General features: G+C 54.0%; 46 protein-coding genes and 1 pseudogene (1 of these 47 only partly in view). 18 read left to right on the top strand and 29 right to left on the bottom strand.

What is annotated here, in order from left to right; translation table 11 throughout:
• Together PU624_RS03660 and PU624_RS03655 are read left to right on the top strand one after the other, a co-directional pair.
• Positions 1-1,102: the 3' portion of a CitMHS family transporter gene (locus tag PU624_RS03660; protein WP_283545200.1), read on the top strand. The gene continues 212 nt to the left of window position 1, outside the view; only the last 1,102 of its 1,314 coding nucleotides appear in the window; the start codon falls outside the window, past its left edge; the stop codon is at positions 1,100-1,102.
• A gap of 164 nt (positions 1,103-1,266) precedes the next feature.
• On the top strand, positions 1,267-2,106 hold the full coding sequence (locus PU624_RS03655) for an MBL fold metallo-hydrolase (protein WP_283545199.1): 840 nt from the start codon (positions 1,267-1,269) through the stop codon (positions 2,104-2,106).
• 176 nt (positions 2,107-2,282) lie between these two features.
• Here PU624_RS03655 and PU624_RS03650 read toward each other — a convergent pair whose 3' ends face one another.
• The 4 genes and pseudogenes from PU624_RS03650 to PU624_RS03640 form a co-directional block, all read right to left on the bottom strand.
• Positions 2,283-4,820 carry an excinuclease ABC subunit UvrA gene (locus PU624_RS03650; RefSeq protein WP_283545198.1) on the bottom strand — a complete coding sequence of 846 codons (2,538 nt, stop codon included), beginning with the start codon at positions 4,818-4,820 and terminating at the stop codon, positions 2,283-2,285.
• Between the two features lie 274 nt (positions 4,821-5,094).
• Positions 5,095-5,374: pseudogene (locus PU624_RS22275) on the bottom strand (type II toxin-antitoxin system HigB family toxin).
• A gap of 83 nt (positions 5,375-5,457) precedes the next feature.
• Positions 5,458-6,927 carry a DUF2382 domain-containing protein gene (locus PU624_RS03645; protein ID WP_283545197.1) on the bottom strand — a complete coding sequence of 490 codons (1,470 nt, stop codon included), beginning with the start codon at positions 6,925-6,927 and terminating at the stop codon, positions 5,458-5,460.
• 273 nt (positions 6,928-7,200) lie between these two features.
• On the bottom strand, positions 7,201-7,770 hold the full coding sequence (locus PU624_RS03640) for a pyridoxamine 5'-phosphate oxidase family protein (RefSeq protein WP_283545196.1): 570 nt from the start codon (positions 7,768-7,770) through the stop codon (positions 7,201-7,203).
• A gap of 165 nt (positions 7,771-7,935) precedes the next feature.
• Between PU624_RS03640 and PU624_RS03635 the strand changes: the two genes are divergently transcribed.
• A complete protein-coding gene (locus PU624_RS03635; RefSeq protein WP_283545195.1) occupies positions 7,936-8,505 on the top strand; it encodes a GNAT family N-acetyltransferase in 570 nt (189 codons plus the stop codon).
• Between the two features lie 60 nt (positions 8,506-8,565).
• Here PU624_RS03635 and PU624_RS03630 read toward each other — a convergent pair whose 3' ends face one another.
• The 3 genes from PU624_RS03630 to PU624_RS03620 all read right to left on the bottom strand — a co-directional run bounded on the left by PU624_RS03630 (position 8,566) and on the right by PU624_RS03620 (position 13,159).
• A complete protein-coding gene (locus tag PU624_RS03630) occupies positions 8,566-10,695 on the bottom strand; it encodes a sensor domain-containing phosphodiesterase (RefSeq protein WP_283545194.1) in 2,130 nt (709 codons plus the stop codon).
• A 424-nt stretch (positions 10,696-11,119) separates the two neighbouring features.
• Positions 11,120-11,359 (bottom strand): transcriptional regulator, encoded by a 240-nt coding sequence (locus tag PU624_RS03625; protein ID WP_283545193.1) that lies wholly within the window; start codon positions 11,357-11,359, stop codon positions 11,120-11,122.
• Between the two features lie 417 nt (positions 11,360-11,776).
• Positions 11,777-13,159 (bottom strand): methyl-accepting chemotaxis protein, encoded by a 1,383-nt coding sequence (locus PU624_RS03620; protein WP_283545192.1) that lies wholly within the window; start codon positions 13,157-13,159, stop codon positions 11,777-11,779.
• A gap of 351 nt (positions 13,160-13,510) precedes the next feature.
• Here PU624_RS03620 and PU624_RS03615 point away from each other — a divergent pair, with 351 nt between their 5' ends.
• Entirely contained in the window at positions 13,511-15,292 is a 1,782-nt protein-coding gene (locus tag PU624_RS03615) for a GGDEF and EAL domain-containing protein (protein ID WP_283545191.1), read from the top strand.
• A gap of 23 nt (positions 15,293-15,315) precedes the next feature.
• Here the strand turns inward: PU624_RS03615 and PU624_RS03610 are convergent, their stop codons facing one another.
• Entirely contained in the window at positions 15,316-16,899 is a 1,584-nt protein-coding gene (locus PU624_RS03610; RefSeq protein WP_283545190.1) for a sensor domain-containing diguanylate cyclase, read from the bottom strand.
• Between the two features lie 207 nt (positions 16,900-17,106).
• Here PU624_RS03610 and PU624_RS03605 point away from each other — a divergent pair, with 207 nt between their 5' ends.
• Entirely contained in the window at positions 17,107-17,283 is a 177-nt protein-coding gene (locus tag PU624_RS03605; RefSeq protein ID WP_283545189.1) for a hypothetical protein, read from the top strand.
• Positions 17,284-17,297: 14 nt separating this feature from the next.
• Here PU624_RS03605 and PU624_RS03600 read toward each other — a convergent pair whose 3' ends face one another.
• Positions 17,298-17,507 (bottom strand): hypothetical protein, encoded by a 210-nt coding sequence (locus tag PU624_RS03600; RefSeq protein WP_283545188.1) that lies wholly within the window; start codon positions 17,505-17,507, stop codon positions 17,298-17,300.
• Between the two features lie 399 nt (positions 17,508-17,906).
• Between PU624_RS03600 and PU624_RS03595 the strand changes: the two genes are divergently transcribed.
• Positions 17,907-18,818, top strand: coding sequence for a GNAT family N-acetyltransferase (locus PU624_RS03595; protein ID WP_283545187.1), 912 nt, complete (start codon positions 17,907-17,909; stop codon positions 18,816-18,818).
• Between the two features lie 2 nt (positions 18,819-18,820).
• Here the strand turns inward: PU624_RS03595 and PU624_RS03590 are convergent, their stop codons facing one another.
• The gene (locus PU624_RS03590) at positions 18,821-19,066 is read right to left on the bottom strand and encodes a hypothetical protein (protein ID WP_283545186.1); all 246 of its coding nucleotides are present in this window, start codon (positions 19,064-19,066) and stop codon (positions 18,821-18,823) included.
• 229 nt (positions 19,067-19,295) lie between these two features.
• On the opposite strand from PU624_RS03590, the gene PU624_RS03585 reads away from it, so the two are divergent.
• The 4 genes from PU624_RS03585 to PU624_RS03570 all read left to right on the top strand — a co-directional run bounded on the left by PU624_RS03585 (position 19,296) and on the right by PU624_RS03570 (position 23,074).
• On the top strand, positions 19,296-19,829 hold the full coding sequence (locus tag PU624_RS03585; protein WP_283545185.1) for an SRPBCC family protein: 534 nt from the start codon (positions 19,296-19,298) through the stop codon (positions 19,827-19,829).
• Positions 19,830-20,996 carry a zinc-dependent alcohol dehydrogenase gene (locus PU624_RS03580; RefSeq protein ID WP_283545184.1) on the top strand — a complete coding sequence of 389 codons (1,167 nt, stop codon included), beginning with the start codon at positions 19,830-19,832 and terminating at the stop codon, positions 20,994-20,996. It begins immediately after the preceding gene.
• 319 nt (positions 20,997-21,315) lie between these two features.
• Positions 21,316-21,861 carry a chorismate mutase gene (locus tag PU624_RS03575; RefSeq protein ID WP_283545183.1) on the top strand — a complete coding sequence of 182 codons (546 nt, stop codon included), beginning with the start codon at positions 21,316-21,318 and terminating at the stop codon, positions 21,859-21,861.
• Positions 21,862-21,883: 22 nt separating this feature from the next.
• Positions 21,884-23,074 (top strand): cytochrome P450, encoded by a 1,191-nt coding sequence (locus PU624_RS03570; RefSeq protein ID WP_283545182.1) that lies wholly within the window; start codon positions 21,884-21,886, stop codon positions 23,072-23,074.
• A 33-nt stretch (positions 23,075-23,107) separates the two neighbouring features.
• Here PU624_RS03570 and PU624_RS03565 read toward each other — a convergent pair whose 3' ends face one another.
• The 7 genes from PU624_RS03565 to PU624_RS03535 all read right to left on the bottom strand — a co-directional run bounded on the left by PU624_RS03565 (position 23,108) and on the right by PU624_RS03535 (position 31,985).
• On the bottom strand, positions 23,108-24,112 hold the full coding sequence (locus PU624_RS03565) for a substrate-binding domain-containing protein (RefSeq protein WP_283545181.1): 1,005 nt from the start codon (positions 24,110-24,112) through the stop codon (positions 23,108-23,110).
• Between the two features lie 29 nt (positions 24,113-24,141).
• A complete protein-coding gene (locus PU624_RS03560; RefSeq protein WP_283545180.1) occupies positions 24,142-25,557 on the bottom strand; it encodes a sucrose-6-phosphate hydrolase in 1,416 nt (471 codons plus the stop codon).
• On the bottom strand, positions 25,557-26,927 hold the full coding sequence (locus PU624_RS03555; protein WP_283545179.1) for a sucrose-specific PTS transporter subunit IIBC: 1,371 nt from the start codon (positions 26,925-26,927) through the stop codon (positions 25,557-25,559). Before PU624_RS03555 ends, PU624_RS03560 begins: the two co-directional genes overlap by 1 nt.
• 67 nt (positions 26,928-26,994) lie before the next feature.
• Entirely contained in the window at positions 26,995-28,509 is a 1,515-nt protein-coding gene (locus PU624_RS03550; RefSeq protein ID WP_283545178.1) for a carbohydrate porin, read from the bottom strand.
• Positions 28,510-28,669: 160 nt separating this feature from the next.
• On the bottom strand, positions 28,670-29,596 hold the full coding sequence (gene cscK / locus PU624_RS03545) for a fructokinase (protein WP_283545177.1): 927 nt from the start codon (positions 29,594-29,596) through the stop codon (positions 28,670-28,672).
• A gap of 218 nt (positions 29,597-29,814) precedes the next feature.
• Complete coding sequence (locus PU624_RS03540) at positions 29,815-30,786, bottom strand: ParB family protein (protein ID WP_283545176.1); 972 nt, start codon at positions 30,784-30,786, stop codon at positions 29,815-29,817.
• On the bottom strand, positions 30,783-31,985 hold the full coding sequence (locus PU624_RS03535; RefSeq protein WP_283545175.1) for an AAA family ATPase: 1,203 nt from the start codon (positions 31,983-31,985) through the stop codon (positions 30,783-30,785). The genes PU624_RS03540 and PU624_RS03535 overlap by 4 nt, the downstream gene beginning before the upstream one ends.
• Positions 31,986-34,018: 2,033 nt before the next feature.
• Between PU624_RS03535 and PU624_RS03530 the strand changes: the two genes are divergently transcribed.
• Positions 34,019-35,092: a RepB family plasmid replication initiator protein gene (locus PU624_RS03530; protein WP_283545174.1), complete on the top strand. Its 1,074-nt coding sequence runs from the start codon at positions 34,019-34,021 to the stop codon at positions 35,090-35,092.
• A 1,372-nt stretch (positions 35,093-36,464) separates the two neighbouring features.
• Here PU624_RS03530 and PU624_RS03525 read toward each other — a convergent pair.
• The 4 genes from PU624_RS03525 to PU624_RS03510 all read right to left on the bottom strand — a co-directional run bounded on the left by PU624_RS03525 (position 36,465) and on the right by PU624_RS03510 (position 40,814).
• Entirely contained in the window at positions 36,465-37,652 is a 1,188-nt protein-coding gene (locus tag PU624_RS03525; protein WP_283545297.1) for a diguanylate phosphodiesterase, read from the bottom strand.
• Positions 37,653-37,879: 227 nt separating this feature from the next.
• Positions 37,880-38,086 carry a YdgH/BhsA/McbA-like domain containing protein gene (locus PU624_RS03520; RefSeq protein ID WP_283545296.1) on the bottom strand — a complete coding sequence of 69 codons (207 nt, stop codon included), beginning with the start codon at positions 38,084-38,086 and terminating at the stop codon, positions 37,880-37,882.
• 197 nt (positions 38,087-38,283) lie between these two features.
• Positions 38,284-40,068, bottom strand: coding sequence for a GGDEF domain-containing phosphodiesterase (locus tag PU624_RS03515; RefSeq protein WP_283545295.1), 1,785 nt, complete (start codon positions 40,066-40,068; stop codon positions 38,284-38,286).
• A gap of 521 nt (positions 40,069-40,589) precedes the next feature.
• Positions 40,590-40,814, bottom strand: a complete 225-nt coding sequence (locus PU624_RS03510; protein ID WP_283545294.1) for a DUF3606 domain-containing protein — start codon at positions 40,812-40,814, stop codon at positions 40,590-40,592.
• A 368-nt stretch (positions 40,815-41,182) separates the two neighbouring features.
• On the opposite strand from PU624_RS03510, the gene PU624_RS03505 reads away from it, so the two are divergent.
• Entirely contained in the window at positions 41,183-41,422 is a 240-nt protein-coding gene (locus PU624_RS03505) for a transcriptional regulator (protein ID WP_283545293.1), read from the top strand.
• 176 nt (positions 41,423-41,598) lie between these two features.
• Positions 41,599-42,087 (top strand): Hsp20 family protein, encoded by a 489-nt coding sequence (locus tag PU624_RS03500; protein WP_283545292.1) that lies wholly within the window; start codon positions 41,599-41,601, stop codon positions 42,085-42,087.
• 149 nt (positions 42,088-42,236) lie between these two features.
• Here PU624_RS03500 and PU624_RS03495 read toward each other — a convergent pair whose 3' ends face one another.
• Both PU624_RS03495 and PU624_RS03490 read right to left on the bottom strand, forming a co-directional pair.
• Positions 42,237-42,446 carry a CsbD family protein gene (locus PU624_RS03495; protein ID WP_064738984.1) on the bottom strand — a complete coding sequence of 70 codons (210 nt, stop codon included), beginning with the start codon at positions 42,444-42,446 and terminating at the stop codon, positions 42,237-42,239.
• Between the two features lie 172 nt (positions 42,447-42,618).
• Positions 42,619-43,836: a diguanylate phosphodiesterase gene (locus PU624_RS03490; protein ID WP_283545291.1), complete on the bottom strand. Its 1,218-nt coding sequence runs from the start codon at positions 43,834-43,836 to the stop codon at positions 42,619-42,621.
• Between the two features lie 959 nt (positions 43,837-44,795).
• Between PU624_RS03490 and PU624_RS03485 the strand changes: the two genes are divergently transcribed.
• A complete protein-coding gene (locus PU624_RS03485) occupies positions 44,796-45,029 on the top strand; it encodes a DNA polymerase V subunit (protein WP_283545290.1) in 234 nt (77 codons plus the stop codon).
• Between the two features lie 66 nt (positions 45,030-45,095).
• Here the strand turns inward: PU624_RS03485 and PU624_RS03480 are convergent, their stop codons facing one another.
• A complete protein-coding gene (locus tag PU624_RS03480; RefSeq protein WP_283545289.1) occupies positions 45,096-45,425 on the bottom strand; it encodes a hypothetical protein in 330 nt (109 codons plus the stop codon).
• Between the two features lie 642 nt (positions 45,426-46,067).
• Between PU624_RS03480 and PU624_RS03475 the strand changes: the two genes are divergently transcribed.
• Entirely contained in the window at positions 46,068-47,726 is a 1,659-nt protein-coding gene (locus PU624_RS03475) for a methyl-accepting chemotaxis protein (protein ID WP_283545288.1), read from the top strand.
• A 602-nt stretch (positions 47,727-48,328) separates the two neighbouring features.
• A complete protein-coding gene (locus PU624_RS03470; RefSeq protein ID WP_283545287.1) occupies positions 48,329-50,254 on the top strand; it encodes a methyl-accepting chemotaxis protein in 1,926 nt (641 codons plus the stop codon).
• 58 nt (positions 50,255-50,312) lie between these two features.
• Here the strand turns inward: PU624_RS03470 and PU624_RS03465 are convergent, their stop codons facing one another.
• From PU624_RS03465 to PU624_RS03455, 3 genes are all read right to left on the bottom strand, one after another.
• Complete coding sequence (locus PU624_RS03465) at positions 50,313-51,113, bottom strand: MBL fold metallo-hydrolase (RefSeq protein WP_283545286.1); 801 nt, start codon at positions 51,111-51,113, stop codon at positions 50,313-50,315.
• 77 nt (positions 51,114-51,190) lie between these two features.
• Positions 51,191-52,306 carry a metallophosphoesterase gene (locus PU624_RS03460; RefSeq protein ID WP_283545285.1) on the bottom strand — a complete coding sequence of 372 codons (1,116 nt, stop codon included), beginning with the start codon at positions 52,304-52,306 and terminating at the stop codon, positions 51,191-51,193.
• Positions 52,307-52,548: 242 nt separating this feature from the next.
• Positions 52,549-54,876 (bottom strand): FdhF/YdeP family oxidoreductase, encoded by a 2,328-nt coding sequence (locus PU624_RS03455; RefSeq protein WP_283545284.1) that lies wholly within the window; start codon positions 54,874-54,876, stop codon positions 52,549-52,551.
• A 443-nt stretch (positions 54,877-55,319) separates the two neighbouring features.
• On the opposite strand from PU624_RS03455, the gene PU624_RS03450 reads away from it, so the two are divergent.
• A complete protein-coding gene (locus tag PU624_RS03450) occupies positions 55,320-55,856 on the top strand; it encodes a hypothetical protein (RefSeq protein ID WP_283545283.1) in 537 nt (178 codons plus the stop codon).
• A gap of 56 nt (positions 55,857-55,912) precedes the next feature.
• Here the strand turns inward: PU624_RS03450 and PU624_RS03445 are convergent, their stop codons facing one another.
• Positions 55,913-56,251: a cupin domain-containing protein gene (locus tag PU624_RS03445; protein ID WP_283545282.1), complete on the bottom strand. Its 339-nt coding sequence runs from the start codon at positions 56,249-56,251 to the stop codon at positions 55,913-55,915.
• Positions 56,252-56,451: 200 nt separating this feature from the next.
• Here PU624_RS03445 and PU624_RS03440 point away from each other — a divergent pair, with 200 nt between their 5' ends.
• Complete coding sequence (locus PU624_RS03440; RefSeq protein ID WP_283545281.1) at positions 56,452-57,189, top strand: 2-phosphosulfolactate phosphatase; 738 nt, start codon at positions 56,452-56,454, stop codon at positions 57,187-57,189.
• Positions 57,190-57,237: 48 nt separating this feature from the next.
• Here PU624_RS03440 and yajD read toward each other — a convergent pair whose 3' ends face one another.
• Positions 57,238-57,585 carry an HNH nuclease YajD gene (gene yajD / locus PU624_RS03435; protein ID WP_003850685.1) on the bottom strand — a complete coding sequence of 116 codons (348 nt, stop codon included), beginning with the start codon at positions 57,583-57,585 and terminating at the stop codon, positions 57,238-57,240.
• Positions 57,586-57,671: the final 86 nt, after the last annotated feature.

The raw sequence follows: 57,671 nt of genomic DNA, 5'->3' as shown, positions 1-57,671 counted from the left end.
TCTGATGATCGATGCCGGCCTGTTTGACCCGCTGGTGCGCTTTATTCTCCGGATGGTGCGCGGCGATCCCCTGAAAGTGCTGGTCGGAACGGCGATACTGACGCTACTGGTCTCACTGGATGGTGACAGCTCGACCACTTACATGATTGCTATCGCCGCGTTCCTGCCGCTCTATCACCGGCTGGGCATGAACGTGCTGATGATGACCTGTCTGGTCAACCTCGCCAGCGGCATCATGAACCTCTCCCCCTGGGGCGGCCCGACGGCCCGTGCAGCGGCGGCCCTGCGCATTGACGCACTGGACATCTTTATACCGATGCTGCCAGCCATGTTCTTTGCCTGCGTCAGCCTGGTGGCGATGGCGGTGCTGTTTGGCCTGCGTGAGCGTAAGCGGTTAGGCGTAATGACCATGAAAGATCACCATCTCGACAACATTGAGCTGGGTCTGGGCGATGCCGAAGAGTGCGCCGCCAACCGTCGTCCGAAGATGTTCTGGCCTAACTTCATCCTGACCACCGTGCTGCTGGTGCTGCTGGTGATTGGTTTAATGCCGATTCAGATCCTGTTTATGCTGGCGTTCGCGATTGCTGTGATGCTCAACTATCCGACGCTGGAGGAGCAGAAAGCCCGCATCAGCTCCCATGCCGGTAACGTGCTGGCGGTCACCGCGCTGATTTTTGCCGCCGGTATTTTCACCGGTATCCTCTCCGGCACCGGCATGGTGGATGCAATGGCGAAGAGTCTGCTGGCAGTGATCCCGCACAGCTTCGGGCCGTACCTGGCGGTATTCACCGCGCTGGTCAGCCTGCCATTCACCTTCTTCATGTCGAATGATGCGTTCTACTTTGGCATCCTGCCGGTTATCGCTCAGACGGCGGCCAGCTATGGCATTACTGCCGAAGAGATCGCCCGCGCTTCAATTGTTGGTCAGCCTTTCCACCTGCTGAGCCCGCTGGTGCCGTCGGTCTACCTGCTGGTGGGACTGGCGAAGGTCGATATCGGCGACCACCAGCGCTTTGCGATCAAGTGGGGGATTCTGGTCAGTCTGGTGCTGATGGCGGGCGGTCTGCTGACCGGTGCTTTCCCGCTGTTTCACAGTTAACCCTCTGCTTTCTGGCGGATAACCGGCTTTTTTGCCCGGTTATCCGCTTCACCGCTTCGCCTGTTGTTACAACCCTCTCTACACTCTATAGCCATGCTGATAAGTAGCACGCCGGACAGACGCGCGCTACGCGGCACTTTTGCCGAAGAGACTATGGAGGCCCGATGAAAATTCACCATCTTAACTGTGGCTGTATGTGCCCGATGGGCGGCGCATTCTACGATGGATTCAGTAAAGGCCTGAAGGCGCATCTGGTGTGTCACTGCCTGCTGATAGAGACAGACCGGAGCGGGCTGGTGCTGGTGGATACCGGCTTTGGTTGTCAGGATATTCATACGCCCGGCAGTCGCCTGTCCGGCTTTTTCCGGGCGCTGAATAACATTCAGCGCCGCAGCGAGCTCACTGCCCTGTCACAGATAAGGGCGCTGGGTTTCCGGGCTGATGATGTGCGGCATATTATTCTGACTCATCTCGATTTTGATCACGCGGGCGGACTGACCGATTTTCCGCAGGCGCGCATCCATCTGATGCAGCAGGAGGTTGATACCGCCCACCAGCGTCATAGCTGGCTGTCGCGCGAGCGCTATCGTCCCGGACAATGGGGGGGTATCAGCAACTGGGAGACCTATCAGCCGCAGGGTGAAAAGTGGTTTGGTTTCGAGGCGGTTAACGGCCTGCGTGACCTACCGCCGGAGATTTTACTGGTGCCGCTGGCGGGCCATACGCCGGGCCATGCAGGCATTGCCATTCAGCAACCCGAGGGCTGGCTGCTGCACGGCGGCGATGCCTGGTTCTACCGCGGCGAAATGCGGCAACCGACGCGGCACTGCACGCCAGGACTGCGCTTTTACCAGTGGATGATGGCGATGGACAACGAGGCCAGGCGCCACAACCAGCAGCGACTCCGTGAACTCTCCTGCCAGCGCGGCGGCGAAATCACCTTTTTCTGCAGTCACGATGCGCGCGAGCTGGATGCGTTGCAGGTTAATGCGCCGCTGCGCTGATGAGTTCAACTGATGGCATTATCTTACCGATATTCCGCTATCAGGCCGCCAGGGTGTGGCGGATTAAACATTGCCAGCAGTGATAATCTTCGAGGTTAAGATTTGACGGGCTCAGAAGCTGACTTCTGAGCCCTGATGCGGCCGTTTCAGCGGCATCGTTATCCCGTGTAATCCGCTTACGCCGGATCGCCCGCCCTCTTTTTCAGCTGCGCGGAAAGCCAGGGTGCGGTCAGACTCTCTGCGGAGGTGCTCACTGCTTCCGGTGAACCGGATGAGACAATCCTTCCGCCTTTCAGCCCCGAACCGGGACCCAGATCAATTACCCAGTCCGCCTCTGCCACAATGCGCATAGTGTGTTCCGCCATGACCACGGTGTGACCGCGTTTCACGAGTTCATCCAGCACAATCAGCAGCTTATCCATGTCAGACGGGTGCAGGCCTGTCGACGGTTCATCAAGCAGATAGAGCGTGGACGTCCGCTGGACGCGCTGCAGTTCCCAGGCGAGCTTGATGCGCTGACACTCTCCACCGGACAGCTCAGTGGCGGGCTGACCCAGCGTCAGGTATCCCAGCCCCAGCGACGTCAGGGCCGACAGCGACCGCTGGATCCCGTCATACCCCTGAAACACCTCAGTAGCGTCGTCCACGGTGAGATTAAGCACGTCCGCTATGGTCAGGTTATTCCACTTCACCTCCAGCGTCTCGGGGTTATAACGACTGCCCGCGCAGACCGAGCAGGTTGCCGTGGCGCTGGGCATGAAGAGCAGCTCAATCGAAATCTGTCCCTGCCCTTCACAGGCGGGACAGCGTCCCGCAGGCAGGTTGAATGAGAACCGGCTGGCGCTGAATCCTTTAGCCTTCGCGGCGGGGGTGTCGGCAAACAGTCTGCGGACGATGTCGAAAAATCCGGTGTAAGTCGCCAGATTTGAGCGTGGCGTGCGCCCGATAGGACGCTGGTCGATTCTGACCAGGCGGCCGATGGCGTCACTTCCGCTGACAACCTGCCCCTTAACGTCCGGCACCAGATCCTCTTCGTCGGCCTCCTCGATATCCGGCGTTTTGTCAAACCGTCCGAGCATTTCCGGAAGCACGCGATTCAGAAGTGTCGATTTACCCGAGCCGGACACGCCAGTAACTGCCGTCATTCTCCCCAGCGGGATGGCGATATCCATTCCGGCAATATTGTTGCAACAGACCTGTTCAAAGCGGAGCCAGCTCTCGGCAGGTCGACGCTGACGCAGTCCGGTGTAGTGGCGGGAAAAGAGATAGGCCGAGGTCGGTGATGCACTGACGTCTTCGAGTCCTGCTGGTTCGCCGTTATAGACAATATCACCGCCATGCGTTCCCGGACCGGGGCCAACCTCGATGAGCCAGTCTGCCTCGGCGATGAGATCGAGGTTATGCTCAACCACCACCAGCGAATTACCTGCACGCACCAGATTTTTCAGGGACGCCAGCAGCGCTTTGACATCGTCAGGATGCAGGCCAGCTGAAGGCTCATCCAGCACATAAAGCACGCCAAACAGCCGTGAAATCAGCTGAGTTGCCAGACGCACGCGCTGCAGCTCGCCGGATGAGAGCATGGTGGTGCGCCGACCGGGTGCCAGATGCCCCAGACCCAGCGTTTCCAGCTGATCAAGCCGCATCGCAATATCCGACGCCATCCGGATCACTGCCTCACGCAATGCCGCCTCACCAGGCAGGTCCGGTGAGGTGCCCGCCGCATAAGGCTTCAGCAGTTCCGCAAGCTCAGCGACCGACAGCTCACTCAGACTGGCAATGTCATGACCGGCAAAGGTCACGGACAGCGCGTTACGGTTAAGCCGTTTACCGTGGCATTCGGAACAGGGCGTGACCGTCACAAAACGCGCCAGCCGTTTCTTTGTTGTCTCACTGCCACCCGAGTAACTCTGCAATACGATTTTTGCTGCACTGGTGTATGTGCCGGTATACGCGGGCTCTTCGCCTGCCGCCAGCGCTTTTTCACGCTGCTCTGCGTTCAGACCAGCAAAAATCGGCACCGAGGGCTGTTCGTCAGTCAGCAGGATCCACTGCTGGTCACGAGCTGAAAGCGTATGCCAGGGCGCATCGACATCGTAGCCCAGCGTCTCAAGGATGCTGCGAAGGTTTTTGTTATGCCAGCCTCTGGGCCATGAAGCGATAGCGCCCTGCCGGATGCTCAGTGAGACATCCGGCACCATCGACTCGGTTTTGACGGTGTGAACTCTTCCCAGTCCCTGGCAATGCGGACAGGCCCCTTCAGGATTATTAGGCGAGAAATAATCGGCAGTCATAAAGGGAACACCGTCAGGTCTTACGCCTGCACGGGAGAACAGCAGGCGCAGTGTGACAGAGATGCGGGTAAGGCTGCCCACGGTGGAACGCTCCTGCGCGCCAGCCCGGCTCTGCTGAAGCGCCACCGCAGGCGGAAGCCCGTCAATGTTATCCACATCCGGCGCAGCGGCCTGATCGATTAAGCGGCGGGCATGGGGCGATACCGACTCGATAAACCGGCGCTGAGCTTCCGCATAGAGGGTATCAAAGGCCAGTGACGACTTACCGGAGCCAGAAACCCCGGTGAACACCACCATGGCATTGCGGGGAAACCGCAGCGAAACGTCTTTGAGATTATGTGTTCTTGCACCCTGTACCGAGACATAAGGGTCGATGTGCTCATCAGCGCGGTAATGATCGGCCTTGCGTTGTTCTGGCATGATTACCCTGTTTAATAATGCACGGCAGATGCAGGATCGTCTGCCGTGAATGACTTAAAATTGCAGATCTCACCCGGCGTTCGGGCTATCCGGCCCGTTTGGGGATAGAAACAACAGCAAGGGTAGTCAGGGATCGCGGTGTTCACAACGCGGGGCGGCTGATTCAGGACTTGCCGGTCTGGGGCGTTGTGGTTTATGCCGTCACAGATCTGGCTGGAACAGGATTCAATAACGAACCGCATGAAATAGAAAACCCGCACAGGGCGGGTTTCAGTCAAGGGGTGCTTATCCTTTCGGATTGGGCTGAGCCTATAAGTGATGCGAGCGGATTTATTTTGTCGTATTCGGCGTGCGTACCTGCAAATTTTAATGCAGACCGCCTGAAACCTGTAAGCCACGGCAGTGATCAGGCTGATTTCCCTTAATATCAAATACCACCCGATTTTACTCAGAAAATCTGCCGGTCTGAACCGGTCCTTAAAACCCTGCGGCGTTCGAAGGAATGATGGCCATTCCGGATGAACAAAGCTTAAAGGATGTGCGGCGACGGGGATTTAATTCAAAACGTACCCTTAACGAGAAAAACCCGTCAGAGACGGGTTTTCAGGCATGAGATGTGACAATCACCGTGACAGCATTACGGCTTTTTAAACTTGTCTTCGACCTTCTCTGTTGCTTCCGCGATCTTATCCCCGGCTTTCTCCACGAAACCCTCTTTGTGCGCCGGCTCGCTGCCTGGCGTTAACGGACGTGTGTCATGTTCAGCGCGGGCCTGACGCGTGCTTTCAATCAGCGGATCGGTCGCGGTACGATTGCCGGTCACCGGCTCTGAACCGGCATGATCGGCACTGGCATGGTCAATATCCACTTCCTGACGGCGTACCGAATCATTGATGGTTTCAACCCGATCGCTGGCCTCTTTGCGCAGCACCACTTCTTCAATGATCTGCGCGGTCTTATTGACCACCGGCTGCTCATGCGTCTCTTCAACTTCGACGGTTTTCTCAGACCAGTCGACATTAGCCGGTGAGCCCGTTTCACTGACCGGACGACGGAAGATTTCGGCATGCTGCTCATGCAGCGAGACATTTTCTGACACCTGATCGGTGACAGTGTAGCGGCGGACGCGGGTAGACCCTTCGCTGACCAGACGTTTACCCACTTCCAGTCGCTCTTCGGCCAGACGCAGCACATCTTCGTCACTCTCATCGCCCGTCAGCGCGGTGCGGGCAACGCCGCGATGAGGTTGAAGCGGATCGACCGCTTCACTCTCTGAAAGCGTTCCACTGGCAGGCGCCGTCAGGCCATCACTGGTCGCGTAACCTGGCGCATAATCATCAGGTAAGGCCGCGCTGCGCTCAGTCAGCTCTTCATGCGCATCCAGAATGCCCAGTGCGCGCGGTAACTCATCTTCATCGGCCCGCAGCGACAGCACCACACCGCCGGTACGCATCGCGTCTTCATAAACTTCAGCCTGATCCTCTTCCAGCGTATTACCAAACAGGCGCTGCCAGAAGCCAGGGTGACGGGCTTCGTGACCTTCGGTACGCAGGCGATCACCGGAGATGATATCAATGTCATCATCCAGGAACCCGGCCTTAATCAGGTTACGCTTTGCACCTTCTGCCAGTGAGAGATTGCTGAACATTGTTACGATTGTTTCACGCGCCATGATGTGTTCCTCGGTGATGGATTCGGACGGCTCTGGATAGGGTATACGGGTAAGATGAGCGTGCTGTTTGCGCAGGGAGACAACCTGTTCTGTGGCTTCCTCGCTGACAACCTTGCGGATATGCCACTCCTCTTTCAGCACCAGGTGACGAACAATCTCGATTTCCTCTTCGACGATCGGAATGATCAGCACGCCGTTTTCTTCACGGATGTCCGGCATTTCAGCCAGCCGCTCCGACTTAGGAATGCGATCGATTTCCGCTGTCTGATGCCGGAGCATCAGTGCAATTTTCTGCTGATGCTCGGTGACCTGTCGGGTAACCCTGACATGACCGTCGATGACCCGCTGTTTAGCGATATCAACGGTTTCCTCCGCCAGGCTTATCACCTGCTCGCTACCCTCTGACCCTGGTTTTTCAGGAGGTTGATTGTTCATAGTTAACCTGCCTGTGATACAGAGCGATCAATTGTGCTTTTCCTGACCTTAAGCATAAGTCACTGCTTTTCGGTTGGTTAAAGCCTGGCACAAACAATCACAAAAGATAGCAAAAGGCAGAAAAACGCTGACATATGAAGATAAAATGGCGCTAATTTCGCCTAAGCGACACGGCAGATTAAAAATGGCAAGCGCAGCGGTAAACAGTGAAATCTGTTTTGTCGCATGCGCGAAAAGGAATTAGCCAGGTAGGGTCAATCAGTGCATCGGTGATCAGGGGTTGAGCCACTCGCTTGCCTGCAACTCACCTTCGGAGGCGTAGCGAAACAGGGCGCGCTGATTATCGTTTCGCTGAAGCTGATACGCGTCCAGCATGCTGACCCGCACGATGACTACACCAAAGCGGGATTCTCCCGCTTCCGCTGCTGACGCATCAGGCATCTCATCAGCCGCTAGCCGTGCTTCGCCTGGGGGTCCGCCGGTGTAAGTCTGCCGCGTGTGCTGCGGTAACGCACGCCAGGCTGCCCGTGCGACCTCCGTTCCCGCCGCATAACACTCAGCCCGTCCCGGCATCCGCAGTTGCAGGCGGCGCTGATGGCAATATCCGAGCACGGTGACCTGCGGGTTCACGGCCATCTCCTGCCACTTCGGACTGCGTACATCGGTATGAAAGGTCAGCGTCCTGTGGTCGTCAGCACACTGGCGCAATACCACAGTCCGCGCCTGCGGGCGTAGTTCCGCATCCACAGTACAAAGCGTCAGATAACGGAATCCGGCCTGCGGATCGGCGGCAGCGTCATCCAGTGCCGCCCACGCCTCTGCTTCGAACGTTTTGAGATCCATTGGGAATTACTCTCATCAGGGTCAGTTTTCAGTCATGTGGCTAAAAGCGTAGCAACGAAGTGGGAAGATGACTCACAGAGTCGCGGAAGCGCATCCCACCCGTCAGAAACTCTGTGCTATTTTTGCGCCATCGCCTTACCGATTTAAAACGCAGGGAGTTGCACAATGTCCACTGATGATTTACCGCACGTAGTACCACCGCAGGTCACCTCGCCACGCCTGACTTATCGTCCGCTGTGCGAGGAAGACTGGGCTTTCTATCTGGCGGTCAGTCAGGACCGATCGGTAATGAAGTACATCAGCGATCCACGCAGTGCAGAGGAGATCAGAACTCACTCATTTGATGTCCGCCTGCCCGCCTGGTACGCAGGCTGCAAACACTGGCTGTGTCTGGTGGTCGGGGAAAAAACATCGGGTTTACCGGCTGGTTTCTGCGGATTTATCGATCGCGGTGAGGGCATCGCGGAGTTTGGGTTTATTCTGGCCGCCCATGCTCAGGGCAAAGGTTATGGTCGCGAGTCGCTGCAGGCCATCATCGCGTTCTGCTTTGAGCAGCTGGATTACCGCAAGCTGACCGCCACAGTGACAGCAGGCAATACTGCTTCACGGCGGACACTGCTTGCTGCTGGCTTTATTCAGGAAGGAACGTTGCGGCAGAACTTTTTTCTTGATGGTCAGTGGCAGGATGACTGGATCTTCGGCCTGCTGAAGCAGGAATATCGGCCTGCACGCTGACCTGACAGGCGAAGAGCAGGTCTCAATCATCCCGCTCTTCGCCTGCCGCGGTCACATCGATCAGTGTGGCGTGACATCGTGACCGCTGGCGACGGCAGACGGGTATTGCTCTTCCCCACACAACATTGCCTCAAAATCCGCGGGCGTCATTGGCCGGCACAGGCCGTTGCCCTGCATGATGTCGCACCCGGCGGTAGTGACAAACGCGATCTGCTCTTTGTCTTCCACTCCTTCAGCGGCCACCCGGATACCCAGACTTTTGCCGAGCGCGGTAATGGCCCGGAACATCATCCGCACCCGCATACTGGAACCTAGCTCGTGCGTCAGCGACTTATCAATTTTAAAGCCCGCCACAAAGCTATATCTCAGCAGGTTAATGGACCCGAGCGTGCGCCCGTAATGATCGATAATGAACGAGGCTCCGGTCCGGCGCACCGCTTCAACCTGAACCGGCATATCCTGCACCAGCACAGCCAGCAGTGGCTCATCCACTTCCAGCTCAACAAAACCGGCGTCGCCGCCAGCACTCTCACGTATCACCGCTTCCAGACTGTTACCTGAAAGCTGGCGCGGAAACAGATTGATGCTGACACGAAGATGAGGTGCGCGAACCTGCCATTGCCGGACCTGCGCCAGAGCACTGCGAATGATCCACTCCCCCAGCGTCACAGAAAGTGGGCTCTTAACCAGCATGCCGATAAATTCGGCGGGTAACAGCAGACCGCGTGTCGGATGCTGCCAGCGCACCAGCGTCTCGCATCCAGTGAGCTTTCCGCTCTCAACGTCGAAGCGGGGCTGATAGTAAAGTGTGAACTGCTGCTGGCGCACCGCCGTTTCAAGTTCTCGCTCAAAGCGGCGGCGCTGCTGTTCCGCTTCACGAAACGCGGGCATAAACAGGATACTGCGGCCTTTGCCTGACGCTTTGGCACGATAAAGCGCCAGGTCAGCGGCCGACATCACCGCAGAGGGATCGCGCCCATGTTCCGGGTAAGAGGCGATGCCGGTACTGGCGCCGACCACCACTGGCGAGTCGTGATAACGAAACGGCGTCTGAACGGCCGCAATCAGTTTTTCTGCTGTGATTACCGCTTCTGCGCTGCCGCCTGCTAACAGAATCACAAACTCATCACCGCCCAGCCGCGCGGCCGTCACAGCACCGGCGCACACTGCGCGAATCTGTTCAGCCACGTGACACAGCAGCGCATCCCCGGCGGCATGGCCCAGCGTATCGTTCACCTCTTTGAAACCATCGAGATCGGTCATCAGTAAGGTATAGGGCACGCCCGCCGTGGTCAGCTGTCCGACCTGCTCCATAAAGGCGCTACGGCTGGCAAGGCGGGTCAGCATATCCATTGAGGCCAGCTCAGAGAGACGCGCCTCACTTTCATAGCGGGCCGTGACATCACGGATGATCATGCCCACCAGCCGCTCACCCTCTTCGCGCCAGCCTGAAAAAGAGACTTCTGCCGGGAACTCACGACCGTCACGCGTCACTCCCCATATCTGCAGTGAGCGGGGATGTGAGATCGCCGCCTCGTCAGAGGTAATCCGGGCCAGTTCAATGCGGTAGTCAGTCTGGCAGCGCGCCGGAATCAGCTCGCTGACGTACTGACCTCTCATCTCCTCTGCTGTGTAGCCGAACAGCGCCGTGGCGGCCGGATTCCAGAAGGTGATGCCGCGCCGCAGGTCGGTGCAGACAATAGCGTCAGGTGAAGTAGATGAGATCGCCTCAAGCCGCTGCTGGCTGGTGTAGCGCAGTAACTCCAGACGGTGCATCTCCATGCGATCCATCACCAGCGCGGCAATGTCGGTCAGATGCTTTCGATCCTCTGCCGTCAGCGGCTCACGCGGGTGGCTGTCAGTCAGGCAGACCGTGCCAATATGATGGCCATCCGGCGTTGAAAGCGGAATCCCCGCGTAAAAGCGGATAAAGGGGTAACCATGAACCAGCGGACTGTCACGAAAACGCGGATCTTTCAGGGTATCAGGCACGCAGAGGATATCGCCCTTCGCCAGCGTATGGTGGCAGAAGGCGACGTTGCGCGAAGTACCTGAGATATTCAGACCGTAGCGGGAGGCAAAGAACTGCCGCTTCTCGTCGATAAGTGACACAAAAGCAACCGGCACTTTAAACAGTCGCGCAGCAAGCGTGGTGAGACGATCCAGCGCATCAGTTGGCGGTGAATCCATCAGGTTATACTGCCTGAGTGCGTCGAGACGAGCCGCCTCGGCATCATGATAAACTGGACGTTTCAGCGTAACTCCCCTCAGATATAATCTGCTGTGGCCGGCATGACACAGCGTAAAGAGGACACGTTCAATCAGACAGGACATGCAGAATTTGCTGCCGACCCGCTGCCGGAAGAAAGGCCCGTCAGTGAACTCTGCAGCAACGGGTTGCCGCGCTGAGCCCGATGAAGCTGGCACCGCAGACAATGAAGCGCCAGTTAATAAAATTGGCCTGGCAGAGAGGTTGCGGCGGATCAGCGGCTTAGGGCGGACCACGCCAGAATCATCTGGCCAGGGCTTATCAGACGAGCCATCAATGCGCTTCGCTTGTCTCTGTATATCGGCCTGGCATGACTTAACTTCAGGAAAATAGCGGCTGCCAGCCTTACTTTTTCAGCTTCGGCACCAGTTCAAAATTGGGATGCTCTCCGGCCAGCAGCAGCAGCAGTTCATACTCGCCCTGGCTGAGCAGCGCGGGATTTTTCGATGCCTCTTTGGTCTGCCAGACGCGCTGGCTCAGGTCAAAACGTTCTGCTGCAATCTCCTGAGAGAGACCGGCAGCAACGCGCAGTTCACGCACGTTGTGCTGTACGGCCACAGGCCGCTGTAAAATCTGATTTGTCATATGAAACGCTCCGCATACGGTGCCCCGGTGTGAAGGCCGGGTGAATGAATACGCCTGCGGCCAAAACATAAATTTGAGTTAAGTTTTAACAGGCCAGCATTCCGAAACCGTCAGGAAAGCGTAAGGCATCAGTAAAACCTTAGAAATTAACTGTAATTATATTTAATTAACTGACCGGTTAATTATTGCACTACTGAAAATAATCATCGCCATTCTTAAATGATGATAATGACCAGATGATGATCACCATCAATCACAGTCTCAAAAACAGTGACACATTCATTTAATCTTTAAATAAAGAATAATAATGAATTTTTATTCCGGGCCGGACAGCGATTATTTACAGATAAAAAATATCCGGCCAGGTTATACCTGACCGGAATTTTCCCGGCCGACTTTATTCGTCGGCATAACGCGTTAATTCATCCCAGCAACAGCATGATTCGGCAGGGTAAAGCGGGTGATCACGCTGCCAAGCGTTTCGGTCTGGCCGCTGAGACTGCTCGCCGTCGCTGACACATGCTGAACCAGCGTCGCATTCTGTTGCGTCACGCGGTCAAGTTCAGCCACGGCGACGGTGACCTGGGCGATACCTTTGCTCTGCTCATCTGAAGCCAGCGCAATCTGCCCAATCAGTTCATTGACGCCATCAACACCGCGCAGCACGGCTGCCATGGTGGTTCCTGCACTTTCCGCAGCCCGTCGGCCATCATCGACGCGGCTCACGGTATCGGCAATCAGCTCTTCAATCTCTTTAGAGGCAGCTGCACTACGCTGCGCCAGTGAACGAACCTCACTGGCGACCACCGCGAAGCCGCGGCCCTGCTCGCCCGCACGGGCGGCCTCTACGGCGGCGTTCAGCGCCAGAATATTGGTCTGAAACGCGATGCCATTAATGGTGGCGGTAAACTGCCGGATTTTTTCCGATCCCTGCGCGATGCTGGTGATGGCTGCTGCCACTGTCTGCACCAGTTCAACGCCCTGATGCGTGGTATTTGTGGTGGTGGCGGCCAGTTCACGCGCTTCACGGGCATTCTGTGCATTGTGGCGCACGGTGACGGTGATCTCCTCCATGCTGGCTGCGGTCTGCTCCAGCGCAGCGGCCTGTGTCGATGTCCGGTCGGAAAGATCGGCGTTACCCGTGGCGATATCACCCGCTTCACGATGCAAAATGGCGGCGTTATCGCGGATAGCGCTGACTGTCTGCAGGAGACTGTGCTGCATCTCTTTAACCAGCGGCACCAGTTGCCCGACACAGTTGCGCCCCAGGTCTTCCGGCTCACGCGTCAGATCGCCATCAGCAATAATTTTTAGATGACCGCGAATTTTACCTACCGGACGCACCAGGTGGACAACCAGATAGCGGTCGCAGAACAGCAGCAACGCCACGGCCGCAATCAGTGCTGCCAGCAATACGTTTTCCAGCCGATGCCGATCAGCTTTCAGGGGTGCCTGATTCTCAGCCAGCTGCTGGTTCAGCTTATCCAGCTGCGCGCGGGCCACAGCTGTGTACTCTGCTGGCGTGGTGGTGAGTGCGGCACGGAAGCTGTCCCAGTCAGCATCGGCAGGGGTTACAGCGACGAGAGCCTTAATATCTGCTGGCGACCCGCTCTGCATGACGATAGCGCTGCGCGCCAGAAAGCTCAGCTGCTGCGTAAGCGCCTCTGAGCGATCGGTTTGACGAAAGATGTCGCGCACGATCTGGCTGCTGTAGCCGCCAGCCAGCGCAACGACGCCCAGTGAGATGATCATCATCCACAGCACAACGCGGCGGATAGTGAAATGCCTGAGTGAATTCATGAGGTTTTCCCCGATGTTGTCATTGGTGTAGTTAAAAAAAGAAAGCAAAAATAAGTTATGTCATCTACTTTAATGCGTTATTATATCGCACACTATGTTTATGCTTTATATACTGGCAGGATATTTAAGAAATTAATAGTTTTTAACGACAAAATAATAGAATCGTCATTACGAAAATATTTCGTTAAAGAAAAATAATTTGCTATTCTGACCAGCGGCGACGTGCGGCGCAATAAAAAATAAAAACGTCATGGCTATATCTTTTTTCAGAAATAGCCTGTAGTGATGACGCCATATCCTTTAACATTTCTGTTTAATTTCGCTCCGTAACCAGCCGGTGCGGAGGAATCCATGCTTATGAGCCTTAGCGACGGCGATGATAGCCGTACGCGAACCCTGCACGCGCTGCGCAATAACGACGAAAGTCGCGATGAGGTGTTGCGCCAGTTCGTCCGGCTCGCCAGCCAGGCTCTGGGTATTCCCGGCAGCTTTATCTCCGTACTGGATGATGAGATGCAGCATGTTAAGGCTGCGCATAATTTCACGCTTACTCAGTCCTCCCGACAGGACTCGCTCTGCCGGCACGTCGTTGACACGGACAGCGCCGTAGTCGTGCCCGACACGCTGCTGGATATCCGCTTTGCTGCCCATCCGCTGATTACCGGCGCGCCGTTTATCCGCTTCTATGCTGGTGTGCCGCTGAAAAGCAGCACCGGTCTGATACTGGGAACGCTGTGCGTGACCGACACCGCGCCTCATCGCTTTGGTGGCGATCAGGTGGCGATGCTCAAAATGCTGGCGGCCCTGGTGATGTCATTTCTTGAGGCCTGGTACTCGGCCGGTTTTGCCGACCCGGTAACCGGCCTGCCAAATCGTCAGCGTCTGATTCGCGACCTGCAGTTTCTTGCCGCCTCCGGTGACACCACGCCACGGCGCCTGGTGCTGATTGACTGTATCGATATGCCGCGCGCTTATGAGCTTGCGCGCTCAATGGGCATGGGGCCGGTTGAAAGCCTGCTGAAAGATGTCGCGACATTACTGCCGCTGCGCCTGCGTCCTGCGCCGGGGGAGATGCTCTATACCGTGGCAACCGGGCGCTTTGCCCTGCTGACACGTCAGGAGAGCAGACTCACAGCCAACTGGGTAGCAACGAAGCTGGCGGGAATCAGCGCGGATATCGGCGATGGGCTGTCGGTCGCCCTGACGACGCATACCGGTGAAGCGAGCTTCAACACCGGGGAGATGCCCGCTCAGGAGATCCTGCGGCGTGCAGTCAGCGCGCTGCATGAGGCCATTACCCGTGACGTAGCCTCAATGCCCTTCAGTGAGGCCACCGATAGCCGCCATACGCAGGACTTCACCCTGATGCATGACCTGGCCACGGCACTCCGCCAGGACAAGGGATTGTGGCTCGCCTATCAGCCTAAAATCTGCCTGCACAGCGGCAAGCCGATTGGACTGGAGGCGCTGATCCGCTGGCAGCACCCGGTGCGCGGTGAGCTGTCACCGGCACAGTTTTTACCTTTCGCAGGTCAAACTGAACTGCTCAGCGAGCTGACAACCTGGGTCACAGAGCACGCCATCGCGCGGCTCTCCCGGCTTCGCAACAGCTATATTCAGCTGCCGATTACCATTAACGTCAGCAGCAGCGATTTTTCCCGCGACGGTTTTGCCGACGAACTGGAAGAGCGGATGATCAGGGCGAAGCTGCCGGTTTCGCTACTGGGCGTGGAATGTCTGGAGACGGAACGGATTCTGGAAAGCCCGACCGCGATGCAGGGGCTTGAGATGCTGAAACTGCGTGGATTCGGTATTTCACTCGATGACTTTGGCACCGGCTACAGCAATATCAGCTATCTGCGGCGCATGCCGCTGGATGTCATCAAGCTGGACCGGTCACTGATCAGCGAGATTTCGTCTGATACCGCGTCGCGCGTCATCGCCCGCAGTATTATTGCGATGCTCAAAGATCTCGATTATATGGTGCTGGCTGAAGGCGTGGAGAATGAGGAAACGGTGAAAGTACTGACCGAATTCGGCTGCGATCAGGCGCAGGGCTTTTTCTACTCCAGGCCGCTGGCGGAAACGGCGCTGGATGAGTGGCTGGGCTGGCGATTACGCAGTAAGTACTGAACAGCCCACACCAGCCTGAAATCTTACCTGTCCGGCTCAAATGCGCTGAAGCCGTCTGGCCCGGCAATCATCACCGTATTACGTCCGGCCGCTTTTGCCTCGTAGAGCGCCTCATCGGCACGCCGAAGCAGAGCCTCGCGATCGCCAGCCTGTTCACCCCGTGAAGCCACCCCGGCGGATATCGTCATCGTACCCGCAAACGGGAAGGTGGTTGTGCTGACGGTCTCACGAATGCGTTCCGCAGTGTGGGCGGCATCCACCAGCGAGGTGTGCGGCAGCAGCAGAATAAACTCCTCGCCTCCAAACCGGCTGACAATATCGCCGGTGCGGCAGAGCTGGCGCAGTAACGCCGCCAGACTCACCAGCACCGCGTCACCCGCGTCATGCCCGTACCAGTCGTTTATCTTCTTGAAATGGTCAATATCAATGGCGATGACGCACTGTGCCTGGTCGCTGTCTGACTGCGTCGCCAGCGCCGAAAATCCGCGTCGGTTGCAAAGCCCGGTCAGCGGATCGGTCATCGCCTCATCGTTCAGCGCAGCCATATGGCCTGCTACCGCATGGCGATGCTCCTGCACCGCTTCTTTGAGCCTGTCAGCCTCGTAATACCAGGTTTTAACCGTGGCGAGCGATTCTGCCTGCGCTTCGCTGCCGCCATCGCGCACCCTGTCCGCCAGCTTTTCCAGTGGAGAGGCGATTCGCCCCGCCATAAAAGCAATCACGCCCGCTGTCACGATGATAATGCCCAGAACGAACCAGATGGCGCTTTCCGCCGTGCGCATCAGAATATGCCTGACCGTTTCAGAGGTGCCGGTAATAAACACGTTCCAGCCGGTCTTGTGCAGCGTGCCATAACCGGTGAGGTAATTTTGTCCGTCATTCTCCAGCGTGAAGTGCCCGCTTTCCGTGGTGGCTAGCCGCTTCTGAAGTGCCAGGCTCAGCAGCATCTTTGTGCCGACCAGCGCCGGGTCGTGACTGAATATTATCAGCCCTTCATTGCTGACCACGCTGACCGTCGAGCCTTTAGTGTAAAAATGCTGGCTCAGGATCTCACTTAGCATGCTCTGTTTTTTGAGGTAGATGGTGCCCCCAATGTAGCCCAGGTAATGGCCCTGTTCGCTGAACAGCGGCTGAGATAAAAACACCACATAGTTACCGGCGGCAGAGGTAAAGGGCGCGGAGATAAAGGGCTTCTGGGTCGCAATCGCCTGCAGGCTGGCAGCTGAGTGCAGCTTCACGCCAATCAGGTTCAGGCTATCAGGTGAGATTGCCGCAATGATGGCATCATGATTCACCACCACCACCGAGTTGAAAAAGCCCGACTGCATTCGCAGACGTTCGGCCTCTCCTTCGAGCCGTTGAGTATTGCTCAGATCCCGGATCTGCGAGGCACTCCAGGCCAGTTCACGTTGCGCAGTCGCCAGGTAACGGTCGGTGGTGTCAGCCAGCTTCCGGGCATAGGCAATGTTCCCCTCAAGCAGGCTGTCTTCGATATTGGCCTTCTGAAACAACAGCAGCGCGCTCAGCAGAAGACCGGAGGTCAGAATGACGCCCCCGATGGAGAGTAAAGTCAGCAGCGAACGAAGGCGCATTTTTTGATGGAGCATTGCGGTCAGGATCCGGATTAAGTGTCATCTGAGTGTAACAGTTGACGTTTCGGGTCAAGGGGGGAACAGACGGGACTTTATAGTGGATCCCCGCGTATTGCCCACCGCAGCACAAAATCGCAGGGCGTTACATAAAGCAGGTTTTAGCGTTCACAGAGCCATGACAAACATCAGCCGTAAATGATTAAGGGGCAGTAATGAGACTGAATGAGCCAGGATAAGCGCGGAGAACTCACTATTATTATCACCGCCCGCGATGAGTACGCTTTCCGCACGCTGGAAATAACGGGGCAGGCTCTGCCCCGTTTATCATTACCACTAAAAATCGCGTCGGACAGTTTAATTAAATTAGCGTCAGTAACAGGCAATAATGAATATGCATAATCATTTAAACTGCTTTAACGCCAGAACGCTTTAATATAAGAACGGCTGCTGAGTCTTTTAATAAAATGATGCGGGCAGGCATAACGATGCCCTTCCCACTCCAGATTAAACCACTGAAATTCATCATCTTTAATTTTTTCGAGCAGGGTCATTGCCTGCATAGGCGTCTGAAAAGCATAAGCTTTCATCACGCCCTCTTTGGTGCATAAATCAATATGAACCATGTAACCCCCGGGTGTTAAAAAGATCGGACATTTTATAATTATTGAACATCCTCTTTAGCATAATCCATTTATTGCCTGCCGATTATCTGATTCCGTAATATTTACGTAAAAATTAAGTTTCGTATTTCTCATTTATTATTTTGGGCAACTTCTTCTTATTCCATCAATTAATTTGACCATCTGTTTCTGAGCCGGCCCAGGCAGAATACATCTTTATCCCTTTAAGCCCGCGCGGCTCTCATGCAGCAGGGAAGGAATAGCACTGGCTGACAGGTTGAGATGGTCATAAACAGAGCACATCGTTTACACTCTTTGCAGCCTCATCTGCAATCCGGCAACGGTGCTGACAGAACGCGGAGAGAGGCAGGAGATTACTGACGGCGGGCAATAAGGAATCTTATGCTGGATTATATGGTGTCGCTCTACCGTACTGTTCCTGTCTCATCTGACTGTCTCAGCGACTGGCTTGCCAGCTGGCTGGCGCAGCAGCAGACCCGATGTCACGATCATCATTTCTCCGCCAACTTTCCCTGGCGTGAAACCGGTCTGCCCCAGCACACCTTTTTGCAGCGCGAACTGACGGTTAATGGCCAGCGTTATCTTACCGGGCCACGTTATCTGGGGGGCGATCCTGCCCAGCCTTTTATTGAGATTGTTGCCCGCGATGGACCCATCGATTATGCGGTTGCCAGCGCCATCATGCAGGCGTGGCAGCCGCTGAAACCTTTAAAGCTGCGCATCCTGTTGCCCGCAAGCCATCCCGACATCGGCTTAAACGATCAACTGATATTCATCAGCGATTCGGCTAAACACGCCCTGCCCCCCGACGAAGACATTTCACTGGTAAAGGCTGGACGGAGAGATTTTCCCGCCTGTCTTCAGGCGATTAATCACGCCTATCGCGCCAGCTGGCACACGCTGCCGCATCTGCGCGATCAGCTGATGGCAACCAGCAAACAGGAATTGCGGGAGGATATCGCCGGGGGACATGTTCTTTTGATTGTCTGGCAGGACATGGTGGCTGGATTGATGATTTGCGTTCCCCGGCGACTGACCTTTATTGAGGGGTTTCAGATCATGGATGAAGTGATTATGCCCGCTTATCAGGGCCGTGGGCTCGCTGCGCGCGCTCAGCAGCGTTTACTGCAGCAGCTTAATCATCACTATGGTGAGAAGGCGTTGCTGACCGGCACCATTCTGCCCGGTAATACCCCTTCGCTGCGAAGTGCGCAAAATGCCGGGCGTCACTGCGTGCTGAAATATCAGTTTTTTACGCCTGCCGATTTAGCCCCAGACCTTGTCGTCATTTAACATCACCACAAGGCCAGCTCAATCAACTTGTCCTGTACGCTGTAAACGCGCTGTTTCAGATTCAGACTCTCTTCTGCGCTGATCCATTTTGCATCAAACGCACCGTTAATTTTTTCCAGGGCGATTTTGGTGCTGTTTTTTAGCCCTCTGTGCCAGTTCGCATCCGATCGGTTTGCCGCCTGTTTTTCCAGACTCTCAACCCATTCCGCGACGCTTTTACCACCGGCAGAAGCCTGAGATACCGACATATCACCCTCTTTTTGCTGCTAAAAACGCCCACACTGGCGGCGTCTATTATACCTGAACGCTGTCAGGCAGGGCCTCATCCTGTGCGGACGACCCGACACGCATCGTAAAACTTTTTCCGCATCGCTGACATGACTTGAATGGCGCGGCTTCGCTCGCAAAATCCCACCAGCTGTCCTTAACTCAACGTCAGTGAGTTTCGTTCCACTGAAAAAACTATCGGAGGAAGTTTTGACAACTCTATCAGAGACCACCACGGGTGATCATACCCTCACCCTGCGACGCTGGATTACTGTCGGTCTGCCCGCCACGGATCTTTTTGCACTGTGGCTGGATCCCGATACGCTGCCGCGCATCATGAGCCACTTCGCCAGCGTAACGCCGATTAACAAAAGCGATGCGCACTGGCAGATTCAGGGGCCGCTGGGTAAGCACTACCGCTGGGAGACCCGCATTATTGAAGCACAGCCGGGCGAAATTATCGCCTGGCGCTCCCTTGACGGTGCTGACATCCCCAATGAAGGTGAGCTGCGGATGCGCCCGGCGCCGGGTGACTGGGGCACTGAACTGGCGCTGACGCTGCACTTCACCCCGCCCGGTGGCGCGCTGGGAAAAAAGGTGACGACGTTGTTTGATCTGCTGCCGAAAGAGGTGGCCAGCAAAGCGTTACATCGCTTTAAAAGTCTGGCTGAGACCGGTGAAATCCCAACGCTGCAGGGGCAGCCTGCGGGCCGCCATAGCGAACGTCAGGATAAGGAGGTGTAAATGCGCGCACTCTGCTGGAATGGTGTTAACGATTTAAGCGTTGAAACCGTGGCCGATCCCGGCCTGATCAATCCCCACGACGCGATCATTCGCGTCAGCCTTACCACCACCTGCGGCTCCGATCTGCACGTGATTGACGGCCTTATCCCGAGTATGCGGGAGGGCGACATCCTGGGTCATGAATTCATGGGCGAGGTGGTGGAAGTCGGCAGCGCGGTAAAAAATATCCGGCGCGGCGATCGGGTGGTGGTGCCCTCCTTTATCTCCTGTGGCTCCTGCTGGTATTGCCAGCATCAGTTGCCTTCCTGCTGTGACAATACTCACCCGCAGTGGGAGAAAGGCGAAACGGTGCTGGGCCATGCGACAGGTGGCATTTACGCTTACAGCCACGCATTTGGCGGGTATGCCGGCTCACACGCTGAATATGTTCGTGTGCCTTTTGCCGACAATGATTGTTTCGTGGTGCCTGAAGGCGTCACCGATGAGCAGGCGCTGTTTCTCTCCGATGCGGCCCCAACCGGCTATATGGGGGCCGATTTCTGTAATATTCATCCGGGTGACACGGTGGTGGTCTGGGGCTGTGGCGGCGTCGGCCTGATGGCGCAGCAAAGCGCGTGGCTCATGGGGGCACATCAGGTGATCGGTATTGATCGCTATCCTGAACGACTGGCTATGGCACGCGACTTTGCGGGCAGCCTGACGCTGGATTACACCAAAGTCGATGTTAACGAAGCGCTGCTGGAATTAACCGGCGGGCGCGGCCCGGACAGCTGTATTGATGCGGTCGGTATGGAGGCGCGTGGCGAAGGGTTAAGTCAGGTCTATGACAAGACGAAACAGATGCTGCATCTTGAAACAGATGTCGGCGCGGCGTTGCGTCAGGCACTCTATAGCTGCCGTAAAGGCGGTAACATCGCCATTCTCGGGGTGTATGGTGTGATGGATAAGTTCCCGCTGGGACTGCTGATCAACAAGAGCCTGACCATTCGTACCGCCCAGCAGCATGGGCAACGTTATATGCATCGTCTGCTGGAACATGTTGCCAGAAACGAACTGAATCCGGCTTTTATGGCAACGCATCGCTTCCCGCTGGAAGAAGCCCCACGGGGCTATGAGATGTTCAAGCACAAAGAAGATGGCTGCGTTCGTGCCGTATTCGTTCCCTGACAGCACATAAACCCATTCGGGCGGCGCTGCCGCCCTGCCTGACCGCCCTTTTATCCTGCCAAAAAACCCTCTTATATTCCGGACGCGGAAAATCAGCTTACATGTCAGTCACCGTCATACTGAGCCTGATGCAACCGGCCATAATTTCATTCGCATATGAAGTTTTCATGAATTTAAAATGAAAAAACGCCTTTAAATGAGTTATCTGCGGGGATTCAGCAGACACCGACGCCTGTTCACATTTTGAAAACAAAATAATCACACACAGTGACATTTTCATGCCTAAATTAGTGCCAGTTTTTTTCAACGGAGCAGGCAAATGACTCACTTTGTGGCAATTTTTTTCTCTTCACTTTTTATGTGCAGTAACGTTTTTGCAGGTTCGGTTTCATCGGTTTCTCTTGGATCACTCTCCTCCGCATTAAACGAACGTATGCAGGTGATGAAAGCCGTAGCGGGTTATAAAGCACTGCATCATCTGCCCATCGAAGATCTGCCGCGCGAGCAGGTGGTGCTGGATCATATGCTGCAGAACGCTCAGCAGGCCGGGCTTGAGCCGCACTCCGTGGAGCCGTTTGTTCACGCGCTGATGAATGCCAGCAAAGCGATTCAGTATCGCTATCGGGCTGACTGGCTCTCAGCACCGGACAGTGGCCTTCCGGTCACGGATCTTGCCGAGACCCGCAAGCAGATAGAGCAGCTGGATACCCAGCTCCTGACGGCAATCAGCCAGCGCCTGATGACCGGCACCTTCTCGCAGGAGGACAAAGCGTTTCTGATGTCACAACTCACCGCTCCCCACCTCAGTGAAAGTGATAAAAACAGCCTTTTCGCTGCCCTTTCCCGCATTCAGCGTTTGCATTAATACTCAGGCAGCGGAGTAAGCTATGCAGCTTCATGAACTCATGAATCCCGACTACGCTGACAATCCCTTTCCGCTTTATCGGAAACTCCATAGGCAGGGACCGCTGATCCCTGCCGGAGATAAGATCATCATCAGCGGCAGTCACGCAGTGGTGGATGCCCTGCTGAACGATCGGCGGGTCGGTAAGAATTACATGGAAAGTGTCAGGCTGAGATTTGGTGATGACGCCGCCGATATGCCGCTGTTTCAGGGGATCAGCAGAATGTTTCTGGTGCTCAACGCGCCGGATCATAACCGGTTAAGAGCGCTGGTCATGAAGGCGTTCAGCGCCAGGGAGATTAAACCCCTCAGGGAGATGGCGCTGACGGTCGCTCATGAACTGGTGGATAAGGTGGCAGACCGCCGCACCTGCGATCTGGCTCAGGCTTTCGCTTTTCCGCTACCGGTGCGCATCATCTGCAGGATGCTGGATGTCCCGGAGTCGGATGCACCTGAACTGGGCCGTCTTACCTCCGCGCTGGTCAACGTTTTTGACCCGCAAATCAGCCAGGCGGATCTGCTGGAAGCCGCTGACGCGTTTGCCGTGCTGGAAAGTTATTTCAGCGCACTGATTGTCTCCCGCCGTGAGAGCAACGCCAGTGATCTGGTGTCGCTTTTTCTGCGCAGCGGCAGTGATGGCGACCGGCTAAGCCACGATGAGATCATCGCCAATGTGATACTGCTGTTTATAACCGGTCATGAAACTACGTCAAATATGCTCTGCAACACCCTTCTGGCTCTGCATGACCATCCCCAGGAACTGGCGTGTCTGAAGCAGAATCATGCACTGATACCCAATGCCATAGAGGAGTGTCTGCGTTACGACAGTTCGGTGCAGTTGCTCAACCGCACCACTCTGGAAGAGCTTGAGGTCGCCGGTCAGCTCATCCCGCCCGGAACCCGCTTCTTTCTGAGTCTGGGTGCAGCCAATCACGATCCGCTGGTCTTTACCTCGCCGGAGCGGGTGAATATCCGGCGGCATGAGGGACGCTGTCTGGCATTCGGCGGCGGGATCCATCACTGCATGGGCTACCGGCTGGCGCTGGCGGAAATGGAGATGGCGTTAGAAGTCTTGCTGACAAGATTGCCAGAGATGCAGCCCGTGACTGCTGGCGTTCGCCGCAATCACAGGGCCAATCTGCGCGGCGTCAGCGCCCTGCCGGTTGAGTGGTGAGGTAACGATTGCCGGGTCAGAAGCGCCCGGCGATTAGCCGCGAAGCCGCAGCGTGGCTGGCAGGATGAGCTGGCTGTTGACCGGATCCTCTCCCGCAATCATCGTGGTCAGCATCGAGAAACAGGCCTGCGCGAGTGCCGGAACATTCTGCTCTACTGTGTCGATCGGAATGGAGAGGGAGTCATAGAGATAGTGGTCATCGAAACTGGCGATACGGATGTCACTGGTCAGCAGGTTATGCTCGCTCATGTAGCGCAGCACCCCTTCCAGCAGGCCGCAGGCGGCGGTAAACATCGCTTTAGGTGGACGCCCCAGCCGATCACAGAGCGCGGCAAACATCTCATAGCCACTGCCAGGATGGTAATCACCCTGAATAATCCACTCCGGCTGCAGCGTCACGCCCGCCCGCGTCAGTCCCTCTCTGAATCCCGCCAGACGATCCTGGGTCGGGGAGAGTTCGGACTGTCCGCCCATAAAGTAAATCTCCTCCGGACAGGCGCGAGCCAGCTTTTCAACCAGCTCAGCAGTCGGCGTCACTGAGTCAGTGATGACCCACGGCAGCGTCGTGTTGTTCATGTGGCGGTCAAACAGCAGCACCGGCAGCTGTTCGCTGAGGCTGACGTAGTCGCTGTCGCTCAGCATACTGGAGGCGACAATCAGCCCGTCAACCTGACGCGCCACCAGGTTGTTGACCACGGCCATCTCCTGACCGGCATTTTCGTCGGTGCAGGAGATCAGCAGCTGCAGACCAGCTGCGCGACAGAGATTTTCCAGCGCATGAGAAAAGGCCGCAAAACCGTGGTTGGTGATTTCCGGCACCACCAGCCCCAGCGTATGACTGCGGGCGTCATGCAGCATCCGGGCGTGGATGCTGGGCTGATAATGGTGTTCGCGGGCCAGTGTCAGAACCCGCTCACGCGTCTCCTTCGCGACCCGTAACTCTTCACCACGGCCGTTGAGCACCAGGCTGGCAGTGGCTTTTGAAACCCCAGCCAGCCCGGCGATGTCACTGATGGTAACGCGTTTTGTTTTTCTCACGGCAAGGCATCGGTTAATGAAACAAGCGCTTATTCTACCATGCAGCGACGTAACGACCAGTAGCGGGCCTGCACTTCTGCGTACCCGCGCAGAGTCAGCAGCGCCGGCTGGTCCGGAAAATAGCGGCTGCTCATCACCCCTTTCCCCTCGTTGATGAAGATCTCAACGCTGGAGTGGTCACACAGGATCTGCAACCGGCGGGCTGCGCCGGACCAGTAGCGGTATGTCCATTTTCCCGTCACCAGGCTACGACGGGCCAGCCGCAGTTCATTCTGCTGCCACGTCAGGATCAGCGTATCGGCAAAGTTGAGTTCGATGTCGCCCTGACTTTCCAGCTCTAACTCCAGCTCCAGCCGCTGCGCGCCGATCGGCGGTGCATCATCGGCCCGACCCTTATAGTGTTGCTCTCCCTCCCGCAACGCCTGCAGTTCCGCAATTGGCTGCTGAAAGAGCCGGCCGTTGCGTGAGCTGAGTTCACGCACGCAAGTCATCTGATGGATCCAGCCCTGTGCGACGGTTGGCTGGGCCATCTCTTCACCGTCCGGCGTCCCCATCCAGCCCACCAGCAGACGCCGGCCATCCGCGGTCAGCGTGGTCTGCGGCGCATAAAATTCAAACCCGGCATCCATTTCGTTCAGCGGGCCGTGCTGATAGGCGGGCTGCTGATAATCCAGTGAGCCACTCAGCCAGGCGCAGGCGTGACTGTTCAGATAACGCTTCTCTTCGGGCGCGACGCCCTGCGGACAGCAGATCAGATATGTGCTGTCGCCAAGCGTGAACATATCCGGGCACTCCCACATGTAGCCTGCGGCGTCCAGACCGCCCCGCTCACTGCCCGCAATCTCGCCGAGGTTCTCCCACTCCCGCAGCGTCTCAGAACGCAACAGCAGTACCCTGCCCTGCAGTTGGCTATTCTGCGCGGCCAGTACCATGTACCAGTGATCTTCGTGACGCCACACTTTGGGATCGCGAACGTGGCCGGTGTAGCCCTCCGGCACGCCGATGACCGGGCCGAGTTTGTCAAAACCGCCCGCGCTGTTCTGCTGCGCCAGGCACTGCCACGCAGTCCGCGAGCCATCATCGAACTTTACATTGCCGGTGTAGATCAGCGTCAGCACCCCGTTATCGTCTACCGCGCTGCCGGAGTAGCAGCCGCTGCGGTCATATTCCTCATCCGGCATCAGGGCGATGGGCTGATGCTCCCAGTGCAGCAGATCGGCTGAGCGCCAGTGTCCCCAGCATTTATGCTGATGCGCACAGCCCAGCGCGTTCCACTGGTAGAAGAGATGATAGTGACCGTCGAAATGGATGAAGCCGTTGGGATCGTTAAGCAGCCCGGTTACCGGCGCCAGATGCCAGCCGGGGTAGTGGCTGTCGCTGAGCGCCTTTGGCATACCTTGCATCACCGCCTGCAGAATGGCGGCAAGACGTGTTGATGAGGCCATTATTCTGAATCCGTTTTGTATTTGAGCAGATAAGAGATCACAAACGCGGTTGTGAACGCGATTGCCATGCCAATTACATAATTGAGCAGAGAGCCCGCCTGCACAATCGCCATGCCCGGCAGACCGGTCAGCCCGACCGCAGTCATATAGACGTGTACTGAGACGACCCAGGCGCCACCCAGCGCGCCACCGACTAATCCGGCGATAAAGGGTTTCATAAACCGCAGGTTAATACCAAAAATGGCCGCCTCGGTGATCCCCAGCAGCGCTGAAAACGCGGAGGGCAGCGAAATCGCTTTGATCTTCGCATCGCGGGTTTTGAACCACACAGCCAGACAGGCACCGCCCTGCGCCACGTTCGCCATTGCCCAGATTGGCAACAGGAAGTTCACGCCAATCGAAGGATTACCCAGCAGCCCCGCTTCAATCGCATGGAAGCTGTGATGGACGCCGGTGATGACAATCACCGAATAGAGCCCGCCAAATACCAGTCCTGCCAGCCAGCCGGCATGCGCAATCAGTGTGCTGAGGACAAATGAGATGCCATCACCCAACATACGACCCGCGGGTCCGATAATCAGGAGCGCAATGAAACCGGAGATAATCACCGTCAGGAACGGCGTCAGGATCAGATCAAGCGCATCCGGGATGACCCGACGCAGCTGCTTTTCCAGCATACTCATAAACCACACCGCCAGCAGCACCGGGAATACCGTGCCCTGATAGCCAATCATCGCCACTTCAATGCCGAAGAAGTTCATAGTGTGGAAACCGGCTGCGACGCCCCAGGCATTGGTCAGCGCCGGGTGTGTCAGAATGCCGCCCAGGGTCGCGCCCAGAAACGGGTTACCGCCAAACTCGCGGGCTGCAGTAAAGCCAATCAGGATCGGCAGGATGATGAAGGCCGCCGAGCTGCACATATCCAGCATGATATAGAGCGCATTTTCCGGATTGACCCAGCCGTAGGTTTTGACCATCCCCAGCAGGCCCATCAGCAGACCTGATGCCACAATCGCCGGAATGATCGGCACAAAGATATTCGACAGCAGGCGGGCAATGCGCTGGAAAGGATTAAGCTTACGCGCTGCAATATCAGCGGCCTCAGACTTGCTCGATTCGCTGATACCCGCCTCGGCGATAAAGGCGGCGTAGACCTTGTTCACTACCCCGGTACCGAAGATAACCTGAAGCTGTCCCGCATTGCGGAAGCAGCCTTTAACGCCTTCAATCCGGCCAATCGCAGTGGTGTCCGCTTTCTCATCATCTGCCAGCACCAGCCGCAGCCGGGTCGCACAGTGAGCCGCGCTGGCGATGTTCTCTTTGCCACCCAGCAGCGGCAGCAGGGCCCGCGATATTTTTACATAGTCCATACATACCTCAGTCTTGTTATGTTTTTATCCGCGTATTACTGAGGCCCCGGCATCCGGGGCCTCCCGGTCAGAACCAGGTTTCCATCTGTACGCCAAAGTTCCATTCGCCACCGGCGTCGAAGCCTTTACTGCCGAACGCGTCGTCACTGGCATAGTTATCCAGCCGGTGATCCCAGTTCATCCAGGTTGCAAACAGACGAATTTCAGGACGCTTAAGGAAGTCACCGACATCACCGGCTTTCAGGGTGGGTGCAACGGTGAGTTTGGTGAAGCTGCCGCTGACCGCATTACGGTTGTTGTAGCCTTCCGGACGCAGGTCCATGTACTGATAAGAGCCTTCATACTGCATCTCAAAGTTCCGGGTGATTTCCTGAATCAGGCGCAGGTTGACTGTCGCCCAGTCATAGCTGTCACCTTTGACGTAACGATCGTCACTGCGCTGGGCCAGCACGGCAGGCGCAATGTGCCAGCCACCGCCCAGCGGGGTAATACCGTAACTCGCCAGACGCCAGGTGTTCGCTTCCGGCAACAGTGCGCCATCAGATCCGATCGACTTCACCTCTGCACCCAGCCCATGGCCATAGAGCAGTGCCGTTTTCGATGTGCCCTCTGTCAGGCCATAAAAACTGTCGTTATGCAGGCCCAGCAGCGCATGTACGCCGGTTTCTGCCGCATCGTTTTTGACTCTGAGCCCGTCGATATCACGGCGATCATCGTTATCTTTCGCCCGCATACCGCTGATCATCATCTGCACCGGGCCGACAAAGTTATTCAGCGACAGGATGTAGTTCTGCGCGGTGTTTTCATTGTTTTCGATGTCGCCAAAGGTGCGGCCATACAGCGATATGTTGCTGCGCGCCTGATCGCTCCATTTCATGTCGTAAATACCGGCACCGGTACCGGCAAGGAACACCACATCGGAGTCGATCCAGTGAATATCAAAGTTATCACGATCAAAACGCTTACCGGCCCACACCGTTGCGTTATCGAACGCGCCGGTGAAAGTCGGAAGCTGACCGAGCTCAACAAACGCCTGACGCAGGTTGAGATCGCTGCTGGCAGCCGTCCAGTCGTTGTAAGTGCGCTGTCCATCGGCCAGCATCGCTTTGAAGCGGGTGGTGGCGCCATTGTCCAGCGTCTGCTTATGTTCGAGATTGAGTTCAACGTAAGTATCCGGCTCATTACCCAGACGCCCGACGTGACCGCCGGTTTCTCCAGCCGGGGTGACTGTCGGTCCCCCCTGCGTTTTGGCGGCTGAGCTGTTCATCAGCAATCCGGAACGGGCATAACCGTGAAACTCAAAGCCCCCTTCATCGGCAGATTTTTGTTCCAGCTTCGCGGTGCGCTGAGCGACTTCAGCGGTGGAGGTCTGGTTCTGTTGCTGTATTGCCGCCAGCTGCTGAGCCTGCTTCTCGGCGACCTCAGCGCGGGTTTCGGCGGCATTTGCCCGCTGCTCGGCTGCCTGCAGTCGCTGCTCCATCGCCGCAAGGCGTGCTTCGATGCTGCTCATGCTGGGATCGGCCCAGACGGATGTGGAAAGGAATAGCGTAGAGAGGGCGACTGCTAACGTGCTTTTTTTCATTTTTTTATATCCCTGAGGAGAGGCTATCATCACCGGTCTTTTTTGCTAAACCGGTTTAGGCGCAAATCATAGCCACGGGTAATTTCCCTCTGCAATGAAAATTGCTAAACCGGTTTAGTGATTGTGAGATAGCTCGCAAAACAGGGCTGTTGCAGGACGTTTAGCCGGCCAGATCGTCAAGCTGGTGGAGCCATGGAAGTGCTGTCATGGCACCTTTCGCCGTGGTTGCCAGTGCGCCACAGCGTTGTGCACTGGCAAGACAAATGGCCAGCTGCGATTCATCGGCAGGCAGACCCGACTTCGCCAGTCCCCAGAGTAATCCGGCCACGAAGGCATCACCTGCGCCGGTCGTGTCGACGCTGTCTACCGGTGTGGTGGCATGGTGGGTTATCTGGCCCTGATAGCAGGCCATCACCCCTTCCCTGCCCCGCGTCACCAGTAATAAGCGAATGCTGAATCGCGCGGCCAGCTGCGGGATACTGTCGGCCGGTTCCTGACCCGGACAGAGAAAATCGAGTTCCTCGTCGGAGAGTTTGACCACATCGGCATGACGGAGCGCCTCGTTCACCACCGCATGCAGCTGTGCCGGATCGGGCCAGAGGTCTTCACGCAGATTTAAATCGAAGCTGACATGGCCGCCTGCCGCACGGATCTGTTGCATTGCAGTCAGCGTCGCCCTCCGTGAAGGTTCAGCCGCTAAGGCAATCGAACAGCAGTGCAGCCACTCTCCACGCTGAAACGCGGGCAGGTCCGACGGTTCAAGAAACAGGTCGGCACTGGGCCGCACCATAAAGGTAAAGGAACGCTCGCCCTGCTCATCCAGTCCGACCACCACGGTTGAGGTGCGGTGCTGTGAATCGGCGATCATATAGCGGGTATCAACGTTCTCCTCACTGAGCGTCTGCCGCATAAACTCACCAAAGGGATCAGCGCCTACCCGGCCAATAAACCCGCTGTTTCCTTGCAGACGGGCAATTCCAACGGCGACATTAGCGGGTGCTCCGCCAGGGCACTGCATCAGGCGTCCCGGCATTTCGGGCAGTAAATCGACCACGGCATCCCCGAGGCACCATACGCGAACAGACATAAAAACTCCTCCGATTAATCCAGATAGCTAAACCGTTTTAGCTATAGCGTTAATCTGTGACGAGTTCAAGCGTTACCCTTCTGAAGTGATGGGTAATTAACAGAAGCGTCGATCTTTTGAAGGAGTCAGGCATGGAGGGGGCTTTACAGCTGCGGGCGATTAACACAAAAAAAACCGGCGCAGCGGCCGGTTCGGGTATCGGTGAAGCATAGTGAAGATTACTTCAGTGTAGAGAGTATCTGTCTGATCGATGCATCAATCTGTTCAGCTATCTCTTTTGGCAGACGACTGAATTCATACTGCACGGTGCGCTTCTCGTCATTGGTTTTACGACGCGCATAGGTATTGGCCGTGGTAAACGTTGCCAGCTTTTCCGTCACCGTCTTGCTGACAGGCGCCGGTTTCTTTAACTGGCGACGCGCGCTTTTGAAGCCATTCAGGATAGCGCTCTTCTTCTCATCCGCATTGGCAGTTTGCAGGGAATCATCTGCATGCAGCCTTTGCTGGATCTCGCTGACCAGCGCAGAGACCTCTACCGCTTCCGCTTTCGCTTCTTCCCAGACATCAAGCAGCAACTGGTAATCCTGCAGGGTCAGCTCGGAGACGACCGGGAAAAGCTCGATAAACTCAGCGGGAACGGCTGCCGCCTGGAACGCACGCGAGACCTTCGCGTTAGAGATACCTTCTGCTTTAGCAATCTCCGATTTGCTCATGCCATTTTCGTTCATCAGCATAAAGCGCAAACCTAATTCTCGCAGGTTATGCTCTTTCGCTGTCTGAATATCCGCGGCCAGCTGACGCGCATCGCTGAGGCTCAGTTCATCCGCAGTGACCAGCACTTCCAGACTGGCACCGGAAAGAATGCATGCGGCGCGGCGGCGTGAGCCGTCCATGATCTCAATTTTGTCTCCGTTGACACGACCGATAGCCGGGAAAAACTGCTGCAGGGTAATGGTACGGGTGATCTCCTGGAGCGATTCCGGCGTCAGCGTGCTCTGGTCACGGCCGTTGATTTTGGGGTCAACGCTGGTTCGGGTTTCAATATCATCATGCAGGATGAGCTGGCGAACAAATGTCGCCTTCGCGCCCGACTTCAGCGTAAAGGTGCGCGACTGGCTGCTGCTGTCGATCATGTTCGCGATAGCAGAATCACCAAACTTGCGGCCAATGCGCTGTATAGGTTTGCTCACAGGGTACTCCTGATATATTCGATGCGGTCAAACACAGCCCGTGAGAACTGCTCGGCTTCATATTTAGCTTTGCGCAGCGCGTCCGCACTGCCCGGATAAGAGGAAGGATTGGCACTGATCACGGTATCGAAGGATTCGCCACAGCGCTCAAATCCATCCAGTCGCGGTAAGCTGCAATCCAGCATTGATTTGGTAAACACTTCGCGGGCATAGCTTTGCGAAGTCAGATGATCGTGTTTAGACGTCATTTTAGACATAAAGCCGATATTGGCTTTGAGTCGCGGTTCAATCCCTTCGGACTCGATTCGCTCCAGCATTTCCGGCAGGCGCGTCAGATACTTCATCGTGGAGTGGAAATCGACCTGCGCGGGTGGCGTCGGAGTCAGCAGCACATCACTGGCCGCAATCGCATTCAGCATGAAGGAATCCAGATGAGGGCCGGTATCGAGGAAGATAAAATCATAATCCCCCGCCAGACGATCAATCACGTTGCGACGCAATACTTCTGACGGTGCAACGCCAGGCAGATGCTCAGCCACAAGCTCTTCCCAGTCGCTGGCAACAAAACCATCATCGATTGAGGCAGGGATGACATCCACGCCTGGCATGACGGTTGGTTTGATAAACTGTGCACGAAGCTGGTCTGCATCAAGATCGTTCAGCATCGCCTGCGCTGCCGTTTCCAGAACGGAACCCACGCTGTTGGTGTGGCTCAGGAACATCGTGCTCGATGCCTGGGGATCTAAATCGATAACCAGAATACGCAGGTCGTTATGCAGCATAGAAGGATGCGCGCGCATACCGTGTGCCAGCGTGACAGTACTGACGGTTTTAGAGACGCCGCCTTTAAGGCTGACTACAAACACAACAAAGGGGCCATCGTGGCGATCGCGATATTTCGGCACTTTACGATGCGCATAGATGTCGACCACGTTCTCGATGGTCAGGGCGTACTGGGAGGTACTGCCGGTCTGTTTCTTACCAAACTGATAGCCTGCTGCTTCCATATCACCAATCGCGGCGACAACAGCGTGCTTACTCAGCAAGGGCATGTTGGCGACAGCATTGCGTGAGAAGGTCTGATAAAAACCGGTCTGGTTGAATTCCTGACGCTGCTGCTCAATGTGGTTACTCAGTCCGTGTAACATGGAATTGGCCCGTGTGGCCATTTCCAGCACTCCACCATAATCACGCTTCATAAGCCCCTCTGCGTTAATGTTTTTTGCATACTACACAAAAAGGGCATACCTGCCAATTTATTAGAAAAATGACAAAAACCTGGATTTTCTGGCACGGATGGTGAGATTGGGATGAGAGATACAGGTGATTTTGAAGGAAGAGGTTTTTGGCTGGACTGCTTCATATCCGCCGAAGTGAGTAAGTTGAAGAGATTCTGGATCGTGTCAGTAAAGCGGCTTTGAAGCGTTATGCGCGCTTTATTCCGGCTGACGACTATTATTAACGTGGCTTTTAAAGCAGGAGTCACCTGAAGATGTTCAGGGGGAATGCACGGTGTTTTCACCATGAAAATATCAGAAAAATTGTTTTAAATCAGATAAGTAGACGTGAAATCGGATGGTGAAAATTTGCTTTGAAAGAAGTATTACTATGCTCCTGCTTTTTGTCTGAAATGTGTATAGCTTCACTGCCTGCAGCTGGTTTACGCTCTGAGAGATATATACGACATCGAGTAAACAAATCAGAGATTACCGATTTCGTTCATTCACTTTGATCCTATCTGGCATACTCATCCATCTTATTCAGGCCTTCTTCATCATCATTCTGCACACTAAAGTTTCAGCATTGTTTAGAAGTAGTTCTCCATACTCAGGAGAATGATTCCGTTCTTTCTTCAGCCTGGGTTTGAGCAACCCTGTATAGCTCTATTCCAGCCAGTCACTCTGGAGTTTAATTTTAGAGCCACGAAGCAGTAATGCTTGTGAAAGAGGGGAGGGGGTGATTAGTCATAAAGCAGGCATTAAATCTCTAAAGATCATTTTATGATGGCCGGGAATGTCCGGATGCCTGTAATCATCTTTATGTTATTACCTGCCTGAACTCTTCACTCAGTTAACTCTGCATTTCTGGTTGTGAGCGATTAGAACACCTGGCTGATAATGATGTCATCTATGCTTCGCGTTTTCGTCAACAGCATTTTGGTGCTGATGGTTATCGTTTCCTGTCACTGAACTTTATTGTTCGACGTTTGTGCTCATGTGATGCTTATTACCTTTAATTTGCATATAAGCACTTCCGGAGATTATTTATACCCGTTCATCAGGAATGGTGTGCAGGATAGCTGATTGCGTGGTGTTTTCATCATGAAAATCATAAATAAATCCTTTAATATCAATAGTGTAAACCATTTTCTCCAGGGTGAAAATCCACTCGGAACGAACAGATTTTCACAGTCCTCAGTAAAAATCTAATAGCCTTATTACCAGAAAGGTTATTGATTAATGTCGAACGTGGTTATACCTGTGCTCTGTGTTAAACCGATTTTACAATTAACTTTCTGCTGAACAGCTGTTCGTCGCTGATCATGGCCTTACCCAACCAGTTAGAAAATCAGTTAGAAAATCAGCGCCATCTGCTATGCCTCCTTTTCCCGGTTGTGTCTGTTTTATCCCCGTTATCCACAGGTCAGATCCAATTGGTCGATCCTCAATAGATCAAATTGAGATCCTAAACAGATCCCCGCAACGTCTGAAGCCTTGGGACACAAGGCCTTAGAGGGTGTCAGTAACCACTGTAGCGAGAAGAATAACCACTATAGGGAGTATAACAACCACTATAGCGAGAAAAGCAACCGCGCTGGCGAGTACCCAACAACCACTGTAGCGAGTAAACGGGCTTTTATCGTGTGCATAACCCTGATCAGGCTTAGCAGTCAGGATTTTACTGACCGTCTGGGATGAAAGAGGGGGATTCCGGAAAAAGGTAATGCAGTTGAGTGATTCTTTGACTGGCATTTCTGACGGGTTATCCACTGAATAGATCCAGTAACAGATCCTCTTAAGATCCTAATAAGTTCCTGAAAGATCCCCATCGTGCGCCAGGCCCTGGTATGTCTGCGTTCAGACGGGGTGACTAACCACTATAGCGAGTAAAGTAACCACTGTATCGAGAGAAATAACCACTATGGCAAGTAGATTAACCGCTGTAGTGAGTGATAGTATCCACTGTATCGAGTAACAGCGGGTCTCGCCTGTTCACATCACGGATCTTCCTAATGCCAAGAAAAGAACCAGATATCCTGAACATAGCTGATGCATTTAGCGAAACAGACAAACGTACAGGTGAAGTTGTTACTCTTACCCCCAACAGTAATAACACCGTGCAGCCGGTTGCGCTGATGCGGCTTGGCTTATTTGTTCCGACGCTGAAATCCACGGCGCGCAGTCAGAAAAACCAGATGAACGCGATGGATGTCACACAGGATCTTAAACAGTTATCCCTGGTCAGGTCGGAAGGCTATGACAACATAAAGATTCTGGGTGCCCGCCTGGATATGGATAACGATTTTAAAACCTGGGTCGGGATCATTCGTGCCTTCGCGACGCATGAGTGTCTGGGAGACACTGTAACGCTCTCTTTCGTTGAATTCGCAAAACTCTGTGGCATACCCTCGGCAAGGCTCTCCTCGAAGCTCAGGAGCCGTCTGGACGCGTCTCTGACACGTATTGCATCAAATACCCTGACGTTTACCAGCAAGGGCGGAGAGAACTACACGACGCACCTGGTGCAGTCGGCTAAATACAGCGTCAAGAAAGACACGGTAACGCTGCAGGCCGATCCCAAGATCTTTGAGCTCTATCAGTTCGACAGAAAGGTTCTGCTGCAGCTTAAAGCTATTAATGAACTGGCACGCAAAGAGTCCGCTCAGGCTCTCTACACCTTCATTGAAAGCCTTCCACCAAAGCCTGCTCCGATATCCATGGCGCGTCTGCGTGCCAGGCTTAATCTGACCTCACGCGTGATTACCCAGAATGCGACCGTCAGAAAGGCCATGGAGCAGTTAAAAGAGATCGGCTATCTGGACTACACCGAAACCCGACGCGGCTCATCCGTCTATTTCTGGGTCCATTACCGTCATCCTAAGCTGCGTCCGGCTGAACTGCCGCTCAGCCAGTCCGGCCTCATCGATGATGAAATGGATGATTTTGACGATCTTGATATCGATCCCGGCATTATTGACGTCAGCCCGCCTGAGCTGGTGATCGAAGAGGAGAGCAGTGAGCTGGTGATGGTTTCACGTGAAGAAAAAGAGTTACTGAACAAAATCAGGAAGCAAAAAAAGCAGTAATGCCCTGTCAGTTCAGGCATTGTGGCGATCCCTGCCTGTTAAACGTTCACCAGATATTTTTTTTGGATAAGAAAACAGGCGAAGTAACTGAGAATATGCGACAACCACTGTAGCGAGTAACGGTACTCGCTACAGTGGTTATCTGCGAATCAGTAACGCTTTAATCCCCCTGTAATCCCATCAATAGCATCTTAACCCTCTTTCTCAGGACAACCCTTCGCGCAGCTGACCCTCTCCTTACTCGCTATAGTGGTTACTTACTCTCATCAGCGGCTATCACACGGGCAAAGCCGACAGAAAGTGCCCCTGAAAGTACTCGCTATAGTGGTTACCTTTTTTCATAGAGGGCTTTGAACCGGGTTCGCGGCAGGGCAGGGGGTTCTTGAAGAGGGATGTGAAGAAAAAGCGACGTACCTGTTTTACTCGCTATAGTGGTTATCCTTCCTGCTTTCTGCGTCTAAGGCGCACCTTTCCTGATATTCTGCGGACAAAACCACTCGCTATAGTGGTTATCGGGTGATTTTATGACTGATGTGACCAGTAAATGATCAAATCTTCGCGCGGAAGACAGCAATATTCTCGCTACAGTGGTTATTAAGTGGGACCAGAAAAGAGAGACTCACTCGCTATAGTGGTTGTGATCGTCACTGTCCTGTGATTTGAGCGGGCTCTTATCTTATTGATGTAAGTGCTCACTATCATAATTAGCGCTTTCGGGGGCGAGATTGGGTCAGATTCCTCAATCAGAGCACAGTTGAAGTGTTACTCGCTATAGTGGTTAGCTGTCAGAGATACCACTGCTGACAGAGACACGGATTCAGCGACAGAACAGGCCTTATACGCGCCGCTCAACTTCATTACTCCTGCAGAGCGCTGCAATTCATGGTGAGTCTGCGTTACTGATCATTCTGCTCGCTATAGTGGTTGCTGTGTGAGTAAGCAGTGCATCTGCCCCGCAAAATAGGGGATGTAAAGGCTTGTGCTCTTTGTAGCCTGCCTTAGTTACTCGCTACAGTGGTTATTGATAACATGTAAAGCGTAATTTACTCGCTACAGTGGATATCCGTCCCATTTTGATACTTTAAGTGATGATCGGTGACCGCGTAACTGCTCTCCACAGTAGTTAAACAGGTAAAATTACTCTCTATAGTGGTTATCATAAACTGCAGGCAGCACTGCCCGCAGTCAGAAGAGGGGGAGGTGTCCTGCAGCGTCATCGGATCTTGAGCATCAGAACGGGATGTTACTGGGATGGTAAGAGTAGTGGGAAGGGCATTGCTCAGCTCAGGTTTTGTCATCACCCCGCTTAGCAGTGGCGAAAAAAGCGGCCGCTCTGTGGCATACCGCTTAATCACCGTGCGGACAGCGTTTGTTACATCGCCTCCCGGTATTCCGGCCAGGCAACGGATTGCGCTTCGTAGCGACCAGCGGCGGCGAACAGCGTGCCCTGGAAATTGATCACACCCGCGGCCTCCAGCCACATCCACTCTTCCGCCTGTACAATCCCCGCCGCAATGACGGTGATTTCCAGCGCTGAACAGCATTTGATAATCGCCTGCACCACCGCCTGCTTAGGCCCACTGCGATGGACATCGCGGGTGATACCGGCATCAATGCGAATGCGATCGGGCTGGATGTGCGTCAGCAACGACAATCCTGCGGAGCCGTCGCCGAAATTGTCGATCGACAGGCTGATCCCGACTGCTTTCAGCATGCGTACCGCTTCAGAGAAGGCATCCAGCTGCGAGATTACGGCGGTTTCACTCACACCGATAACAACCTGTTCAGGAACCAGTCCCGCCTGATGAATAGCAGACACAATCTGATCGACGGCATCGGGTATCACCACCAGCGTCATCGGCAGGAGGCTGACGTAGAGTGTCATACCGTCCGGGCAGACCAGGGCAGCGCGTGCAAATGTCTTTTTCACGGTTTCCAGATCGTTAACGTAAAGCTGATCGCCAGAGGCCTCGTCGGCGGAAGCCGGCCGCAGAGTGGCGGCTTCAATTGCGGTGACCTGACGCGCCAGGGGATCCACCACTGGACGGAAGCTGACGCCTTCGGTTTCGGGGCGGGAGTCCGGCACATCATTATGTTCAGAAATAAACTCCCAGTAACCCGGCGGGAGTACTTCGTAGTAGTTCTCTTTCTCGCGGGACTCAACAAACGTCCGCAGGAATTGCAGTGCCCGATCATCATAGGTCAGGCGATATTTCGATGTCCCTTTATCCAGCACTGCCTGCAGGAGCGAGGAGCTATCGTGTTCACGCAGGTCGAAGAGTTCCATGCCCGCATTACCAAAGCGGCGGGAAGGCGCATAGTCGCGCATCAGTTCCACCACATTATGATGACGCCGATCCGCACAGATTCGCTGATAGACCGCCTGAATGCCCGCTTCAGGCCCTTCAAGCAGCTGAAAAAAATGGGTACCGTTAAATAACAGGATGCCGGTCACGTCGTGAGCGGCATTAATTGTGCTGGCGTTGTCGACCATCGCGGGCACGGTTTTGATGGGAAAATCATCTGAAATATGGCTGCGATAAATTATGGTAGTCAGCATGTGCAGCTCCGCTTTATAGGGTTGTTGCGGACACGCTAACACTGTTCAAAAAATGTTTCATCCCTACTTATCCACTGACGCACAGACTGCACCAGAGCAGGTGGCAGTAAGCGAAGCGGCATATTACCGAACAGCTTTAACGTTTTTAAATTCGTTCCGGCTGATGCCCGCTGCATAAAAAAAAAGGCCGCCGTAATGGCAGCCTCATCGCATCAATTCGATATAGGTTATTTAATCAGCTCAGCAGAGACATAAGCACGATTATCAACACGTGCGCCGGTGATTTTATAAGATGCGCCAGCATCTTTGGCCTGCGCCGCAACTTTCGCTTCAGCAGCATCCAGTGTCGACGCGGTGGCGGTAATGCTCTCGGCAAAACTACCGAAAGAAACCAGTAATGCAGTAACAGCAACGAAAGTTTTGATGGTTTTCATGGTCGATTCCTTAGCGTTTTTCATTCAGGGAGAGGCGTTTCACCTCGATGGAATGAATGATAGGCGCGTTCATCCTGAACGTGAATAGCTAAGTTTTGCTGAAGTTGATCATAATTTTTGAATGATAAAAGGCGGGCGGGCTGAGACGTTCAGACTGGCAGCAACGCAATCTGAGATCAGATCGCGTTGCCGTCAGTTTAATGACACTCGCCACGAAGCTTCCAGTGCAGCCAGTGATCCAGGGCTTCTTCGTTCAGCGGCTTCGAATAGAAATAGCCCTGAGCCTGATCGCAGCCATACTCTGTCAGGGAGGATACTGCGTCCGGACACTCCACGCCTTCTGCCACCACGGTGTAGTCCAGCTCTTTGAGCATGGCGATAATACTGCGGGCAATGATGCGTGAAGCGGTATCTGAGGAAAGCTCACTGATCAGAGAACGATCCAGCTTAATCACATCCAGCGGCATACGACGCAGATAACTGATATTGCTGTAGCCGGTGCCAAAATCATCCAGTGAAATCGTGAATCCCCGCTCTTTAAGCATCTCCAGTCCACGCAGAGCGGTGGGGCTTTCAAGGATACGTTCGGTCTCCAGACATTCGATCCCCAGCAGAGAGGTCGGGAGCTTAGACTTAACCATCTTGCTTTCCAGCGCTGAAGCGAACCCTTCGCGCGCAAAATCGCGTACGCTGACGTTGATCGTCAATGGCAACTGGATGCAGTTGTTGCGCAGCCGGCTAAGACGTTCGACCGCCTGATCGATAATCCAGGCGGTCAGTACGGAGAGCAGATCGGTCTGTTCAGCCAGCGGGATAAAGGCGCCAGGAGAAAGCTCGCCCCTGCTGGGATGTAACCAGCGGATAAGGGCTTCCAGACCCACCGGCTTGCCACTTTGCAGGCAGATTTTTGGCTGATAGACCAGATAAAGCCCGATGTTCTCGTGTAATGCCGTTTTAAGATCGGTCATCAGCATGAAATCTTCTGAACGCTGGGTTTCTGCCTCAGCGTCAAAGCGATGAGAGGGCAGTCCGCGCCCGATCGCATCATTCAGGGCACTGACCGCACGACGTAATATTTCAGACGCTGGCAGGCTGCCCGCAACAAATCCGGTCTCACCGGTATGCGGTGTCAGTGCGACTGAAAGACCATCGTCCATATCTGCACTGATCCCTTCCAGACGACCGGCTACCCAGGCTGCGCTGAGTCGGCTGTCGGCTCGCGTCAGGATCGCAAACCGGCCGGTGGCCACGGTATAGATCATCTCCCCAACCGCCGGACGCAGGCGCAGCGGCAGCAGGGTAGCCATATCTTTCAGCAGACTCTCTACCGGCGTCATTCCCATGGTGCGTGCCAGTTCGTATGCGCGCCCCATGTCGATGCAATCAATCAGAACCAGACGGCGTGGCGTGGTATCACCGGCCACGGCCAGATACTGCAAATCCCGTATCAGGCGCTGACGGTTAGGCAGTCCGGTCACCGGATCGGTGAACCCTGCCGCATGCCAGGCTTCCAGGAAGGACATCACCAGCGTGGAGAGCAGCGTCAGTGTCGTCACCTGGTCACTGGCAAATGCCTGTGGCTGGGTGTCGGTTACACAGAGCGTCCCCAGAATAATGCCGTCACGGGTTTTGAGAGGCACACCGGCATAAAAGCGAATAAAGGGTGAACCGGTGATCAGGGGATGCGTAACAAAACGCGCATCATGATACGTATCAGGGACGATTACCGCGCTGTCACTGTCAACCACGTGGCGGCAGAGTGAGTCCGCACGCGTTGAGCGTTGCAGATCAAAATTGTGTGACGCGCGTACGGTCTGAAATTCATCATCCAGCACCGAGATAAAGCTGCCCGGAATACCCAGGGCCTGACTGGCTAACCGGACAAACTTCCGCAGCACTTCATCGCGGCTTTCATCAGGGTCGCGCAGCGCCTGTAAAGCGCGGCTTCGGCGTTCGTTGTCGCCGTTGAGATTGTTGAGCATGTGTGTAGAACCCCCGCACCGTCTGATTACGGAGCGAAAAAAGAAAACTGTCCGGAGCGAAATGTGATTCGGGCGGCAGGAAATATAGTGTGATTTTTATTTTCAAGCTGATGATAAGTGACTACGAAGCGGGTGTCTCTTAATATTTTCTTTAACGCATTAAAGGCATGTTTACGATTCGAAAATTTAATCGATGAGGCATCCGATTATTCAGAGCTGTTCATTTTATATATGCAGCAGAGAATTTTCAGCAGGGTTAATGTTTATTTCCGAGCAGTAGATGAATAAATATTCAGGAGAGTTAACAGTTATTATGAGTCAGGTGTTGCCATGAAACGGGTCTGCTGCCAGAGAGATTATCGCTGCTGCACACTGAAGCGGGAGCTAACCTGTTAAAACGCAAAGCAAAAGCCGGAAAGAGACGCAGAATGGCAGATATGACCCGTCAGTATCTTCCTGGCTGATGCAGGTCAATCCACCGCAACGCTGGGGATTATCCAGCGCCTCAGTCAGCAATCCGGTTAACCTTTGATGCCGTTTAAGGATTGTGTCGGACGACGTGGCGGCGGATTTTGCTCCAGCCAGTCCCGGACCTGTTCAGTCTGCGGACCTCGCTCACGGATGGCGCGCGTCAGCCTTTCCTGTGTCGTCCTCAGTTCCTGGGTCCAGTAAGTGATTTGCCACTGCTCGCGAATTTCCACCTGCGACAGATCCTCTGGCGAACGACGCTGGATAGGATTTTTCATTTATTATCCTCCTCTGGTTTCAATGAAGCAGCCTGAACATTAACCTCAGGCTAAACATCTATCCTGATGAAGAAAGAAGCATTGAGGTAGCGGATTAATCCCTGAATCACCCTTAAGGCAAATAACAGGATAATTCCTGGCTGGAGGAATAAGGCACTCTAAGGAAATAGAAAAGTCGCCGTCAGAACGAAATATGCCGCTTCGCTTATAAAAAATCAGGCACAAATGTGCAGTCCGAAATTTGACATTTATTCAAAATAGTCAATTATTCTCTGGTCTTGTCATCCTGTCGCTTTCAGACCGCTTCGCTTTTATTGATCGCGGAGCGCTGTGCTTTTGCGATTTCATCATGCTGAAGGAGTCTTTGTTTGGTTAATCGTCCCCCCCAGTCGCCTGTGATTGTCCAGAGTAACGTGCGTGAACTTCGTCTTGCCGCCGGGCTGTCACAGCAGAGCGCTGCCGAGCGTTTTGACCTTAGCCTGAGAGTCTGGCAAACCAAAGAAGCCGCAGCTAATCCGACATTATTAAGTCAGGGCGAATATGAGCTGCTGTTATTACTGGCTGGCCGTCATCCTCATTTCGTTCTTACTCCTCAGAACAAAAAATAGCGGCTTCGTTAATATTCTGAGATTTATTCCTCGGGTAACCGGCTGTTTGATAACAGTAAAAAAAATTTTATTTCCTGACTTGAAAGCTGACAACCAAACCCTATTTATGGAGATGACCGGAAATATGATACCGGTCAGATGAACTTTTGGATGAACCTGTTCAGGAGATTATCACGATGTCAGTACAACAATTTTCCGTTTTCCCTTCACTGGCTGATTCTGTGTTTTCAGACCGCTTTAACCGCATCGATAAATTATTCAGTCAGCTGACTGGCGACAGCCCGGTAACCACCGCACCTGCTTACGATCTGCAGCGGGTTGAGGATAACCGTTACGCGCTGACCGTCAGCGTACCCGGCTGGAAAGAGCATGAACTGGAGATTGAGTTGCGGGGTGGACGGCTCTCTGTGGCCGGGCACAGAGAAAAAGCGTCTCAGGATGCGTCTGGCGAGGCACGGGAAGAGAACAGCAGCTGGATCCATCGCGGCATTTCCCGACACGACTTCCAGCTGAGCTTTTCTATTCCGGAACATATGAAGGTGACCGGAGCCAGCCTGGCGGAGGGCTTACTCAACATTGATTTGATCCAGGAAATACCAGAGAGCGAGAAACCGCGACGTATCCCGATTGCGATCGGCGGTCAGCGCACGCTTGAACACCAGTAAGGTGAACAGGGCGGAAATGGCACAGGCTGTTTCCGCCTTTTTGATCACTCACAGCGGCAGGCTGAGATATCGAGATATCCGATGATTAAAAGGGGAGGGATGAGAAAGGGCATAGCCGGGCGCAGAGATACCCGGCTATTAAGAACGCGTTACCAGTGGTACTTGTTGGAATCTTCCCACTCTTTCACTTCTTTTTCGGCACGATCTTTCTCGTAGCCGTAGCGTTCCTGAATTTTACCGACCAGCTGGTCTCGCTTCCCTTCTACCACGGTCATATCATCATCCGTAAGATCACCCCATTTTTCCTTAACCTTACCTTTGAACTGCTTCCAGTTACCGCTGATGCGATCTTCGTTCATGGTGATTCTCCCAATTCCGGTTGTTATCCAGGGACCTGATGAATATCTGTTTTGCCGGTTGGCTATCAGATGGATCAAGCATGGCACAGCTTTTGCTTTTTGCAGCGAGGCGGTGTGAGCCGGGTCAAACTCTGAGCAAAAGGGGAGAATGAGAGGATTAATTCAGATGCCTTTATTTCGGGCGGCGTACAGGCCAGCTGACAGCAGGCAGCGCATTCAGAGCCGGGCGGGCAAACAGAAAGCCCTGGTAATAGCGAACGCCGGCACCTTCCAGCCAGAGCCACTCCTCAATTTTCTCAACCCCCTCCGCGATGACCGTAATCTCCAGCGCCTGGCAGCATTTCAGGATGGCCAGCACAATCGCCTGACGCGGGCCGCTGCGGTGGATATCGGTGATCAGCTTGCGATCGATTTTGACTTTGTCAGGCTGGAAATCCGCTAACAGCGACAGGCCTGCGAAACCGGCACCAAAATCATCAAGCGCCAGACTGATTCCGGCGGCTTTCAGTTGCTGTACTGCGAACTGAAATTCGTCGAAGCGCGAGATGATTTCATCTTCGGTCACTTCAACCACCACCTGCTCGGGCCGCAATCCCTGAAGTCTTATCTGCTGGATAAGATGTTCGACCGCATCATCAATCATCACCAGCGACATGGGCAGCAGGTTGACGGAGAGCGTCAGTTCCCCCAGTCCCAGATGTCTGGCCAGCTGAAAAGCGTAGGTTTTTGAGTACAGATCGGCCTGGTAGCGCTCGCTTTCCGGCAACTGTGAAAAGTAGTCTGCGGGCGGTGCGCCATGCAGACCGCGTATCAGCGCTTCACAGGAAACAATCTGGCGATTCGTGGCATCCACGATAGGCTGGAGCGCAAATTCACAGCGCTGATCCGGTTGCGGTTGCCAGGAGGGCTGAACGTCGGCTGTAAGAGGGGTGGTCAGCGTCCAGTGACTGGCGGGATCTATCCCGATAAACGTCTCTTTATCGCGTCCTTCGACGAACGAACGCAGGAACTTCACGACGCGGTCATGTCGGATTCGCTCATCATTCAGGGTAACCCGCTTCAGCAGGGCATCCACCACGGTGTGCTTCTCATAGTCACGCAAATCAAACAGGGCCATACCGGCGTGGCCAAAGCGACGAGCGGGCGCATAATCGCGCATCAGTTCAATCAGATTAAAGTGCCGATCATCCTGGCAGATACGCTCAAATACCGCGTGAACGTTATCAACGGTCCCCTCCAGCACCTGAAAAAAGTGCTGTCCGTCAAAGAGCAGGATCCCGGTGACCTCAGCCGCGGCATTTTTGATGCTGGAATGCTCCACCAGCGCCTTTACTCTCTCTGGCGTGACAGAGTCGGAAAGCTGGCTACGGTAGATGAGGGTGGAAAGCATAAGCAGACTCACATGGCAGGAAGTTACTGATTAACCATACCACAGAAAAATTGATGGTTAAGGGCACAACTGCGCCCATGATGCCGTTATGCTTGCGGCATCAATCTGACCATAGGTCCAGGGAAGTCTTAAGGTTTCGAGCGTCGGGTAGGTGGAGCACGCAGCGGCATGAATCGGGCGTGGCGACAGAAGGGCAATAAAAGCCCCCGCAAGCGCGGGGGCGAACAGCAGATATAGCGCATTATTATAACGTTACGGCATCCCTGGTGAGGCGCCGGTCAATCCGGTAGTGCCTGATTATTACGCGTTTTTTACTCTCCTTACCATGTTGTTGTGGCAAGGTTTTCGGACGGGTAAAAATCAGTTTCTCTGATATTTCAGAAAATTGCCTTTATATTCAATCAGCTGTTTTGAGCGTCTGGAGATTTAAGGCCGGCTAATGAATTATCAGGTTACAAATCCACCATTTTTCCAGACAGTCCGTTAACATCGTTACCACATTCTTTCGGAGCGCGCAAACGTTGCCGGTCTGCAGTGACAGGCGGATGTCGACATCTGCGTTATCTGAAAAAGTGCCCCCTGTAAAAGGGGGCAAGGGTAGGAGTCAATTCACTCTGTAAAAGAAGTGGATTTCATTACAGAGCCATTTAAAGATAAGGCAAAACCGGGTTTTATGCCGCTACGGTTAACCGTTTTTTTATTTAGATATCAAATAATTAAAAAACTAACAAATGGAGTTGTTGTTTTTAATCAACGGCTTAGTTCGTTATGAAAACGATTTCTAGGATTAGGATTAAAGTCTCTTCAAGCCATAGGCTGATGCTAAAAATGGCCGTTATTTCTGGCTCGCTTAGCGATTTGTCACCGGTTTTCAGGGCAAACTTGACCGCTTCAGGGAATAATTATACTGTTTATATATACAGTTAATTTTAACTGAGAGCCGTTGTGAGGTAAATGAGATGTCACAGGATGATGAGGTCTGGATAGCATTCAGAGAGTCGATGAGGCGGGATGATTCCGGTCAGTGTACGGTGAGCACCCAGGACTTTGTTGCTGAACTTGCACAGCGCAATTCACCTCACACGCTTCGCGCCGCGAATACGTGGATAGAGATGCATATCAGTACTTTCAGTGATATTTCGATCGAGGCGGGGGAATATCGGCTGTTTCAGGTTCCTGCGGCGCGCGATTAAGCGTGCCGCAGAGCCGCATACCCTTTTCAGCCTGCCTGCTGCCACATGCGCAGGCTGGATTGGGCATCAGAGCCTGGAGGTGTTCCGGCGCATGTCAGAACGATCCTGGAATTTAGGGTTGGCAGGATAACTCTTGTCGCAGGCCATGCGTGCCAGGTTCAGTGCGACTTTACGTTTTTTGAGCTTTAACTTCGGCAACCACTCTTTGAACTGCGCTGTCAGCGCCGCTGCCTGCTGCTCGCTACTGACGCGACAGATGAACAGCTTGCTCTTGGTCTGACGGCTGACATCAATGGCATAGATCTCAACGCCAGTGCTGCAAACGTCATATTCAACATCCGTAAACTGCATGTGTGGCCAAAGACCCGTTCTGGTTTCAAATGTGGCTAAATCCATGACAACTACCTTTTTTTATTTTAAGCGTTATTGCTATCCAACAGACTAAAGCCTGGTCGGGCCAGTGAGCATAGACCAGAATCAGCATTCCGCCAGTGATTTCGCTGATTTAATCTGGTCCTGACACAAATGGCTAAAATCTCATTCAGGTATCTGTCAGGCATCGGGTAGCCCTTCTCTCACCTATCAGAAGAACTGATGTCAGCCAGGCTTTCTGGCTTTTGTCCTCTGCGGCCCTTACGCATTCTTTACCCTGTCACAGTTGAATCAGAGGCGAGATTTAGCGTGTTCAAAGCGTCCGTACGTTAACAATTATCGTCAGTTACCCTATTGAATTAGTGCGCTAATTATCAGGGCTCTCTATATGACGGCTGTTGCGTAATTATGACCATTTCGCAGTAGAAAATTGATTCCTGGAAAAAAGGGGGATTTTACGGATGTGAGGAAGTGTAAGAGGGTATGTCAAAATGAAAGTCAATCAAGGCTTGGGGGTTTTTTCTGCCTGGCACACTTTGTCGCATTCGCAAGGAAAAATAAAAAAATATATCGCGCGCGATTAATTAAAGGCCCGCCGACAAACGCCGATATAAACGATCCAGCTTTACACCATGTTCAAATTAATCTTTTTTGCCGGGGGCAAGTATGACTATTACACAACGTCTGGTATTGATTTTCTCACTGCTTGCAATGTCACTTATTGCATTGGTGATTATCTCTTTATCAGTTATTTCGGGCTTTCAGTCCCGTTTTGAATATGTACAGATGAACGCGATACCCAGCATCCGCGATCTTAATAAATCGATCAGCGTAACCAATCAGTTAGGCATTGCGCTTTATCGTCACCACAGCACCAGTGACGCGACTAAATTCCCGGCAGCGGAAGAGCGCATCGATAATCTGCTGACGCAGATCAAGTCACTCAATGATTACTACATGGCTAACGATATCTCCAGTGATGAAGATAAAGAGATGACCGTGCAGGCTAATAAAAACCTGGATGCGGTTCGCAGCGCATTGCCGGCGTTTTATGCTGCGTCCCGCGCCCATAATGATGCGGTCACACTGCCGCTGTTACAGAGCGAGAATGGCGTGGGTGCTGCAGCCCGTAAAATGGAAGCCGATTTCACCCGTCAGATTCAGCTGAACATTGATATCGGCGAACAGCTCAGGGTAGAAAACAAGCGCATTTATAATCAGACGTTGTGGATGATGTCTGGCGGGTCACTGCTGCTTATTCTGATACTGGCTGCTTTCTCTGCCAAAGTGATTCTGGGCATTAAAAAGAGCCTCTCAGGCATGGTTAATACCATGACGCAGGTCAGCCATACGCTTGACCTGACCCATACCGCAGAAGTCCGCGGTAAGGATGAGATTAGCAAAACAGCGATGGCATTTAACCAGCTGCTGGCCCGCGTTTCTGGCACGCTGCTCTCGGTCAGTCATTCCGCACAGTCGGTCAGTACCGGTTCAACGCAGATTGCGGCGGGTAACGAAGATCTCTCTGCGCGTACGGAAGAACAGGCTGCTTCACTGGAGCAGACGTCTGCCAGTATGGCAACCCTGAGCGAAACGGTTCGACAGAACTCAGAAGGTGCCCATCAGGCCAGCACCCTGGTAAATAACGCTAATAACATGTCCATCCAGAATGGATCGGCAGTGAAGCAGATGCTCAGCACTATGGATGAGATCCGCGGCAGTTCTGCCAAAATCTCTGAAATTACCGGGCTGATTGAAGGCATCGCGTTCCAGACCAATATTCTGGCACTGAATGCGGCCGTCGAAGCAGCGCGTGCCGGTGAGCATGGCCGCGGCTTCGCCGTTGTCGCCTCAGAAGTGCGTAATCTGGCGCAGCGCTCCTCGTCTGCTGCCCGTGAAATCAAAGACCTGATCTCTACGTCGGTTTCACAGGTTGAGCACGGTTTAGAGCAGGCCAACGGCGTTGGTGCAAACAGTGAAAATGTTCGCCAGGCGATTCAGCAGGTAGCCGATCTGGTCAATGAGATTGCCGCGGCAACGTCTGAGCAGAGCAAAGGTATTGAGCAGGTTCATCAGGCGATTGGCCAGATGGATGAGGTGACGCAGCAGAACGCCTCGCTGGTGGAAGAGGCCTCATCTGCTTCTAAGTCGCTGCAGGAGCAGGCAGAGACGCTGGCAGGGCTGGTGGCGACCTTTACACTGGAGAGTCATCAACGTATCACACAGCCGCAGCAAACCGCAGCGTTGCGTCGTCCGGTATTGCAGGCAAAGCAGCCTGAGCGCCAGACCGTCGACATGACGAAGGCGAACTGGGAAAGTTTTTAACCGTTAAGCAGTAACATCATGGCCTCCACACTGTGGGGGCTTTTTTTTATCTTTCATCCGGATTAATGAGACCCTTCCCCCTGAAATAAACTAAAATGAAATCGATTTCATTATTATAATATGACTACCTCTTTGGGGTTATATTCTTGTGGTGGTTATTTTAGCGAAGATTTACTTACAGCGAAGAGTGGAATGATAATTAATCAGATATAGTCAGGATATCTGTTATCGGCTCATTTCTGAGCCAGCTTGAATTTCTTTATTTTCAAAACAATAATGCTGAAGTCAGGCTAACGACTTAATGTGTTAATCGCAGTGGTGATTTTTCATGCTGATGATAAGTATCACTATTTTTACATTTAGCTTAAGCTAACCTTGCAGTAAATATCGTCATTTTATTCACTGTAAAATAACGGTGCGCGATCTATACTCCTTTTTGTTGTTATAAGTATTTCTGATCTTCAAACGAAACTGCTTTCTTCATAGCGACATTGCGCTGCATGAGGCACCACTGGCTATGTAAAAGAAAAGTAAAAAATAATAATACACAACCTATTTTGTGCACTACTCACTGCACGCCTCACACATCAGAGCGAATAAGAATGAAGAAATTACTCGACCGCATTAATCTGCCAGCGAAATTCCTCCTCTTGGGATCTTTTGCACTGGTTCTGTTTATTTTACCTACCTTTCTGTTTATTCAGACGGGCAACCAGCTTATTGATACCAAGCAAGTGGAACTATCCGGTATACCTGTTGAGAAAAAAGTGCTTAAACTCCTCAACCTGCTTCAGCGTCACCGTGCAGAGAGCGCGATTGCTATCTCACTTAACAAGCCTGATAACGCACCCCGTTTGGATCTGGTCTCGCAAATAAATACCTTATCCAGCACGATTGCTGACGACCTGCGTAAGGATGACGGGCAGGCTCAACCGCTGAAGTCGCTGCAGAGGGTAAATCAGGAATGGGGTCAGCTGCAGAATGATATCAATAGTGGCAAGCTGACGCTGGCAACCAGCCTGACACGCCATGCCCACCTGATTCAGGTTTTGTTGGATATGAATCAGGATGTGCTGGATTTCTATCAGCTGTCGCTGGATGCGGACTTGAATACTTATCAGCTGATCGTCAGCATCTACAGCCGCCTGCCGTTGCTGACCGAAACGCTGGGTCAGATTCGTGCCAATGGAACATCACTGCTTGCGAGCGGAAACATCACTGATACCGATCGCAGCCGCCTGGCGTTCCAGATTGATAATGGCAGAACGGCTCTGGCTCAGTTCAACAGCAATCTGGACAAGGTGTTTTCTATTGAGCCGGCTCTGAAAACCTCTTTCTCCGGTCTGGCACAGGATGCAAATCAGCAGGCTCAGGGCGCCTTGCAGCTGGCTGATAGCGTGTTTGTGAGCGGGCACGCCACTGTGGCACCGGTTGAATACGTGCGGGTGTTTACTCAGGCGATCAACCGATATTCAGAACTGGGTGATCAAACTAGTACCCGACTGCAAGAGATGATGGATGTGCAGATCGATGCGAAGCGCCAGTCACAGTATGTGTTGCTGGCAGGTCTGCTGGCCGTCGCGCTGCTGGCCGTTGTCGTCGCCGTGATGATCACCCGTTCGGTGACTCGCCCGGTAAAAGAAGCTGTCGAAGTTGCAAGCCGCGTGGCGGCAGGCGATCTGACGGCAGTACTGACCGTTTCCGGCAGCAATGAAATGGCTGAGTTACTGAATGCACTGATGAGGATGCAGGAGCGTCTGGCTCAGCTGGTTTCGGATATCAAAGGTAACGCGGCCACCATCGCTAACTCCTCAGAAGAGATTGCCCGCGGCAATGGCGATCTCTCGTCTCGTACTGAACAGCAGGCCGCGTCACTGGCTGAAACAGCAGCCAGTATGGAACAACTGGCGTCAATCATTCAGCAGAACGCCGATAACACGCGCTTTGCTTCTGACCGCGCAGAATCAGCCACGCAGGCGGCACTCTCAAGTGGTGCAGCGATGGATTCGGTGATGGAAACCATGCACAAAATCCGTGGCAGCTCAGGGAAAATTGAAGAGATCACTTCTGTGATCGACAGCATCGCCTTCCAGACCAATATTCTGGCACTGAATGCGGCCGTTGAAGCGGCACGCGCCGGTGAGCAGGGCAAAGGTTTTGCGGTTGTCGCGTCGGAAGTGCGTGCGCTGGCACAACGTTCAGCCAGTGCGGCGAAAGAGATTAAGAGCCTGATCGAGCAGTCAGTTGGTCATGCGCAGGAAGGGATCTCTATGGCGCAGAACGCAGGCGACAAAGTGAAGCAGAGCGTCAGCGCGATTGAACAGACCTCACAGCTGATGCGCGATATCTCAGCGTCATCTGAAGAGCAGAGCAGCGGTATCTCGCAGGTCAATATTGCGGTGAACCAGATGGATCAGGTCACGCAGCAGAACGCCGTGCTGGTAGAAGAGTCAGCGTCCTCTGCTGATGAACTCGCCGCGCGCGCAGGGCAGTTACGAACCATGGTCGCGGTATTCCAGACCGCATAAAGGGTTAAAACAGCCGTCCCCGGTGGGCGGCTGTTCTCTTCACTGCGACTATCGCCGGCTATGCCTGGTGATCCTGCAGACAGGCCAGATACTTCTCTCCCGACCGCATCACTTTCTCTTTCGCCTGCTGATGAATATCCTGCCCTTCAAACGCGCCATAAAGCTGTCCGAACGTCACGCCCGAGAGCCGATGCATGATGTCGCCCACGGTGGCGGCTGACAGCGGCAGCATATTCGGGTAGCTCCACATAAATGACACGCTATGGGCACCCGGCGTGACCTGAATTATGTCACCTGCCAGCATCACCCCTTCGCCCTCATCCCAGTGCAGTACGCTGCCGCCGGGAAAATGGCCCCCCAGCCTTAACAGCGTCACATCCGGCATCAACGTCAGCGACTCGCCCTCCCAGAGCTGGATATGCGGACTTTCCCGCACAATCCATTGCCGATCGCGGGCATGCAAATGAATGGGCGCGTTAAACGCCTCAGCCCACTCCTGCATGGTGGTGTAGTAGTGCGGATGTGAAATCGCGATAGCATCAATGCCGCCCAGCGCCGCAATCAGCGTATAAGTGGCGTCATCCAGGTTGGCTATGCAGTCCCAGAGCACATTGCCGTGCGGCGTGCGCAGCAGAAAAGCGCGCTGGTTGATGGCAAATTCGGGCACGGTTTTAAGGCTTAGCAGCGCATCGCTATGGGCCGTCCACTTATTGGCATGGCTGCCGCGCAGTTCATCAAACGCGATCCAGCGCTGACCCGCAGCCGGAACATACTGACGTTCATCCTCACAGATTTTACAGTGCTGCCTGGGGGCATCAGAAAGATAAGCGGTCCCGCAGGCGGTACATAGCATCGTCATGGTGATCTCCTTTGTTTCACTCAAGCTTATGCACACCTGCGAAAACCGCACTTTACTGAGGCTATTTTGTCACGCGATTACGGCTGTCGGCGCAGAGTAATCCGGGTCAGTTCCGAGGGACGACCCAGCCTGACCGCCATGCCGGGCCAGAGTGCAGTGCCGTTATTCACATAGAGCTGCATCCCACCGACCTGATAAAGCCCGGACACAAATCCGGCGTTGGGTTTCGCAAACAGCCGGTCCAGGCCAATAATCAGGCCGCCATGCGTATGACCGGAGAGCTGGACATCCACACCCTGCGCTGCATTCTGGCGGGCATTGCGTGGCTGATGATCCAGCAGGATCACCGGCGCGTTGTCAGGCGCCTGCTCCAGCGCGCGGGCCAGATCCGGGCCGGTTGCGTTTCTGCCCGCTGCAGACGCATCCGGCAGGCCGGCAATCACCAGCTTTGCGGAGCCGCGCTGGATTACGGTATGACTGTTGAGCAGAGGCTGAAGTCCGAGTGAGGCCAGGTGGGCCGTCCAGATCGCCTGATGGAAGAAATATTCATGATTGCCGGTGATAGCCCATACGCCATCAGGCGCTGCCAGCCCGCGTAGCGGCGCAACGTCATGCCGCCGATGCTCCAGGCTGCCATCGATCACATCGCCCGTTACCACTATCAGATCGGCTTTAAGAGACATCGCCCGCTCAACCATCGCGGCGGTCCACGCACGATTAAACAGCCGGGTGATGTGCAGGTCGGTCAGCTGCAGCAGCTGATAACCCTCGAACTCAGCCGGAAGATGGGGCAGCACCAGCGTCACCTCTTTGACCGGCGGCACCCGTATCGCCTGCTGTACGCCAAAGGCAGCCAGCGCCATTGCCAGCACCACCGCCAGATAGCGAACACCGGGAATCAGCTCAAACGGATGCCGCAATAGCAGGGCGATCAGCATGACCGCATCCATCATTATCTGAAGCAGCGCCAGCAGCAGCACGGTGCTGTATGCCCAGTTAAACAGGATGATAACGATGCGGGGCATTTCAGCGGAAAATATCCCGCCCGAAGTAAAACGGCTTATGAGCAGATATTGTGAGGCCAGCAGCACCAGTGCGGAAAGCAGGATCTTAATGGCCAGTGGCAAAGACAACGGAATAATGACGCGCGCAATTACATACCAGCTCGGTAAGCTGAAAATCAGGTGAAACATGGCATTTTTCCGGTAGGGCGCTGAATATCTGCGCAGACAAAAAGAGACGATCGTTGATGGAGCCGTTTTCAGGATTGTAGTGTATACGATGATGGTGCCAGCGTTGCTTCACGCCGGGTGCTTTCAGGCGCTAAAACAGGGAGAAAGGATCAATAGAAGTCTGTCTGCAGGGCTTAAAAGCAAAAACAGCGTGACCGGAGAACCGGCCACGCTGGCAACATTCACTGTCTGACTACCTGTAACTAGCGTAAAACGCCTGAGGTTGTCTGGGTCTCGTCGGTGACGCGCGTCATAGAGATGGGAATGCTTTTATAAGCGGGGATGCCGCTTTTCGTATCATGGCTGTCGAGCGGCACCATCACATTGGCCTCCGGGTAGTAAGCGCCGACCGAACCTGAGGCCATATCAATAATCACAATGGTCAGGTTTTTCATCTGGCGAGAAGTGGGATTGCCATCCGGATCCAGCGCCATCAGATCGACACGGTCACCGACCCGCAGCTGGCGTTTCTCCGCCTCTTCCGCATTGATAAACAGCACATCGCGGCGGCCTGTGACGCCACGATAACGGTCATTCAGCCCATACAGCGTGGTGTTGTACTGGTCATGACTGCGCAAAGTGGTAAGGACCAGGTCATGGCATTTCAGCGAGCGGGGATCTTCATTAATGCCCTGCATCACCTGAAACTGCGCACGGCCGGAAGGTGTCAGCCAGACGCGTTCTGAGGCTGCATTATGAAGCCGGAATCCACCCGGATGCTTAATGCGCTCGTTAAAGTTTTCAAACGCCGGGAACACTCCTTCAATGGCATCACGGATGCGGCTGTAATCGGCTACCATGCCCGACCAGTCAACCACGCTGTCTGGCAGGGTGGCCTTAGCAAGTGAGGCCACCAGCGCTGGTTCAGATTTCAGATGCGGTGAAGCCGGGTTCAGCGAACCGCGTGAGGCATGCACCATCGACATCGAATCTTCAACGGTCACGCTCTGCGCCCCGGTTGCCTGAACATCGGTCTCAGTCCGGCCCAGTACCGGCAGCAGATAGTTGTGCTTGCCGAGTAACAGGTGTGAACGGTTAAGTTTGGTCGCCATATGCACGACCAGATCCAGCTTGCGCATCGCCGGGAACGTCACCTGCGGATCGGAAATCGCCTCAGCCAGGTTACCGCCCAGACAGAGCAGCGCTTTAGCTTTGCCGTCGCGCATCGCCCTGATCGCCTCAACGGCGCCATGACCATGTTTCTGCGGCGGCTTGAAGCCAAAGACTTTTTCAATGCCATCCAGCAGCGACTGCGGCGGGATCTCAGTGATGCCGACCGTGCGGTCGCCCTGGACATTGGAGTGACCGCGTAACGGACAGATACCTGCGCCCGGCTTACCGATATTGCCGCGCATCAGTAGCAGGTTGGCGATTTGCTGCACGTTCTGGGTGCCGTACTGGTGCTGGGTGATCCCCATGCCATAACAAATGATGGTCCGTTCAGCGCTGGCGTAGAGTCGGGCGATATGCTGGATCTCCTCACGCGCCATGCCGGAGACTTTCAGGATATGTTCCCATTCGGTGCTCTCAAGGTCGGCTTTCAGGGCCTCAAAACCTTCGGTGTGCTCAGTGATAAAAGCTTCATCGATGACGCCAGGTTTGCCATTGCTCAACGCTTCCTCATGCATGATGAGCAGAATTTTCATCACGCCCTTCAGCATCGCCGCATCGCCGCCCACCCGCACTTTGTAATAGGTGGAGGCCAGTTCCGTAGAACTCATCGACAGCATTTCAATCGGGCTTTGCGGTGACGTAAAGCGCTCGAGTCCGCGTTCACGCAACGGATTGATTGCCACGATAGTCGCACCGCGTTTAGAGACTTCACGCAGCGTGCCCAGCATACGCGGATGGTTAGTTCCCGGATTGTGGCCGATGCAGAGCACCAGATCGCAGTGATCAAAATCTTCCAGCTCTACCGTACCTTTGCCGACACCAATCGACTCCGGCAGCCCGATGCTGGTCGGTTCGTGGCACATGTTTGAGCAGTCGGGAAAGTTATTGGTGCCATATTCGCGGGCGAAGAGTTGCCACAGGAAGGCCGCTTCATTTGAGGCGCGCCCCGAGGTGTAAAACTCCACGCTGTCCGGATCGTCGTAGCTGCGAAGATGCTCACCGATCTCCCGGAACGCCGTCTCCCACTCGACAGGCTGGTAGGTGTCAGTTGCGGCATCGTACTTCATCGGATGGGTCAGCCGTCCTTCGCCCTCCAGATGCAGTGCGCTGCGTTCCCACAGTTCACTCACGGTATGAGCAGCAAAGAACTCCGGCGTGGTGCGCTTGCTGGTGGCTTCCCACGAGACGGCTTTTGCACCGTTTTCGCAGAACTCAAAGGATGAGGCATGTTGCGGGTCGGGCCAGGCGCAACCCGGACAGTCAAAGCCCTGCGGCTGGTTGACTTTGAACAGGGCGATCACATCCTGCTTCACTGACATCTGGCCGCGGATAGCATCGGCAACCGCCTTTAGTGCGCCCCAGCCACCTGCAGCACCACCATAAGGGGCGATGCCATTTGTGCGATTTTGCTCTTTCATAATGCTCCACAGTGTCTCTATTGTTATCCGCTAAGCCTGGTACAGAAAAAGTTATTGCAGGGTGGATTCTGGCTAATATTCGGTGAAATTCTTTCTCAAAATGTTTCGGTGAAGTTGGGGGATGTGGATTGCAGGGGGGAAATAGGAAAGAAGCGCTGAGTCATAGCGCGATAATAAACGAAGCGGTCCGGCTTGATTTCGGCGAAATTCACCAGGAACAGGGGTTCGCCTGTCGGGGTAATATCTCGTTTGTGCGTTAAATCAGCATCGATAATGGGGGCGTGTTGTTAGCTTAACGGGATCACAGTCCGGATTAAGTATGACTGCGTAAATATAACGGCACGATATTACTGTGCGCTTTACTTTTCGATCTGTTAAATGCTTAAGTTGCATCGGCCCCGCTTCAAAGCGCATGGATAATGACTTTTACAAGGATTGCAAGAATGCTTCTGCCTGAACGTATGAGACCTGCCAGGGTCAGCACCAAAAAAATCAATGAGCTGGCAAAAATGGTTGAACAGATACTTTCGGAAATCGATAAAGGCGCAGACCAGGACAATACCGAGTTGAAAAAGAAGATGGCTGACTGGAATTGTCAGGTGATAACACCCTGTGAATTTTCAGATTTCAGAGATTACTCCGCACACACAAATGCCAGAGATTTTGTCCGGGCAGCTTTAAATTATGCAAAATACTATGCAGATTTTACCTGGAGCGAACTGGTTCAAACGATCAACTATGTGTGCAATGGCAACGCTTCTGAATCAGAACAACACCACGCGCTCTTATTACTCGAAAATAATTTCAATGGAAATGTATCCGATCTCATTTACTGGCCAGATGTCTGGTTTCAGATTGCCGATATGCCGGATGTTGAGTTTACATCGGAAGAGCTGGCGGCTTATCTGATGACTCGCTCAGGCAGAGTGTTGGCTGATGCACCTGATATTGAGCTCAGATATCCCATTCCTGATTGCTGATCCGTCTATAAGCCAGCACCCTTTTATAAGGTGTATCGAGAATGAGCTGTTGAAGATTAAGGAAGGTCAGTACGATCTCCGCGTGCTGTCGGATGAGAAATCACAATAAACTCTACCGGCAGATCGCTGTCGTTTCGGGCCTGATGTTTAGCGTGTGGGGGAATTTCGATTCCCTGCTGCGCGCTGATCTCATGAATATTTCCGTCAAGTTCCATAGTGAGCACGCCCATAAGAACAAAGAAAAATTGCCGTGATGTAGCATGATAGTGTCTTTTCTCACGGGTGCCGGGCGGCATTTTTTCATGAATCACCAGCATATCCTGCCGCTTCATCAGGTACCAGCCATCACACCCGTCTCCCCAGACATAATGTTCTGCGTTTTCTTTTGAAATCATCGACCTGCTCCGCATTTATCATTGAATGGTTTTAAGCTCTGGCTAACTATACAGGGCCAGGTTATCAACTCTCAATTTGTTCAGTTTCGGAAATCGCTTCTATGGATAGCTGAGTGCGCTGATATCTTGTTCTACCATGACCCGCCAGCAACGTGGCGTTGATTTACAGGCCAACTCCCAGCACGTCCGGAGGATGAAATATGCAATGGTGTAATCAGGACAGATTTGACGTTCGCCTTGAGTGGGGGCCAGCTGCAGTCACTTACGCGGCGAAGGATGTGGAGTGCATTGTGATCGTCGATGTGATGTCTTTCTCCACCTGTGTCAGCCTAGCGGTCGATAAGGGTGCACAGGTTTATCCTTATCCGTGGAAAGATGCCTCTGCTGTCGGGTATGCAAACACGATCGGGGCGCAGGTCGCCAGCTTCGATAGAGGCTCTGACGCTAACGGTTTTAGTCTCTCGCCTGTATCGATTAGAAAAATAGAAGAGGGCGAGAAGCTGGTCCTGCCATCGCCCAATGGCTCAGCGATTTCATTTCTGGCACGAGATGTGGATGCGCGCGTCACTGTATTAAGCGGTTGCATCAGAAACCTTACGCAGACGGCAATGGCCTGTCGGGACTTTGAACGTATTCTGGTGATCCCCTGTGGCGAGAGATGGCCCGATGGCACGCTTCGCCCGGCTATTGAGGATTATGTCGCAGCGGGGGGTATTATCGCGGCAATCGGGCGTGACCGTTGCTCGCCGGAAGCAGAGGGCGCGGTAGCCGCCTGGCAGCAGCTGAATCTGTCATCTCTTCACGAATGTGCTTCAGCCCTGGAGCTTAAACAGCGTGGATTTCGGGAAGATATCGATCTCTGTCTGGAAGTGGATAGCGCGAAGCGGGCCTGCCAGTTGCAGGGGGATTTTTATGCCCAGGGTCTGAGACGGAGTTGAGCCTGTCAGCGCGGAATTAAACTGCCTGCCAGGCTCAGAATTCGGCGGTTACTTCTTCTTATTCAGCATCGACTTCAGGTCTGCAAATGGATTGTAGGTGGCCTCACCAACATCTTTTTGTGCATCCTCGCCTGCTACCACGCGGGTGCCATACTGGTCAGCCTCGGTGTACTTTGAGTGCTCGTGGTCATGGCAATAGAGACACAACAACTCCCAGTTACTGCCATCTTCCGGATTATTGGTGTGATCGTGATCGATATGGTGAACCGTGAGTTCGCGCAGGTTTGAATAAACAAACTCACGTGAGCAGCGTCCACAGACCCACGGATAGATTTTAAGTGCTTTCTCACGGTAGCCGCTTTCCAGCCGCGTGTAGTTTTTGGGGATCAGAGCCATTGCCGGGATTACCTGTTATGCAGAATAAATGTCACGAGAGTGCAGCCAATATATCCCACAACGCAACCGAAGATAAAATGATCGTG

This window comes from Pantoea sp. Lij88 (assembly GCF_030062155.1).
Lineage (GTDB): Bacteria > Pseudomonadota > Gammaproteobacteria > Enterobacterales > Enterobacteriaceae > Pantoea.
The sequence above is the reverse complement of the archived record's forward strand: the minus strand, read 5'-3'. Positions and strand labels throughout refer to the sequence as shown.

Excerpts from the sequence above, each read along its gene's own strand:
- PU624_RS03460 (WP_283545285.1), bottom strand. The coding sequence starts at position 52,306 with ATGTTTCACCTGATTTTCAGCTTACCGAGCTGGTATGTAATTGCGCGC.
- PU624_RS03625 (WP_283545193.1), bottom strand. The coding sequence starts at position 11,359 with ATGACAAATCAGATTTTACAGCGGCCTGTGGCCGTACAGCACAACGTG.
- PU624_RS03645 (WP_283545197.1), bottom strand. The coding sequence starts at position 6,927 with ATGAACAATCAACCTCCTGAAAAACCAGGGTCAGAGGGTAGCGAGCAG.
- PU624_RS03600 (WP_283545188.1), bottom strand. The coding sequence starts at position 17,507 with ATGGTTCATATTGATTTATGCACCAAAGAGGGCGTGATGAAAGCTTAT.
- PU624_RS03515 (WP_283545295.1), bottom strand. The coding sequence starts at position 40,068 with ATGCTCAACAATCTCAACGGCGACAACGAACGCCGAAGCCGCGCTTTA.
- PU624_RS03570 (WP_283545182.1), top strand. The coding sequence starts at position 21,884 with ATGCAGCTTCATGAACTCATGAATCCCGACTACGCTGACAATCCCTTT.
- cscK (WP_283545177.1), bottom strand. The coding sequence starts at position 29,596 with ATGTCTGTTCGCGTATGGTGCCTCGGGGATGCCGTGGTCGATTTACTG.
- PU624_RS03480 (WP_283545289.1), bottom strand. The coding sequence starts at position 45,425 with ATGGATTTAGCCACATTTGAAACCAGAACGGGTCTTTGGCCACACATG.
- PU624_RS03650 (WP_283545198.1), bottom strand. The coding sequence starts at position 4,820 with ATGCCAGAACAACGCAAGGCCGATCATTACCGCGCTGATGAGCACATC.
- PU624_RS03640 (WP_283545196.1), bottom strand. The coding sequence starts at position 7,770 with ATGGATCTCAAAACGTTCGAAGCAGAGGCGTGGGCGGCACTGGATGAC.
- PU624_RS03485 (WP_283545290.1), top strand. The coding sequence starts at position 44,796 with ATGTCACAGGATGATGAGGTCTGGATAGCATTCAGAGAGTCGATGAGG.
- PU624_RS03445 (WP_283545282.1), bottom strand. The coding sequence starts at position 56,251 with ATGATTTCAAAAGAAAACGCAGAACATTATGTCTGGGGAGACGGGTGT.
- PU624_RS03490 (WP_283545291.1), bottom strand. The coding sequence starts at position 43,836 with ATGCTTTCCACCCTCATCTACCGTAGCCAGCTTTCCGACTCTGTCACG.
- PU624_RS03575 (WP_283545183.1), top strand. The coding sequence starts at position 21,316 with ATGACTCACTTTGTGGCAATTTTTTTCTCTTCACTTTTTATGTGCAGT.
- PU624_RS03610 (WP_283545190.1), bottom strand. The coding sequence starts at position 16,899 with ATGCTCCATCAAAAAATGCGCCTTCGTTCGCTGCTGACTTTACTCTCC.
- PU624_RS03535 (WP_283545175.1), bottom strand. The coding sequence starts at position 31,985 with ATGAAGCGTGATTATGGTGGAGTGCTGGAAATGGCCACACGGGCCAAT.
- PU624_RS03630 (WP_283545194.1), bottom strand. The coding sequence starts at position 10,695 with ATGGATTCACCGCCAACTGATGCGCTGGATCGTCTCACCACGCTTGCT.
- PU624_RS03525 (WP_283545297.1), bottom strand. The coding sequence starts at position 37,652 with ATGCTGACTACCATAATTTATCGCAGCCATATTTCAGATGATTTTCCC.
- PU624_RS03475 (WP_283545288.1), top strand. The coding sequence starts at position 46,068 with ATGACTATTACACAACGTCTGGTATTGATTTTCTCACTGCTTGCAATG.
- yajD (WP_003850685.1), bottom strand. The coding sequence starts at position 57,585 with ATGGCTCTGATCCCCAAAAACTACACGCGGCTGGAAAGCGGCTACCGT.
- PU624_RS03465 (WP_283545286.1), bottom strand. The coding sequence starts at position 51,113 with ATGACGATGCTATGTACCGCCTGCGGGACCGCTTATCTTTCTGATGCC.
- PU624_RS03615 (WP_283545191.1), top strand. The coding sequence starts at position 13,511 with ATGCTTATGAGCCTTAGCGACGGCGATGATAGCCGTACGCGAACCCTG.
- PU624_RS03470 (WP_283545287.1), top strand. The coding sequence starts at position 48,329 with ATGAAGAAATTACTCGACCGCATTAATCTGCCAGCGAAATTCCTCCTC.
- PU624_RS03580 (WP_283545184.1), top strand. The coding sequence starts at position 19,830 with ATGCGCGCACTCTGCTGGAATGGTGTTAACGATTTAAGCGTTGAAACC.
- PU624_RS03555 (WP_283545179.1), bottom strand. The coding sequence starts at position 26,927 with ATGGACTATGTAAAAATATCGCGGGCCCTGCTGCCGCTGCTGGGTGGC.
- PU624_RS03450 (WP_283545283.1), top strand. The coding sequence starts at position 55,320 with ATGCTTCTGCCTGAACGTATGAGACCTGCCAGGGTCAGCACCAAAAAA.
- PU624_RS03620 (WP_283545192.1), bottom strand. The coding sequence starts at position 13,159 with ATGAATTCACTCAGGCATTTCACTATCCGCCGCGTTGTGCTGTGGATG.
- PU624_RS03440 (WP_283545281.1), top strand. The coding sequence starts at position 56,452 with ATGCAATGGTGTAATCAGGACAGATTTGACGTTCGCCTTGAGTGGGGG.
- PU624_RS03595 (WP_283545187.1), top strand. The coding sequence starts at position 17,907 with ATGCTGGATTATATGGTGTCGCTCTACCGTACTGTTCCTGTCTCATCT.
- PU624_RS03510 (WP_283545294.1), bottom strand. The coding sequence starts at position 40,814 with ATGAAAAATCCTATCCAGCGTCGTTCGCCAGAGGATCTGTCGCAGGTG.
- PU624_RS03500 (WP_283545292.1), top strand. The coding sequence starts at position 41,599 with ATGTCAGTACAACAATTTTCCGTTTTCCCTTCACTGGCTGATTCTGTG.
- PU624_RS03605 (WP_283545189.1), top strand. The coding sequence starts at position 17,107 with ATGAGCCAGGATAAGCGCGGAGAACTCACTATTATTATCACCGCCCGC.
- PU624_RS03635 (WP_283545195.1), top strand. The coding sequence starts at position 7,936 with ATGTCCACTGATGATTTACCGCACGTAGTACCACCGCAGGTCACCTCG.
- PU624_RS03455 (WP_283545284.1), bottom strand. The coding sequence starts at position 54,876 with ATGAAAGAGCAAAATCGCACAAATGGCATCGCCCCTTATGGTGGTGCT.
- PU624_RS03550 (WP_283545178.1), bottom strand. The coding sequence starts at position 28,509 with ATGAAAAAAAGCACGTTAGCAGTCGCCCTCTCTACGCTATTCCTTTCC.
- PU624_RS03530 (WP_283545174.1), top strand. The coding sequence starts at position 34,019 with ATGCCAAGAAAAGAACCAGATATCCTGAACATAGCTGATGCATTTAGC.
- PU624_RS03495 (WP_064738984.1), bottom strand. The coding sequence starts at position 42,446 with ATGAACGAAGATCGCATCAGCGGTAACTGGAAGCAGTTCAAAGGTAAG.
- PU624_RS03655 (WP_283545199.1), top strand. The coding sequence starts at position 1,267 with ATGAAAATTCACCATCTTAACTGTGGCTGTATGTGCCCGATGGGCGGC.
- PU624_RS03560 (WP_283545180.1), bottom strand. The coding sequence starts at position 25,557 with ATGGCCTCATCAACACGTCTTGCCGCCATTCTGCAGGCGGTGATGCAA.
- PU624_RS03520 (WP_283545296.1), bottom strand. The coding sequence starts at position 38,086 with ATGAAAACCATCAAAACTTTCGTTGCTGTTACTGCATTACTGGTTTCT.
- PU624_RS03590 (WP_283545186.1), bottom strand. The coding sequence starts at position 19,066 with ATGTCGGTATCTCAGGCTTCTGCCGGTGGTAAAAGCGTCGCGGAATGG.